This is a genomic window from Pantoea sp. DY-17, assembly GCF_019795975.1.
In the GTDB taxonomy this organism is placed as follows: domain Bacteria; phylum Pseudomonadota; class Gammaproteobacteria; order Enterobacterales; family Enterobacteriaceae; genus Pantoea; species Pantoea leporis.
This window is the reverse complement of the sequence record NZ_JAIMIG010000008.1, coordinates 54,805-112,475: the sequence shown is the minus strand read 5'-3', so window position 1 is coordinate 112,475 and position 57,671 is coordinate 54,805. Positions and strand designations below refer to the sequence as shown.

Sequence of the window (57,671 nt, the reverse complement as noted above, 5' to 3'; positions counted from 1 at the left end):
AAAATCGTCCCGGGTCAGGGCAACCATATACCTCGCGTGTTCCAGCTCCTGAACGACCTTCGTCAGCGTGTCGTCATAAAGCCGGTAACGTACCTGCAGGACATCAAAAGGGTGAAAAGCTAGCGTAAAGGCCGCGCGAATGAGCACCTCATCTCCTTCCCGATTCCGTCTGAGCGCAACACGCAGTCCGCCAATTGTGAGTTCATTCTGGGCGGGATGCTGCTCAAGATAGACCGTGATCTGCTGGCAGGCAGCATACAGCGGTGAGGCCGTATCCCTCATCAATTCGCTCAGCAACTCTTTAACCCGGGTAACATGATTCATGTTTCAGCTTGCTTCTGGCTGTGATGTCGGGATGTGTGATAACACCTTATCAATCGCAAAGCGGAAATCTTCAAGCCTTTTTACTTTATTCACTGAAAAATCGGAGAGTGGCTGGGCAGTATCGAGCATCCTGGGATGACCCATCAGCCCGACTTCGACGTCAACCGTACTGACAGAGCCATCCACTTTAAACTTCCACTTCTTCTCAACCATGAATTTAGCGTGCACGAAGCCACCGCTTTCACCGGCATGGTGATAGCTATCCTTTTTGAGGCATTCCTGCTTACCCTTGAGAGGAATGCGGACCGGATTGCCGTCGGTGGTCACATGCCCCAGCCGGGTAATGTACCCGTCCGCTGCGTTATATAGGGGTTCAATGGCGTGAAAGACGTCGGTTGCCGATCCGCAGTCAATTCCATGAGTCATGAGAAACGTTCTCAGCACAAAAAGCTGATCCTGACTGGAAGCGACAGACAGTACATTTTTATCCACGGACAGGATGAGAGTGGACGTTTCCGGCTGCCAGTAAATGACGTGAAACAGCTGAGTTCTCACCGTCCGCTTCATCATATACACAGTGTCGGCACGCTGGAGTTTTTTTCCCTCGCTGGACAGATGATCAGCAGGAACCGGCTCCTCAATTTCTCTGTCAGTGACCGTGCTGGCGACCAGACGATGATAGCGGATGCGGGCAATCTCAACGTCATCGGACAGTACAGGGTAAAGCATTCCTTTTTTCAAACGGCCGAGCTGGACAGGATCTTCCACCGGGAATGGAAAGTCTTCACTGATGATTTTTTCTGGCGTATTACTGAAGGTCGTCAGAAATGAGGTCAACTTCAGCTGCGTGGCTTCATCACGGATGAAGAAAACCTCAACCTGACGCGTATCAAGCTGCAAGGCTAGCAGGCCCAGTTCATTGAGCCTGTCCTGCAGCGGCTGATTCCCGGAAACGGCCGCAAGAATGTCCTGTTTAAAGACTTCTTTTGAGCGCGACGTCAGCGGCAGCACTTCATTTACCTGGCTCTTTGCAAAGTTAAAACTGAAGCGATTTAAAAGCGTGTCAATGCGGTGTGGATAGGATGTAGACATACGAGTCCTTGCGTAAGGCTTCTGAAAAAACCACCATTTCTGGCTCCCATAATACCCTTTCGTGATACCGCTGTCCCGGGAGGCCGCGCTGACAGGGCTGAAGAGATGTTTAAAAAGGCCGGGATGCGGTGAGATCCGGCTATACACCGGAGCACCCGCAAAGCCCTGACGAAAGTCATACGGAAAACGTCAGCTTCTTCAGCTTCCACCAATTAGATGCTGGCAACGGTTTTTGGGATCCCAGTTCCGTTTCAGGGGCGTTTTGAAATCTGAAAAGATGCTGGAAGCTTTTGTGTAAGCTGTTACCGGGTAGTCGGACGGAATTTCTCTCGCCCCCAAGGCGGGATCCAGGAAATAGCGTTTACCCGGTTCCGGAATGAATGAAACCCAGCGTGATTCGGTAAATCCGTCTTTATTGTACGTCATTTTACCGTCAACCAGCGCCCACTGGCCTGCGGAGTAGAGCTGTTGCAGCGCCATCAACTGGCCGGGCCTGACTTTAGCAGACATCAGTGTTCCCCCGGAGGGAAGAATATTCGAACCCAGCTCGTAGCGCTCCTTTCTGTCGTAGCAGGTTCCCGTCTTCTCATACACGGAAAGGTAGAAAGTACCGACAAAACCTTCAGGGTCCTGAGCAAAAACAGTTGCCGCATCCTGACCGGTATAGTTGGTGTAGTCACGGGGCAGGAGGGCAGAACAGCCGGCAAGCAGTACCGCAGGGACAAATACAAGGAAGGCGCTACAGGGGCGCATAAAAGGCATAGCATACTGCTCCATATATCATAAATATGAACAGGTATCGGCTTCGTTTTACTAAAGATTAATGATTTCTGGCGGAAAAGTACTTTCCATAAAAGGCTGAAGATAAGCCCGCTTTGTTTACTTTCAGCATCTTACTTAGTTCCTCATTGGTGTAAACGTTACCAGCAATGCAATAATCCTTTCTGAAAACCATCATCATTTCTGATAAGAGGCCGATAATTTACGACAGATACGTGGGATGTACTGTCTGAGATCGGCCAAACCCGGCGTGCAAAAGATTCACCACTCCATCTGCAAAACATCCAGGAGGATGAGCATTCAGTGAAGCTTTATGAGAACGTGGTCATTGGTAATTTCCTGTACGGGCTTGGCGTTTCTGTGGGGACCCGGCTGGGTGGAGACGTGCTTCCAGCCTCGGTGAACCTTCTGCAGCAGACGCCGGAAGACAAGGCGCTGGGTGACGTACTCCTGTCCTTCCCCGGCACGCTGCGGCTGATTGAGTTCAAATCTGCGGCTAACCGGTCAGATAAAGAGGAGGCCCGCTTCCGAAAACTCTCACATGCACTAAAGTGCCGTGAGGGACTAAGAGAAGTGTCTCACCGGGTCCACTGGTACGTTGAGACCACCCCTGACATTAAGTCGGGCGTAAAAACCTACTTTTCGAGCTATCTCAGCGCACTCTCTCAGCCTGCTCGTCAGGCGGAGCCACTGAACCTTGAGCGCTTTATTGCACAGACGACGCACAGCATCTTTTCCGCTCAGACGGACGCAGAAGATCCGGTGGCCGTCAGTAACTACCTGAAACTGATCCGGTGGTGCCAGGGCGTTGATGAAGAGAGCAGCGCGGGGGCGCTTATCGTCGTGTGTGATGGCCGCGGCAATCTGCACTATGCCGAGCTGAAAAACATAATGGAGCTGTCGATGACGCATGAGAAATGGCTCGAATACAGACTCAATATGGAACACGGCAAAGTGCTGGAGAGGGAAATATCAATGGATTACGACAGAGGAATGGATCTGAGCCTGTGAAAAACACAAACATAAACACAATCAGCGACCACGACATACGCCTGTTTTTTGACGCCGCAGACAGGATCCTCCAGGCCGCACAGCAGCAGGGAAAAACGGCAGACAGAGCAACGTCAGCGCTGCTTCAGGTCACCGCCGCCCATGAACGACAGATGAGGGCGGTCAGGGATGATGTCATCGGAGCCGTCACGTCCATGGCAGGCTCAACGGCACAGGAGTCAGCACGGCTTCTGGCGGAGCATTTCCGCGAGGCCGATCGGGCCGCAGATGCGGCGGCTGAACGCTATGAGCGGGCCAGCCGCTCGCTTGGCTGGCGAAACTGGGTCTGGTTTCTGACTGCGCAGTTGGCGTTTTGTGCAGTGACCCTTGGGATTATCTGGACGCTTATCCCCCCGCTTGATGAGATACAGGCGCGACGGACAGCGCTGGCACAGGCGAAAGAGGTGGCCGATCGCATCCCGCTGTACTGGCACGATTGCACGGTGGACGGGAAAATAACACGGTGTTTCCGGACCGATGAAAAGGCCGGTGTATTGACGCTTGATGATGGCAGCATCTGGCGTGTTCCGTGGCGTAAGCGGTAGCTGCTGCGAATTTTCAGGAATAAGCACGCCGGCAATCATGGCCCTCTCTGTCCGCTAAAGCCGCCACGCCTGACAGAACTTTTCAGCGCGATTCTCTGCACTCCACTGCCAGCTTCGCCTTACAATCCGAGTCTTCACCTTAGCCGGGTATCCCGGTGCGAATGGCACCGGGATACCCTGAACGTTCAGGCTTTTTAGCGATGACAGGCAGCATTACCGCACGTTCAGCACAAATCCATCCTCAATAAGACTGCTGCCGCGGGTACAGGCGATGATGCCGTCACGGCGCATCTCCTGCAGCGCCAGCCGGACGTCTGCCGGCGGCCACTCATCCGGGAGCCAGCAAATCGAGCAGACCTGGTTACGTTCGCGGGTTGCCAGCACTTCGCGGCAGCGCCCAAGAATGGCCTGTTTAAGCTGTGAAATTGTCATGCGTTCGTTTCCTGTGTAGATCTCAGGCCAGCGCCGCCCATTGCTGCACCGTGCCGGATACCTATTCTGCGGAAAGTGTGTTTTCTGAAGGTAAAGGTTTTTTTGATTTTTTCTGGGCAGATAAAAGGCCTTCGCAGAGCAGAGCCGGAACAGGTTCAGGGGCGCGGAACGCCCGGCAGCAGCAGCCGCCCCGCTTCCTCCGGATCCATCGAGAACCGCACGCCGAGCTGGCGTGTCACGTCCAGCGCAAACACCCGCGTATACCACTCGGTGGACTTGGCGTCCTTATGCCCCATCAGCGTCTGGATGACCTTCTGCGGCACCTGGTGCTGCACCAGGTGCATCGCAAACGAGTCCCTGAACGTCTTCGGCGTCACCGGCCGGATGGAGAAGGTGACGCCGTCACGCGCCGCCGCCGCCGCCGCCTGCGAAATCCAGCTGCGCGCCGTGTCCTCGCTCTTAATGTCCCACAGCCGGCTGCCCGCCGGCAGCTGTACCGTTGCAAACCACTCCCGCAGCCGCTGCACGAAGCCCGGATCGGTGAGCGGCACCGCGCGCGGCGGGTTCTCGCGGATGGCGGCCTCCGTCTCGCGCTCCGCCTGCTGCTCCTCCTTCGTCGGCCGGCCGCGCCGGCGGCTGCGGTTGCGGGCGGCCTCTTCCAGCCCGCGCTGCTTCAGCGTGCGCAGCACCACGAACGGCGAGGCGAGCGGGGCGCCGGTGAGCGGATCGTCCAGCACGAAGTCCTCCCGGGTCAGCGGCAGAATTTCATTTAAACGCCCGCCGGTGTTCCACAGCGCGTCGATGAACAGGCGTTTGCGGAGATCGGTCACCTTTGCCAGCAGCACGGCCACCTCGGGCGCCAGCAGGTAGCGGGGCATGTCGGTGCCGTACGCGGCGGCCAGGTTGCGCAGCGCCACGGCGCTTTCATAGTCAAAGTAGCGCGCGGCGCCGGTTCCGGTCACATTATGACCAGTGACGTCGCTACGTGAATTCTGCGTCAGTTCGCGGGGTAAAGAGCCCAAACTTTTAATCTCCGTTGTCTGGCGGTGTGGAACGTATTTTCCCCTGTCTGTCCAGCGAAAACCACGGGAATAAATCGATCCCCGGCGGATCCGTTCTGGATCGGTTTTCCGGCTTTTCTCCCGTATACGGAGAATAACCTGGACGGCGCGGATTAAACAGCGCGGCGATGGCGAGCGGTTCGGAAGCAGATCGCTGCATAACCCGCTGACGGATAAGGGAAAGAGCCGTGTACGGTGGGGAAGGGAGGAGACCAGGCACTCTTGGTTGAATGCCTGGTTGCAAGAGGAGTTAGTACAACAGGCAATTGCTGATAAAGGATCTCGCTCAGTCATAGCGAACAGCTACGGACTTTTTCAAGGGAAATATGAACGTCTAAATTATGTTTACATGTCACCAATATCGATTCCACTACATCATGGTACAATTATGATGACTAAGATAAACGCCATTAAGGAGAATACATGAACTGGGCAGATAATAAAGACTATAAGGCATGCTGGATTAAAGAGGGGAAGAGTGTTGGGGCTGGAGGACAGGGAGAGGGTTTTAAAGTGAAAAATAAGAATAGCGGTGAATTAGCATTTCTTAAGGTCATCAAATCCAGTAAAGATAAAGAGCGCCGTGCAAGATTCTTTCTTGAAGCTTCAGCCTTTCATGCTATTAAATCAGAAGGTGTGCCGAGATTAATTGAAAGCAACGCTCATCAACACGAAGATTTATCATTCACACCTTATATTGTTACCGAATTCCTTGCTGGAAAAACATTATCTAATTGGCGTGATATTCAGTCCTGTGTGGAACCTGATGTGGCTGTGGCTTCAACGATGAAATTGGCTGAAATAGTCATGAAGTGTCATTCCGTAAGGGTAATTCACAGGGACATCAAACCAGATAATATTATTCTTCTGGATGATAGACCCGAATGTCCTTATTTGATAGACTTTGGACTTAATTATCATGATTATACTGATAGGGATTTAATGACCTCAGTCGGACAAGAGGTAGGAAACCGCTTTTTGAGATTACCGGAACTATCCGCTGGAAGCCTCGATAAGCAGGACCCACGTTCTGATCTTGCTTTTACGGCAGGCATCCTTTTTTATCTGATAACCGGAAGCCATCCGGACGTATTATTAGATGGCCGTAACCGCATGCCTCACCAGCGTGAAGAGCTGACCGATCAGTTCAGGAAGATGAATGCTAGCCATAAAAAGAATATGATGGCATTTTTTGACAATTGCTTTGCCTATCAGCCTGAAAAAAGATACCCGAATATGGAATTCTTTATCAATAAGCTGGACCAAATTTTACTACCTGAAAAAGTCTCCACGTCGGTTAAAGATGATTTCAATAAAATCCAGTCATTGTTAACTCTACCTGCCGAAAAACAGAAGGCTGAATCGTTAAAAGCGATGAAAGAAGCCTCAAATCAGGTAGCCCTGGTTTTTAATAAAATTTGCTCCAGCCTTAATGGAAATATTGTTGCTCAGCAAATCAACTATGAAGAAAGCTCAGAACGCTGCCTGACAAGCTACGCATGGACCAAAACCGCTACAGATGAGGCCTACGTGCTGACAACCGTTAAAACAGTAGTTAACGGGAGTCAGGTCATTATAAGTTTTGGAGCCAAGGAAATCCACCGGACGTCTGTCACCCCCCTCATCTGGAACAGCAGTTTAAAAAGTGATATCGAAACCGATATTATGCCTCGTCTTCTGGCAGCATTGAATGACCCCCAACTTCATATTCCGGAACAGGAATATTTTAAGGAAAATCAGCCGTATCTAAAACTGGCTGATGCAAGACTTGAGGCAGAAAAAAAAGGTAAATGGATAATTGCTTTTGTCTATGACGATAAGATTGGTGACCGCAAGAATTTTAACTGGGCACTAAGATACTTTCTGTGGCATCAGGAAACTCGCGCCTTGATTAATGATAACTTCATAACTGCTCTCGTACCTCTTTCGGACATTTCAATTTATTCGCATAAAATGTCAGGAAGTGGAATGTTAAATGGAAGATGCGTTTTATTGAATGCGCAGCTGGATATTGAATCTCATGATGGCATGAACGGGAATCCGGAAGACAGTGAACTCATCATCCGTAATTTCATCAGTCTTCATAAAATAAGGACGAGACCTGAAAATTCAGCTAAATAGCCGTTCGGAACAGCAGGCCACGTTGAGATAACTCCGTCAGGATTGTGCACTCTGATCAAAAGCCAACAATTAAAGATCACTAATCGAAATAAGCGATGTTAAAGATATCACCAATTACCTTAAACCAACCGGGATGAAAAAGTCAAATCACAGAGCTGTCTGGCATGCGCGTCACGTCAGCAATGTGTGGTCATTATCTTGCCGAGAGCAGATAAAGATCAAATAGAGCTTTCTACCATATTCTTTAATGTATAGGATAATAAATAGAGAAGTTAAATGAGCAAAGGAAAATATATATGGCGAAGTTGTGTTGGAGACCCGTATATCAGTAATGAAATCAGAAAAATGGCAGTACTGAAGACCGGTGCATCAACTGCTAAAACAGAAAAAACTGTGCTGCTCAGTGAGCTGGTAGCACCGATGCACAGGATGAGACTTCATTGATATTTTGATGAACATACATAACGCCTTTAGCGAACAGATAGATAAAATAGATGGATGAGACCGAACAGTTAAAAAATTGTAAGCATTTAGCATAAGCACACATATACAGGCTGACAACAGAGTCTATCCGCTTTGCCGAATATTAATATGATCCGCTATGGCATGAAACAAACCATTACTGTTAAAATAAACTCATGTAGCTTCGTTAAAGTGACAAACCGATACATAATCTCTACAGGAAGATGTCTAGTGGCACAAATGATGTACTATGCACTTTATGCTGGACGCCAGGTGACCATATAAAAAAGATAGGGCGCGCTGAGACGCTTAGCAGCCTCTGATGTATCGGGAACTTTGCGCATTTTATATAGCCATGATTGTTGGGCGCTTCTATTCATTAATAAAATGGACTTTCATTTCTGGCGCCTGTGATGGTAAACCGCACAGGTGAAATAATTACTCCAATTAAGGAATGGGATTATTTAAGAAGTAATTAATGAGGATAGAAACCCATGGATATCCTCCATAAATTATTTGAAGATAACTGTGCTGTCGACTCCGATGTAAGCAATATAATAATTGTTATTGTTTGTACTAATTATGCCTTATCGAAGGCTGAAATGAGAAAAGTTGCAGAAATATCTCAGGGTGAATTGGCCTGCATGACTTATCCGAAACTTGCAACCGGTTATTGAAGCACATTATTTTTCTAAGAATGTGATAAATATATCATCATCTGACAAAGTTATTGGTGTGCTAACGCAGATAGCTTTTTGCAAAAGCTGTTCTGTATGCTGTGAAATACAAAAAATCAAACACAATCTGTTTATTATAATGATATTTACACATTATAATAAACAGAACAATCGTGACTTTCAAATAAGGAAAACGCTTATGGTCAATTTTACCAGTACACCCGATCTTGTAGATCATTTTTTCCATCATGCTTTCATTGCTGATGCCGGATTACACAGCTTTGGTGGTAAAGAAAAGTTTTTTGGGGAGATACAGACAGTTTTCTGTTTTGAAGACAGTACTCAAATAGCAGCAAATCTTGACTCAACGGGGCAGGGAAAGGTCTTGGTGGTCGATGGTGGGGGGTCACTCAGGATGGCATTAACGGGGGATGAAGTGTTGGGGAGAGGAGTTTCAAATGGATGGGAAGGAGTAATTTTAAATGGCTGCGTTCGTGACTTGCCAAACGTGAGAAAGCTCTGCGTGGGGGTCAAAGCCCTCGCAGCGCATCCAGGAAAACGTATTCGTCGCGGGGAGGGAGTCTCTGGTATACCTGTTAACTTTAAAAATGTTACTTTTACACCCGGCGATTATGTTTTTTGTGACGAAACGGGTATTGTAGTTTTGCCCCGTGACATTGCCCTGAATTCAATATCTGAGTTGCAGATTTAGATTAAAATTGATGGGATTGACTGGCGACGTTTCTGATAAAAAAGAGGTAACAACTGTTACCTCAATATGATATTCAGCTTTTTGCGGATGAATCTTTACTCACCACTCGCGCTATAACATAATTATCATTCGCTTTTTTCTTAGTGACTTTCATACCCAACTCTTCGTGCAATTTCGTCACATCTAATGACCCATTCCAGCGTGAAATAACCAAAGTAGCTACACCATTACCGATCACATTTATCAGGGCTCCACCTTCAGAAATAAACCGGTAAACACCAAGAACAAGCACCAAGCCAGCTGCAGGCACGCTGTTCATAGAACCCAGCGTTGCCGCAAGCGTGATGAAAGCACCCCCACTGACGCTCGCTGCTCCTTTGGACGTGAGTAACAGAATAACTAACAGTGAAATCTGATGCTGCACGGACAGGTTAATGTCCAGAGCCTGCGCGATGAAAACTACCAGCACGGTCATATTGATGCAACTTCCGTCCAGATTAAAGCAATATCCGGAGGGTACTACCAGGCCAACTACCGGCTTATCACAACCAAGTTTTTCAAGCTTTGTCATCAGGCGTGGTAAAGCGGATTCTGAGGATGAGGTTCCCAGAACTAATGCCAGCTCTTCACGTATGTAGCACAAAAAGCGCCACAGACTGAATCCGCATAGTTTTGCCACCACATTGAGGATGACAAAAACAAAAATGAAGCCGGTAGTGTAATAACATACAAGCAGTGCACCATATGAGGACAGGGAAGATACACCATATTTCCCGATCGTGAAGGACATCGCTCCCATCGCGCCTAATGGTGCAACGTACATCACTATTTTCAACATACGGAAGAAAGTTTTGGCAATCAGATCAATTGTATTAAGCAGAGGTTTCCCAATATCCCCCAGAAGCTGAAGGCCGAAGGCAAAAAGAATTGAGATAAACAGTACCTGAAGGATATTCCCTTCTGCAAATGCGCCAAATACGGTGTCAGGTATGATGTGTGTCAAAAAACCTGTCACTGATTGTTCGTGAGCCGCTTTGGTATAAGTTGCAATAGCTCCGCCATCAAGCGATGCAGGATCTATATGCATCCCTTTTCCGGGGCTCATCAGATTTACACCAATTAAACCGATGATCAGGGCAAGGGTTGTGAGAACCTCAAAATAAACGAGTGACTTCCAGCCTACCTGGCCAACGCTTTTGAGGCTTTTCATGCTGGCGATACCACTGACAATGGTACAGAAAATAATAGGTGCTATCAGTAAGCGAATGAGTTTAATAAATGTATCGCCAAGCGGTTTTAAATCCACTCCCACTGATGGATAAAAGTGCCCTATACCTATACCAATGATGATGGCAATAATGACCTGTACATATAGATGTTTATACCATCTTTTGTTGTTTTTCGAGGTAGCGATGTTCTGAGACATAATATTTCCTCGGATGAGATACTACATTTGTAGGGACAGTTAAAGGCGCGTCATTGCACGCCATTTTTATTCAGGCAACGCGATTTTTTATTACGCCAGCGAAAAAACCAGCAAGATTGTAATTAATCCCTTTGATAAGATTTTGCACACCTGTCTGACTCGCCCAGGCAATATGAGGCGTGATTAACAGGTTTTTATGCCGAACATGAAGAAGCTTATTTTCCGGGGAAGGCGGTTCTCTAGTCAGTACATCCAGCGCTGCGCCCGCTATTTCTCCTCTGCTGAGGGCGTCAGCCAGGTCGTCCTCATTGATTAATCCCCCTCTGGCCGTATTTATCAGCAAAGCACTGGGCTTCATTCGTGCCAGCACGTCCTGATTAATGATCTGATGAGTTTCCGGAGTCAGGGGGCAATGCAATGTCAGGATATCGCTCTGCGATATCACGTCGTCAAAGAGCGTGTAGCCCTCCCGTACGCTGCTTTGCCCGGGCCGTTCAGCAAACAGCACATTCATGCCAAGCGCTCTGGCCAGACGGGCAACGGCACACCCAATATCTCCGCGTCCGATAATGCCCAGCGTTGCCTCCTGAATATCACCGATCGGCGATTTATGCAGGCAGAAATGCGAGGACAGCGTCCACTCAGTATGTGACGAGCAGCTGTACTCAAGAAGGTGACGCCTCAGGGCAAAAACAGAAGCCATCACGCTCTCAGAGACGCTGCGGGTCGAATAACCCGGCACGTTACTGACCGCTATCCCTCGCGCCCGGCAATACTCCGTGTCAATACAGTCATAGCCTGTGGCCGCAACGCAGATAAAGCGCAGGGAGGGCAATTTTTCCAGGGAGACTTTACGTAACGGAACTTTATTGGTGATAACAATTTCTGCGTTATCCAGAACGGACACGATATCCTCTTCGCGCGTGCTTTCCCGGTAAATCCAGTTATCGCAGCTCTGAGGTTTTTTTAACAGAACGGGCAACGTCCCCGCATCCAGCGTCACAATTTTCATATCGCCCCCGGTGACTGGTCCTGATAGCGTGAGATCTCAATGAGATTGAGGTCGGGATCCCGAAGGTAAAACGACGTAATGGGACCGCACGCCCCGGTGCGGGTTACCGGTCCCTCGACAAGCGTCACGTCAGACTGCTCCAGATGCGCCTGTATTTTTTCAACCGGATAAGCACTTATCAGGCAGATATCCAGTGAACCCGGCACGGGGAGATGCGCTTTGGGATCTATTTCTTTGCCGTATTCATGGACATTGATTTTTTGCTGGCCGAAGGTAAACGCTATTCTGTTGTCACCAAACTGGATCAGTTTCATGCCCAGCACGCGAGTATAAAAATCTGTGCAGGCTTTGATATTCCGGGTGGTAATGACAATGTGATCAATATGGTCAATCATGTTTAGCTCTCTGTTTTTCTGAAGCAATCAAAATTTTGTTCAAGCGATGCCGGTATCTGATGTAACTCAGAGCGCTGGCCGGCTTTTACAACTGCGCCATGCACCTTGTGCCCAATGAGTGGCTCAAGGTCACGCGATATATCGAGAAGAGCAGGCAGATCCACATTGGTCTGATAGCCCATCAGTTCAAGCATATGCACCATATCTTCCGAACAGACGTTGCCGCTGGCGCCCGGCGCGTAGGGGCATCCGCCGAGGCCCCCTGCTGATGAATCAAAGCGATCAATGCCTTCAGAGAGCGCTGCAACGGTGTTTGCCAGCGCGAGTCCGCGGGTATCATGAAAGTGCAGGGTGATCTCTAAGTGCGGGAAATGCTGTTTTACCATCCGGCTCAGCGTGGATACCTGGACTGGAAACGCCATTCCTGTGGTATCACATAACGTCACGCCGCGAACGCCCAGATTAGCGAAGCGATCAACAAAATTCAGGATCGTATTCTGCGGTACGTCGCCCTCGAACGGGCAACCAAAAGCTGCTGATAGAGAAACGTTAATTGCAACGGGCGTGTTATTCAGCTCGTGGATCACCTGGGTCAGTTGCGAAAAAGACGCCTCCCGGCTCATGCGCAGATTCGTGTTGTTATGGCTTTCGCTCGCGGACATGACCAGATTGGCTTCATCAATCCGGCAGGCCATGGCCCGTTCCGCGCCGCGCAGGTTGGGCACCAGTACGCTGTATTCGACGCCTTTTTCCCGGCGGATCCCGTGCATCACGGCTTCAGCATCTTTCAGCGCCGGTATGGCTTTCGGAGAGGTGAATGACGTTACCTCTACCTTAGCGAAACCGCATGCACTCAGGCGGTCGATCAACGCAATTTTGTCCTGTGTTTCTACAAAGACGGCCTCATTCTGTAACCCGTCCCGCGGGCAGACTTCCTGCATGTAAATGCGTCCGGCCGGGAGTTGTTGCTGTAGAGTCATACCGCCCCCTTTTCTTTCAGTATCTGGCGTTGTTTCGCATCAATGCCCAGTTCAGACAATACCTCTTCCGTGTGCTGGCCCAGCACTGGCGCTGCATGCCTGACGCTTCCTGGAGTGGACAGCAGTTTAGGAACGATGCCCGGCAGGATAACCGGCGTGCCGTCAGGCAACTGCGCTGGTAACAGCATGTCGCGCGCTTTATAGTGAGGATCGTTGGCAATGTCCGCTGCGTCGTAGATTTTTCCGGCCGGAATACCGGCCTCATTTAATGAGGCCAGCACTTCAGGAAGGCCACGCTGACTGGTCCATTTTCCAATCGCTGCATCCAGCATTTCGACCTGCTTCACGCGCCCGTCATTGTGTGCCAGCGCCGGATCGGCGGCCAGGTCCGGGCGTTCAATAATCTGCATCAGACGCTGAAAAATAGAATCGCCATTTCCAGCCACAAGCGCATACTTGCCGTCTTTACAGCGGTAAGCATTGGTTGGCGCAATGCCGGGCAGGCTGCTGCCCGCAGGCTGACGGATATGATCGAATACAGCGTATTCAGGTATCAGGCTTTCCATCATGTTGAAGACGGATTCATACAGCGCCACGTCTACCTGCTGCCCTTGGCCGGTCGTTTCCCGGCTCCGAAGTGCGAGTAAAACGCCGATGACACCGTGCAGGGCGGAAAGAGAGTCTCCGATGGACACGCCGACGCGCACCGGCGTTCTGCCGGGTTCACCCGAAAGATGACGTAAACCTCCCATCGCTTCACCAATCACGCCGAAGCCTGGCCGATCCCGATAAGGGCCAGTCTGCCCGTAACCGGAAACACTTAAGACGATAAGTCCGGGGTTGTTCGCATGCAGGGTTTCCCAGCAGAGTCCCCATTTCTCCAGGGTTCCGGGACGGAAGTTCTCAATCAGTACATCAGCAGTACTGAGCAGTGACATGGCAATCTGCTGACCTTCTGTCTGCCGCAAATCCAGCGTGACAGAGCGTTTATTGCGCGACTGTGCTGCCCACCAGACAGACGTTCCGTCATGCAGCATGCGCCACTTACGTAAAGGATCGCCTTTGCCTGGCGGCTCTATCTTTATGACATCAGCGCCAAATTCTGCCAGCATCCGTCCAGCCATCGGCCCGGCAATAAGTTGGCCCATTTCAATAACGCGCAGCCCTTCGAGTGGTAAAGCCATGCTTCCTCCGTTCACTATTTCGTAACATAAGAAAGCATTGCTCTGCATAAGGAATAAGAGAATTCACATTTTTTCAAAAGTACTTTCCATTATGGAAAGTGGGGAGAAGGGGTAGATTGATTGATGATTTTAATTAATTGATTTTGAATAATTTTAATTAACTACTTCATCTTGTACTTGTAAAAATGGCAAGTTAATTGCTATTCAGGGAATGATGAATCTGAGACACTCATCAAATACTCCATGAGCTTGATGGCTTCGGGAGGAAGGATTTTTTTAGCATTAATACCAAGACGCAACGTCCTCAGCGCCCAGTCGTCTTTCAGCGTAATGGCTTTCAGAGATGAACCAAGAAGGGCCGGCGTAATGGCTTTCAGAGGTAAAATACCTATACCCAGGCCTGCCTGGATCATGCGGCACACGGCATCAAAACTGGTTACCTGAATGTTGACCTTCAGTACGCGGCCTGCGCTTACGGCCGTATCGGTTATTCGCCGGAGCAGCGAACTCCCCTGGTTCAGGGCTACATAATCCCAGGCGAGGGTTTCTTCGAACCATATGGCTTCATGCGCTGCCAGAGGATGGGCTGCAGGCACAAGCAGTACAAGTCTGTCCTGTCGCCATGGGAACGTTTTTAACACTGTCGCATCAACGTTATCTGCAAAAATACCGATATCAACGCGGCCTGACTCGACTGAGTCAATAACGGCATCGCTGAGCGCCTCTTCAAGATAAATCCTGATTCCCGGGTTCAGTGCGAAGAAAGTGGCAAGATCTTCAGGAAGGAACTGGATTACGGCTGAGACATTCGCAGCAATCCGGACATGGCCAACAGCACCGCGGGCATAGTCGTTCAGTTCACTTGCCATGGAATTAACACTGTCGAGAATTGAGCGTGCATGCCTGAGAAGACCGGCTCCTGCTGTAGTGAGCTCAATACCCCGGGGTTGTCTGGTAAAGAGCTGACAGTTAAGATTCCGCTCAAGCTCACTGATCCGTTTGCTGACTGCTGAGAGCGTAATGCTGGATAATTCAGCCGTTCTGGTCAGACTTTTGCAGTCAGCGGCCGTAACAAACAGGCGCAACGTATTGAGGTCGAAATGACTAATGTTCACGAAGAGACCCATCAAATTAATTATGAACGAACAGCATATCTTTGGCACGGGGAGCAAAAATGGGCTTTTAACAGTCCTGTCGAGGTTGTTCAGTCGTCTTACCAGGCAGGCCTGTCGTTAGCAGACGGTCTTATACCACCTCTGACAGGTCTTCTTCTGCCTTCAAGGCCGTATGATTTCAGGAATGCCTGTCACTAATAGATAGTTCTCTTTTTTAGCCATCTTAAACGAATCTGTGGTGTCTGTTAAACCCGCGCTGATCCAGTGCCTAAGCAAGCGCCCGAACCATCGGGCACTATTATCCTGATATTAACCTACTGCATTTTTTATTGAACTGTCATATTCCAACGTTCTCGCAACGTTTTATCTTCATACTGTTCGCGAAAAATGCCTTTCTTTCTTAATAGTGGCACAACTTCATTAACAAAATCTTCCAGGCCACTCGGTAGAATATCTGGCATCAGATTAAAGCCATCCGCACCACCCGATAAGAACCACTCTTCCATAAAGTCAGCAATGGCTTCCGGAGTGCCTACAATACGCTTGTGACCGCTACCCGCCAGGGCGGATACCGCTTCCCGCACGGTGTAAGGGCGTTCACGCAATAAACGCACAGAGGCTTCTCGGAAGCCCATCGAACCTTTAAACAGTTGTGGGTCAGGGTAGTCCGAAATGGCTTCCTGAGGCAAAAGATCATCGGGATCAACCAGGGATAAATCAAAGCCCAGTTTTTCACTCAGGCGATGGATTTCATAATCACCGGGCTCTTTAGACTTTTGAGCAAGTTCGCGCGCTTCGGCTTCAGCCTGTGTACTGCCAATCACCGTGACCAGACCGGGTAAAATCGCAATCTCTTCAGGCTTTCTGCCGTGCGCTACCGCCACATTTTTCACGTACTGATAATGTTCCTGCGCAGCTGAAAGCACCATCTCCGCAGCGAATACCCCATTGGCGGTTCTACCCGCCAGCGAGCGACCCTGATCCGATCCTCCCGCTTGAATGAACAGGGGGTAACCCTGTGCAGATCCCGGTAAAGCAAGACGGCCATGCACCTGAAAGTCTTGATTGTTAATGTTGACATCATGCCCGTAATAAGCGGCACGCCAGAGCTGTGCTACCACATCAACAAAGGCTTCTGCCCGGCGATAGCGCGTTTCACGATCGGGATTCACCTCTGCGCCAAAGTTAGGCCCGGTGGCCGCACTGTAGGTTGTGACAGCATTCCATGCCGCGCGCCCTCCGCTGATATGATCGAGGGTCAGAAAACGATCTGCAAGTTCAACCGGATCGTTATAAGTGGTAGAGAGCGTACCCACCAAACCGAGATGCGTTGTCGCTTCTGCGACCGTGGTGAGAATCGCGGTGGGCTCCAGTGCTCTTGCTCCACGGCTGCTGCGTGGGTCGTTAGTCAGAGAGGGGTGATCCGCCAGAAAGAAAGCGTCTAAGGTACCCCGCTCTGCGATACGTCCGAGTTCCGCATAATAATCTGCCGACATCACCGTGTCGGCGGGAAGTCCGGAATAAGCACGTGCCGAGCCCGAATGACCGAAGTCCAGAACGTTAACGTTAATTATCAGTTTACGTGCGGTGCTGTTTTTCATGCTGGCTCCGGGTTTTTAGCGGAAAATGCGGGGGCGTTGTCCTGTAGATTAGGTTCAGCATGTCGCGTAATGCCGAGCACCTCACGCAGTGAACTTGCCGATGCACTATAGCGGGTCAAGGCTCTGAGACGTGGAATGGTCAGCATATGATCAACCAAATCCGGCAGTGCATCGCTGATGGCGTAGATGACCAGGGCTGTGACATCCGGATGCTGGTCCAGAAGATTTAGGTTGTCCTGCTTCAGCGCGTTTAACGGGAGGCGAACATGTAACTGAATCGGTTCACCGTTCTGACGTGCTGCGTCAAGCTGTGGGGTAGCCCAGTGAGTGAAGATTTCAAGATCGGAGAAATCCACGATCACCGCGTCGGCCTCTGCCACACACTGTCGTTGTTCTTCCCGGTAGGGCGACGTGGGTACACGCCAGAATAGTAACGGCTCTCCCTGTAGCGTGGTCGGGCTGTTGAGGGGACCAGAGGTCGGGAAAACCCCTTGATGGTGGGCATAACGCACCACCGCCTGCGCCGAGGTCGCGGGATCAGCGGACAAGGTTTCACGTGGCCAGGTGCGCCAGAGTTTGCGTATGGCTAACATGCCATCGGCAACCGCATGGGCATCCAGCGGGGCAGTTGTCCACGATGATTGTGCATTGAATCCCAGCGCCTGCGCCGGATCCTGTGCGCTAATCGCCACGCCTGTGCGCCCTTGGCTAATGTGGTCAAAGGACGCAACGCGGCGCGCAATATTAAAAGGATGATCGCGTTGAAATGACGCGGCCATGACGAACCCTGTCTGCGTTAACTTGCGTGAGAGCCAGCCAGCAACAATGCCCGGGTTAGGCGATACGCCCTTCAGCGTGGTACTACGCTCACCACCGATATACAGATAGGCAGGGTTGATCTGCTTTAAATAACGCGTAACGAGGTGGTTGCCTTCCACAATGGCACGAAGCAGGTCCTCTCCCGGCAGTTCAACGCCGAGGCGGAGATTATTTGACATACAGACCTCAGAGAGATGAGTTAACGATGTTCTGCCGGAAGGGGCAGCCCATAATGTTCACGTAATGTGTTGCCACTGTATTCACGGCGGAATAAACCGCGTTCCTGCAGAATGGGTACCACCTGCTTCACAAAGGTCGTCAGACCGGATGGCAACAGTGCCGGCATGATATTGAAACCGTCGGCAGCACCTTGCTCAAAGTAGTGTTGTAAGGCATCAGCGGCTTGTGTCGGCGTCCCAACTAGCGTCCAGTGACCCCGGCCGCCTCCCAGACGTTTAATCAGCTGCCGTACGGTCAGATTTTCACGTCGGGCCAGTTCGACAACCAGCGTTCTGCGGCTGCGTGCGCCTTCAACCAGCGCCTCTGGCGGCAGATTGTCAGGAATATGGCGGTCCAGATGCAGATCGTCCACCGGGATCTGCAGCACACTCGCAAGCTTGTTCAACGCGTATTCAGGAATAATTAACGCGTTTAGCTCGGCTTCAAGTTCGCGCGCTTCGGCAAGCGTGTCGGCAATAACCGGCACGACACCCGGCATAATGATCAGATGATCCGGATTTCGGCCATTGTTGGCTGCCCTTGTTTTCAGCTCCGTGTAAAAGACTTGTGCCTCTTCATACGTCGTCTGGGCCGTAAAGACCGCTTCCGCCCACTTCGCAGCAAAAGCTTTCCCTCCTTCGCTGGAACCCGCCTGCACCAGCACCGGGTAAAGCTGTGGACTACGGGAGATATTCAGCGGGCCTTCAACGGAAAAATGTTCGCCGTGATGCTTAACTTCTTTGATTTTGCTGGCAATGGCATGGATACCCGCTGCTTTATCTGCAATGACTGCATCCGGCTGCCAGGATTGCCAGAGTTGCGTCACAACCTGCACAAATTCATCTGCACGATCGTAGCGCTCCGCATGCCCCGGGTGGAACGGGAGACCAAAACTGCGCGCCGCCTCTTTAATTGAGGTGGTCACAATATTCCACCCTGCGCGGCCGGCAGAGATATGATCCAGTGAACTCAGGCGGCGTGCCAGTTCATAGGGCGCGTTATAGGTGGTGGAAGCCGTGGCAATCAGTCCAATCTTGTCCGTACTGGCAGCGATAGCAGACAAAAGGATCGTGGGGTCAAGACGTGCCGTTGGGCGTCGTCCTGGTTCTCCCATCATTGCCGGGCTGTCGGCCAAAAACAGCGAATCAAATTTGGCCTCTTCGGCCAGTTTTGCCAGGTGCTGATAGGCCTTCACATTGACATTGACATGGGGATCGGACTCCGGCATCCGCCATGCGGCTTCATGATGACCGGTATCAAAAATAAATAAATTGAGATGGAGCTGACGTGTACTCATCACTGTGTTTCCTCAGCAGGGGGCGCTAAACCCCGAGCCCCGCGTCTTCACTGGCCAGATTTTTGGTCTTATCTTTTTTATCAAAGGGTGATGTGCCTTTCAGGCGATACTCGCCCAGCTGGCGATGGCGATAAATCAAAGGATTGTGTGAGGCAAGCGTACGAACATTGCGCCAGTGGCGATCCAGATGGCGGCGTTGATCGATGGCAGAAGCACCGCCCACCTCGAAGATCTCATTCGTGACGCGTAGGGCAACATCAAACACCACCGTTTGCGCGCGATAGGTATCAAGACCCGCATCTCTTTCCAGTTGATCAATCTCCTGCTGCGTCAGTAACGTGTCACCACGATGTTGCGCATAGCGGGCGTCTGCCAGCTCATCAAGTTGACCGGCAACCTGGAGCACCAGCGCCTTAAGAGAATATGCGGCGGCATCGGCACGGCCGATGACAGACTGCACGAGGGGGTCGTCGGCAGGGACCTGTGCGCTTGCCTGGTTATAAGTGCGGTGGCGTGTGGCCACAAATTCACTGATTTCATCCGTTGCACGACGCACAATGCCCGCAGTCGTCGCGAGGTGAGATAACTGCACATGCGCATAGTGACCTCCCGTACCGCGAGCGGGGGGCATAATATTTTCTTTATCGACCAGGGTATTCGTAAAGATCGCGGTACCGCTGCCGCTGGACTTTTGACCAAATCCCACCCAGTCATCGATGACTTCTACGCCCGGTGCATTAACAGGCACCAGCACGGTAACAACTTCATCCTGATCGTTAGTGGCGGTAACGGAGAGGTAGTCTGCATAAATGGAACCGGTAGAGTAATATTTTCCGCCGTTCACATAGAACTTACCGTCTGACTCCGTGACACGCGTGGAGGGTTTACCATGCTGACCGGTACGCTCAGCACTTCCCGCTGCAATCACGACGCCAGAGGCAATTTTCTTCAACCAGCCGCTGCTCCATGGGGTATCACGCTGTTTTAGATGCCCTTCAATAAAGCGGAACTGTACGCGTAGTGCGTGAGACAGGTTAGAATCAGCGGCGGCCAGCTCGATTAATAGCAAATGAAGCTGACGTAAGCTGGCACCCAATCCACCGTATTCACGAGGCACGCGTACGGCGGTAAAACCGGATTCACGAAGCCATTTCACTTCTTCAAGAGGACGACGTCCATCTATTTCACGTTGTATGGCATTTTCTGCGATGCGTTTAAATACGGGGCGAAATACATCCAGAAGTTCTTTATCGGTCGGAGGATTTGAACGCGCCGAAAGAGATAATGCACACATGTTACACTCCAGATAGTTGTGGTCTGCTATCAAACGCTCTTAATATCCCTGATATTCAACAAGGCGAATAATTCAGAAAGGGTGAGTCATTATTAGCAACATTGAGTTTGTCAAAAATAAATTATCCCTTTCTGAAGGTGAATGAAATGGCTTCCAGTTGATGCAATGTCAATGCGGGTTTCTGTGAAGGAAATAAGGACGTTCGGGTTATAATGAGCAGGATAAAAAGGGAAATTACCGTCAAAAAAAGCATCGCCCCCCTGATTTTAGCAGTATTCTCCGTTCGCATATTCATTTTCTGAAAAAGCTTTTCTGTAAATCAGCTAATGATAATGCTTATGCAAAAAAGTCGTTTATCTCTGTTGCGCGCCGTTTTTAGCCTGTGCGGGCTATGCATTATAAAACTCACAGGAAGGATCATGACTAATAAAATATTAAAACGAAAACCGCTGGCATTAATTTTAGCGGGAATCACGGCTTCACTCTTCTCGTCATGGGTGCAGAGTGCCACACCTCCGGATACATTAGTGGTAGCGAAAAATATAGAAGACGTCATCACCCTTGACCCTGCTGAGGCCTATGAAAATAGCACCAGCGAAATTCTTAATAATGCTTATTCACGTCTGGTACGACGCGATCCGAAAAATCCTGCCACCATTGAAGGTGACGTTGCGTCCACCTGGAAAGTCTCCGATGATGGGAAAACCTTTACGTTCACTATTCGGCCTAATGAGCATTTTCCTTCTGGCCGCGCCATTACTGCAGATGATGCCGTATATTCGCTGCGCCGCGTGATTTTACTCAATAAAACACCTTCCTTCCTGTTGAAAACCTTTGGTTGGGACAGTAAAAACATCCTGCAGAACGTCTATTCTGACGGGAATAATGTGGTCGTGCATATCGCAGACAGTATTGCTTCCGATCTGGTATTACAAATTCTTGCTTCGGCACCGGGATCGGTTTTGGATGCAAAATTGCTGGAGGAACATACCAAGAACAATGACTATGGCAATGGCTGGTTGCGCACCGCATGGGCGGGCAGTGGCCCCTTTAGTATTCAAACCTGGCAACCTAAACAAGCTATTGTGCTTGAACGCAATCCCACCTATTTTGGTGATAAAGCCCATCTGGCGCGCATTATATTCCGACACGTCGCCGACAGCAGCACGCAGGCGCTGCTGCTGGAAAAAGGTGATGTTGACGTGGCGAATAATCTGCAGCCCGACCAGTTAACAAAATTGCTGCAAAATAAGCATTTCACTACCGTTGACACGTTGCGGTTCACCCAAATTTATATGCCTTTGAACCAGACAGATGTACCTTTGCAAAATGTAAAAGTGCGCAAGGCATTAAAATGGCTCATCGATTATCAGGGCATTGAGAAAAATCTACTTCAGGGGCAATGGGTCGAGCATCAGTCTTTCATCAGTATTGGCCAACCGGGCGCCCTGACTGAAAATCCTTTCCATCTGGATGTTGCTCGGGCGAGAAAATTGCTGGACGAAGCCGGGTATAAAAATGGCTTTGATTTGCGTATGGACGTTGAGAATGCAGCTCCTTATCCAGATATCGCGCAATCGATTCAGTCCACGTTTGCACAAGCGGGAATACGGCTTAAGCTGGTCACTTCAGACCGCCGTCAGATCGTTACCGAATACCGTGAACGTAAACATCAGACTATTTTGTGGCATGCATCGGGCTCCTATAACGATCCTTACGTATCCGCATCAGATTTTGCCTATAACGTTGATAACAGCGCCAACTCCACGAATCGTAATCGTGCCTGGCGTAGCAACTGGATTAATAACAATATCAACCAGCTTACGGATAAGGCCTTACATGAACGCGATAAAGCCAAACGTATTGCGGAATATCAGCAGTTACAACGCGAGATGTGGAAGGTTGCCCCGTTCATACATTTATTCCAACAGAAAGAGCGCCTGGCAATTAATACGAAAGTCAAAAATCTGATTACCGGTCCTAGCGACTCAACGCTGTACGATGAAGCGATTAAACAATAGATAAAATCCCCGGAGGAAACTCCGGGGATTTTATCTAATTCACGCGGCTAAAGTGGCCTTTGTTTAAGTGCATTTCTTCATCACACAAAAACTCGATTACGGCTGGATTATGGCTCACCAGCAGATAGCTAATATGATGGCTTTGTTTAATATCTTTCAGCAGATTGAGTATTTCAGCTTGTACTGAAACATCTAACGCGGAAGTCGGCTCATCAAGAACAACCAGTTTGGGTTTTAAAATTAACGCGCGAGCAATTGAGACACGTTGTCTCTGGCCCCCAGAAAGCTGATGCGGATAACGGTGCAAAAAACTGTGATTCAGACCGACTTCCTGCAGGGTCGAGATGATATCTGCGTCATCATGCTTGATGTCATTGATCACCAAAGGTTCAGCCAGAATTTTTCGAATAGTGTGCCGTGGATGCAGTGCGCCAAAGGGATCCTGAAACACCATCTGAACACGCTGTGAAAACGCACTTAGTTTTTGCCCTGGCTTACGCGCCGTACCCTCAATCTCGATGGTGCCACTGTCAGGTGTGAGCAGCCCCATGACAATTTTCAGCAGTGTTGATTTACCAGAACCCGATTCACCACTGATGCCCAGGCTTTTTCCCTGAGGAAGGGCAAAATTAATATCCTGCAAAATTGTTTTGTCGCCATAGCGCAATGAGACATTTTCAATCGACAGCACGTTATGACTCGTCATGCAAAGGTTCCTTCTCTTAAGGTCGGCAATCGATCCGGCATCTGGCCTGCTCGGGGAATGCATTTCAGGAGTCCTTGCGTGTAAGGGTGCTGAGCTTCATCTACGCGTTTTGCCGCCAGCGTTTCCACGATGTTGCCGAGGTACATCACAATGATTTGGTCACAGAACTGGGTAGCAAGATCGAGATCGTGAGTAATAAAAATCATGCCCATATCATGCTGTTTAAATTGCTGGTCGAGCTCCTCAATCACGCGCAAAGCGGTTGAGCCATCCAAGGATGAAGTGGGCTCATCGGCAATTAACAGCTTGGGTGATGCAGCCATCATCATCGCAATCATTACACGTTGCCCCATCCCCCCGGAGATATGATGCGGCCAGGATTTAAAAATTTTCTCCGGGTCTTTAATATGCAGTTTTTCCAGTGATTCCAGGGCTTTCTGCCTGGCGAGTTGACGTGGAGTACCAAAATGATAACGATAAACCTCCGCGATCTGTTCGCCTATCTGCATGACCGGATTCAGTGAATAGTGCGGATCCTGCATAATCATCGCAATCTGTCTTCCGCGCATCGCCTGACGCGCACGGCGGCTTAAGGCCGTCACATTCTGATCGGCAAACTGGAACTTCTGTGAGGTGACCTGTGCCTGATCAGGCAAAATACCTGCAATCGCACGAGCGAGCTGCGTTTTCCCCGATCCTGATTCCCCTACAATAGCGATCTTTTGCTGGTAGTTAAGTGTCAGGCTGACCTCATTGACTACGCGTCGATTCTGATAAGCAATCGACAGTTTTTCCAGTTCAAGCAGTGGGCTGGTCATGTTGTGACAGCTCCTTTTTCGGGTCGAAGGTATCGCGCAGGCCATCGCCTAAAAGGGTGAATGCAGCGCTCATCAACAGGATCGAAAGACCGGGAAACAGCGATATCCACCACGCGGTAGAAATGTATTGACGGCCTTCCGAAATCATCGCGCCCCATTCAGGTGTGGGCGGTTGAATCCCCAATCCAAGAAACCCCAGACCGGCAGCAATAATAATGATTCCCGACAGATCGAGTGCCAGGCGAATAAAAGCAGAAGAGGCGCAGAGTGGCAGAATGTAATGCACAATAATACGCATGTCAGAAGCGCCAGAGAGACGTGCGGCTTTGATGAAGTCCATTTCCATGATGGTTAACACCTCGGCACGCGCCTGGCGAGCATAGGGCGGCCAGGCACTAATGACGATCGCAAACACGGCATTAAACAGGCCTGCTCCTAACACCGCGGACAGTGCCAACGCTAACACCAGTCGTGGGAACGCAAAAAAAATGTCCGTAATGCGCATAAACAGGGTATCAATCACGCCGCCGTAATAACCCGCCAGTATCCCAACCAATAATCCCACCGGCGCAATCGCCAGTGCGGAAAACAAAACGATGATCAGCGTGGCGCGTCCGCCGTATAACACCCGGCTAAGCATGTCGCGTCCGAGCTGGTCTGTTCCGAACCAGTGTTCAGCGGAAGGCGGTTCAACACGGTGGCTCAAGGATTGCAGTATCGGATTGGCATGACTGATCCAACCTGCACAGGCCACGGCTAAAACGGTCACCAGTAAAATCAACGTACCGGAGAGTAACAGGCTATTGCTCGTCAAAATCTTGTACGCGTTTTTCACGCGCTGGCGAACGCTAATCAGCCTTGGCAGAGCGGGATCGCTTATGGCCACAGGCTCAGTACGATCAATGTCAGATTCATAGGTCATTTTTTAGCTATCCTGGCGTCGAGGAGTGGATAGAGCGCATCTACCAGTTTGTTCACGACTAAATAAAAGATGCCAATAAAGGTCACCGCTCCCATGACGGCAGGGAGGTCGGCGCTGAAAATGGATTGTGTGATATAGAGGCCCAGGCCTGGCCAGGTAAAAATGGTTTCCGTTAAGACGGCTCCTTCGATCAGGTGTACGTAGCACAGTGCAGTCGACGTCACTAAAGGCACGGCAATATTGGGCAGACAATGACGCAGAATAACCACGTGCTCTGGCATACCCTTCATGCGAGCGGTAGTGACATATTCCGAGGTGAGGGCCTCAATCATGTAACCCCGCGTCAGACGGCAAAGATAGGCAGCACTTGCCAGCCCCAATACCAGTGAAGGCAAAATGAGGTGCGCAACAGCATCTTTAAAGGCGGAGATATCGCCTTCACTCAGGGTGTCATAGAGCAGAAAACCTGTTTTCAAAGGAATGCTGTATTGATAGGCAATATCTATGCGACCCGGACCGGGTGCCCATCCCAGCTCTACGTAAAAAATGAGCAGGAAGATGAGACCCAGCCAGAATCCTGGCACCGCGTGCGAGAAAATGCTTAATACCCGGATCAACCGATCCGGGATTTTATTACGATAGACTGCGGCCACAATGCCGGAAGGTATACCTAACACAAGGCCAATCAGCATGGCCGTTGTGCCGAGCTCAACCGTAGCAGGAACCGCGAGCAGAACGTCGTGCAAGACCGGTTTACCGGTAGTGATGGACGTGCCCAGATCGCCATGTACCACTTTTTCCAGGTAGTGGAAAAATTGTGTCGGAATGGGATCATTTAACCCCAGTTTTGCTTTCTCCTGAGCGTAAACATCGGCGCTGGCATGCTCACCCACAATCGCTAATACCGGGTCGATGGGTAATAGTTTTCCGATCAGGAAGGTGAAGCACAGCAGTCCGGCTACTGTGCTCAGGAAGATTGCCACATTGTTGCCAAGTCGTTTAATTACAGGCATCAGCTTACTCGTCTCACTTAGCGTTTAACCACGTAGTTGTAAATCGTGGCATCGTAATTAGGGCCAGTGATCAGGTTATGTACATGGGTATTAGTCGCTAACCGCTCTTTTTGCTGGAAGAGGAAGATATACGGTGACACTTTCCACATTTCACGCTGCAGTTGTTGATAATCCGCAATACGTTTTGTTTCGTCCTTTTCGTGCAGGGCAGTGTCAGTCAACTTGTTAATATCGGGGTTAATCCAACTGCTGCGCCAGGCGCGGTTACGATTGGTCGAGGCCTCACTGTTGTCGATGTTATAGGCGTAATCTGCCGCGGAGGCATTAGGGTCGTTATAATCCACTGACGCATGCCACAGAATAGTCTGATGTTTACGTTCACGGTATTCAGTGACGACCTGACGGCGATCAGAGGTGACTAGCTGCAATTTAATGCCTGCCTGGGCAAACGTGGACTGAATCGACTGCGCTATATCCGGATAAGGCGAGGCATTTTCCACGTCCATTTTGAGTGCAAAGCCATTTTTATAGCCCGCTTCATCAAGCAGGGCTTTCGCTTTGCTGACGTCTAAATGATACGGGTTCTCTGTGATGACGCCACGTTGCCCAATACCATAAAAGGACTGATGGACGACCCATTGGCCTTTCAGCAGATTTTTTTCAATTCCCTGATAGTCAATGAGCCACTTCAATGCCTCACGGACTTTCTCATTTTTTAATGCATCCACTTTCTGATTCAGAGGCATATAAATTTGGGTCAGTTTAAGTGTGTCAACGGTAGTAAAGTTCTTATCTTTCGTTAAATCACTTAACTGATCGGGCTGGAGATTGTAGGCTAAATCAACATCCCCTTTCTTTAATAAGAGAGCCTGGGTACTGCTGTCAGGTACATGGCGGAAAATAACACGCTCAATTTTAGCTTTATCGCCATAATAATGATTATTTTTTTCCAGTACGATAGCCTGTTTGGGTTGCCAGGTTTGAATACTGAAAGGACCACTGCCGGCCCAGGCCGTGCGCAGCCAACCGTTACCAAAATCATTATCTTTGGTATGTTGTTCTAACAGTTTTTCATCAACGATGGACGTGACGGATGTAGCCAGAATCTGCAGCACCAGTTGTTGAGCTATCGCATCCTGGATGTGTAATACCACTTTTCCGTCAACCGCTTCGACATTCTTCTGGATATTATCTTTATTCCACCCGAAATTACGCAGCAGGAAAGCGGGTGTTTTGTTTAACAGAATGACACGCTGTAAAGAGTAAACCACATCGTCAGCACTAATTTTACGTCCTGAGGGGAATTCCTCATTCGGATTAAGTGTAAAGGTGTAAGTTTTACCATCATCGGAAACCGCCCAGCTTTGTGCCACATCACCAACGATTTTAGTGGCATCCGTTTTGTCGCGATGAACTAAACGAGAATAGCTGTTATTAATGATTTCACCTGTGGTGTTTTCATAGGCTTCGGCAGGATCAAGAGTGATAACGTCCTCAAGATTTTTTGCAACGACTAATGCATTTTCTGGTGTAGCAGCATGAGCTAAACCGGCCATAGCGCCGTAACTCATAACCAAAATAGCTAAAGCTTGTTTTTTTTTTGTCAAAAAAGTCATTTTGTAATTCCTGCGATGTAATGAACTCACGACACGTTATTGGGGTTGTTCGATGTGGCTAAAGTATTTTTAAGCATTTACTAATGCATATGATGTATTCAGCATAAGTTAATGCGAAAAATGCAGTAAGAAGGCTTTTTTAATAACTTTTCCTCTTCGTTTTATATAAAAGATAATAAAAAAGCATTTTTTTCAGAAAGTTTTCGTTTTTCGCTCAGCACTTTCTGAAAGGGAAAGGCGGCTTGATTATCTCTCCAGTGGTTTGAAGTTTGGGTTCCACCAAAATGCGGGAAACAAACAGGAGGATATGATGACTATATTAGTGACAGGTGTGACGGCAGGGATTGGATTGGCAATAGCACGACGTTTCATCGCCGCAGGACATAATGTTATTGGCACAGGTCGCCGCCAGGCGCGTTTAGATGAAATTCGCGCTGAATTAGGTGAGCGTTTCTACCCCATTCAGCATGATGTTGCTGATCGATCATCTTATCCTGATATTCTCAATGCGATTCCTGAAGCATTCTCATCGATCAGTGTATTGGTCAACAATGCTGGTCTGGCATTAGGCATTGAAAAAGCGCAGCAGGCCAACGCTGAAGACTGGGTCAGTATGATTGATACCAATATCACCGGGTTGAGTCTGCTCACGCACACGTTTTTGCCGGGTATGGTCGAACGTAACCGTGGACATATCATCAACATTGGTTCAGTAGCCGGAAAATATCCTTACCCAGGCGGCAATGTCTATGGTGCCTCAAAAGCTTTTGTTAAACAGTTCAGCCAGAATTTGCGTGCTGACTTAATTGGCACCGATGTCCGAGTGACCAATGTTGAACCCGGTTTAATTGGCGGCACTGAATTTACCACCATACGTTTAAAAGGTGATGAGCAAGAAGCCAAAAAACGCTATGAAAATGTTAAGGCACTGAGTGCTGAGGACATTGCAGAAACGGTCTACTGGATCGCCACGCTTCCCGAGCATATTAACGTTAATGCCATAGAGATTATGCCTGTCAGACAGTCCTTTTCTGCGCTGAATATTTACAGAAAACCAGCATAAGGATGGCATAAACATGTTACCCCATCGTCAATCTCATTCCCAAACGGCTAACCGCAATGTGATCAGAGATGATAAACATGCCGTGGCCGTGGCAACTGCGCTGTCGGAACAGTACGCCCTGGAAGCTCGCCAACGTGATGAGCAACGCATTCCACCTGACGTAGAAATGTCCCTGTTTGCTAAATCTGGCTTATTGGGCTGTACATTGCCAGCTGAATACGGCGGTGCGGATATCGCGGTTTCGACGCTGGTCGATATTGTTCGTCTGATTTCTATTGCCGATCCCTCTATTGGTCAGATTCCTGTCACCCATTTTGGTGCGATTAATACGCTCAAGACGTTGGGGGCAGAGCCGCAAAAACGACGCTATTTCGAGCGTGTAATGGCGGGTGAGCGTTTTGGCAGTGCGACCTCTGAGCGTGATACCCGACATGCGCGGGATATAAAAACGACCCTCCAGGCGAAGGGGGATTCTTATCTGCTGAATGGCACAAAATACTATTGTACCGGTGCGCAGTTTTCGGACTGGCTACAGGTTTTGGCTCTGGACGAAGAGGGGCATCTGGCCCGGGTATTTGTGCAAACCCATAGTGAAGGAGTTACGTTGCACAATGACTGGACTGGTTTTGGCCAACGCGTTACCGGGAGTGGTAGTGTCTCCTTTGATCAGGTTGTACTTGAGGCGTCGCAAATCCTTCCAGCACATACGCTCTATGATGATCAGCTGTCATTGCAGGGCGCCTTTGTCCAGATTTTACATGCTGCTATTGATGCAGGCATTGCAGAAGCTGCCCTCAAAGATACGCAATCTTTCATTAAATCACGCTCCCGTCCATGGATAGACAGTGGCAAAGAAACTGCGGGTGAAGATCCCTACATCGTTTCTGCTATCGGACTGCTTTCTGTCAGATATAAAGCTGCACGTGCTTTATTAAGCCGGGCAGCAGAAAAGCTGGATGCGCTCACCACCCAACGCGTCACGTCAAAAATGGCGGCCGACATATCCGTTGCTGTGGCCGAAGCACGAATTTTGACCACGCAAATCGCATTGGATGCGTCACAAAAATTGTTTGAACTGGCTGGCACTAGCTCTGCTTTAGGCCATCTGGGCTTTGACAGGCACTGGCGTAATGCACGTACCCATACGCTGCACGATCCTATTCGCTGGAAATACAAAATCGTTGGCAATTATTGGCTGAATAATGAATACCCGCAGCGCCACTCTTTTATCTAACTGGAGCCAGAGATGATTGACCTTTCACGTAATAAGATGCCATCTCAGATGCTACCTGCCTATGTTATTCGTTCTGAGCAGGATGCGTTGGCAGTGATCCAAGAGGTGGTCGGGCAGATTGCCGCCTCATCATCTGAACGCGATGTGACACGCACGCTGCCGGCCAGTGAACTTAACATCCTTTCTCAGAGTGGAATCCTGGGCATCACGGTACCTAAAGCATTTGGTGGTGCAGATGTCAGCACACGCACGCTGGTAGAGATTGTAATGACGCTCAGTGAAGCAGACCCCTCTATCGCACAAATTCCGCAGACGCATTTCTATTCAGTTGAATGTTTTAGGCTATTAGGTAATCAGCAGCAGCAGCAGACGTTTTTCGCTAAAGTGCTAAGAGGAGAGCGGTTTGGTAATGCGGTGGCTGAAACTCAGGGTAAAACCGCCTCTGCCGCACACCGAAATACGCTGTTAACGCATACGGCTGCGGGATATCGCATCAATGGCGCTAAGGCGTATTGTACCGGAGCTTTACTGTGTGATTGGCTGGCCATCTTCGTCAAAGATGACGAGGGCTTTCAGCATATGGCTTATGTGCCTAAAGATAGCCCCGGATTAACACTGCATGACGACTGGACCGCCATGGGGCAACGCACCACTGCCAGCGGAAGCGCGACGCTGGACAATGTGCCGGTGGTCAGCACACATATCCTTCCTTTTCAGTCGCTCTTCGATTCGCCCACAAGACTGGGGCCCTATTCTCAGATCTACCATGCCGCTATCCAGATAGGTATTGCGCGTGCTGCCTTGAGAGATTGTCGTCACTTTGTGCTCACGCGTTCACGTCCCTGGATCGACAGTGATGTCGACAGCGCCGCCAAAGACACGTTATTACTGGCAGACTATGGTGCGCTTATGACGGAGTTACATGCAGTAGAGACAATGATCATGGATGCGGCAGATAAGGTAGATGACATCAAACAGCACCCTGCACCTCAGGCTCTGGCCGAAGCGTCAATTGCCGTTGCGGAAGTGAAAACGCTTTCAACAGAATTGTGTTTGAATGCCAGTACCAAGCTTATAGAACATGCAGGTGCACAGGCAGCACTTGCCCAATATAATCTTGATCGTCACTGGCGGAATGCCCGTACGCATACTTTGCATGATCCGGTTCGCTGGAAGTACGCAGCCATTGGCAATTACTATCTGAACGGTATTTTGCCGCCACGTCGTGGTTACATTTGATTGGATACAGATAACTGCGGGCAAACTGAGCGCTATTTATGCAGGGTCAGCTTTTACAACATCCAAATCATAATGGTTGCATTATTTATCGTTTTATCCTTATTTCATGAATTTTTGTCAGGAGCGTCAAGCTTGGTCAATGTCAGCAGCCTGGATCTTATCACACTGAGAATTTTTGTACTGGCCGCATATACGCGTAGCCTCACGCAGACATCTGAACATGTCTTTATGACGCTTTCTGCCGTGAGTAAACGAATTAATGAGCTGGAAAAGCTGATTGGTCAGCGTCTGTTCGAGCGGCGTCCACAGGGATTGCAGCTTACGGCTGCCGGCGAATCGATTTTGATACAAGCAAAATCCGTAGTTGCCAGCGTAGATGTCCTGACTCAGCAAATCAACACCTATGTTATTGGTATTAAAGAAAATATCCGTATCTGGGCAAACACATCTTCAATAATCCAATTTCTGCCTAAAGATCTTTTTGCGTTCCAGAGTCTTCATCCAGATGTGAACATACTTCTGGAGGAGCGGTTAAGCGTGGAGATTATTAAAGCCCTTAATCATGGCGAAATTGATGTGGGTATTTTTTCTGGCAATATTGATGCACGCGGACTGGAAAAAAAAACCTACCGTATCGATCAGTTAGTTATTGTGGCACCACCGTCGTTCATGCCTGATTTAGGTAATGAATGTCAGTTCTCTCAGATTGTTGATCACTGTTTTGTCGGACTGAATAATGGAAGTGCAATTCTTAATATAATTAAAGATGCCGCGATTTCTCAAGGTAAAAGCTTGAATATCCCTTTCCATGCGGCTTCATTCGATGCAGCATTGAGCCTTATTGAAGCAGGCTTAGGAGTTTCTGTTCTGCCACGCTCTGCTGTGATAAAAATCGCTAAGGAGAAGGCGTTGCGCATCATTAAATTGCAAGACAATTGGTCTTTTCGGCAGCTATGGATTGCCTGGAAAAATGGTAATGCATTAAATGCCGGAGCATCAGCGCTAATTAAACATCTCACGTTGAGTCGTTAAATATTTATCTATCCGGATAAAATTCACAGATCACGTTTTATCTTGCTTCAAAATTATACTCAATTGACAATTGATCGTTGTTTATAATAAAAGTAAAAAATAAGGATTCATAATTATTTTCTATATTAAGTAAGTCCAATCTAAGCTCAAAATGGTCTGGGTTCGGATGGACAGACAGTTATCATTCTCCAACAATTGAATGTGTATGACATAACAGATTATGGTATCCTAAAGACATTACTAATTTTTAGACTAACTTATTGATACGGTAAGGTGGATCTATCTGTGGCTCTGCAACGCAAGGCTACTCGTGCTGCATAAGTTTTTCTTGTGTTCACACAGCGGATGATTCGAGAACAGAAAGTTTATAATTGCAATGTTATAACACGGTAAAAAAGACTGATAAACAGTTTAAAACCTGAACTTTGGCTGTATTTTCAAAGAGGATAATAATGAACTCACTAAATGGTTTAAAAATTGTGATTACTGCAGGACCTACTGTGGAAAGAATCGATCCGGTCAGGTATATCACTAATGATAGCTCGGGGAAAATGGGGTATGCGCTGGCAGAGGCAGCGCAAAAAGCAGGGGGCAGGGTTTTATTGATTTCCGGACCGGTTTCACTGCCAACACCTGAGGGAGTTATAAGAATTGACGTATTAAGTGCCGATGACATGCTTGCAGCCTGCCAAGCCAATATGCCATGCGATATTTTTATAAGTGCAGCGGCAGTAGCTGATTTTAAAGTGTTATCGCCAAGCACTTTTAAAATAAAGAAAAAATATGATAACGATAATAATATAGTATTACATTTATCAAAAAACCCAGACATTATCAAAACAATATCTGAATCAAAAAAAACCAATTTCACAGTTGGGTTTGCAGCCGAGACGCATGATATTAAAGAAAACGCAAAAAGCAAAATAATACGAAAAAAAATCAACCTTATCCTTGCCAATGACGTTTCAGACGAAAGCATTGGCTTTAATAACGACGAAAATGAGCTTCTAGCTATTGATGATCAATTCAATGAATATCCTTTTCCCCGGGCAACAAAATCAAAGCTTGCAGCCGAGGTTATTGACCTCATCATTAAACTTCACTAATTTATAAAGAATTGCATCTAAATGAGAAATTTTAGTTTTTTCATTCAACAGTTCATTAAGAGTTTTTTATCACCTTAGAGGTCACGTTTTGCTTCGTTGTGGGGCTAAGGCAAACAACCGGTTCCTCAGCGGTGATATCAAGCTAATAAACGTTATAGGGTGCGGACGTGGGAATTTATGAGATATCCATTTCCGCGGCCACCAAATTCACCACAAAAGAAATTTGCGAAGCTACATAGCCCTGTATGTGTTCAAAACCTACGCTGCGGCAGGAATATAGGATGTCATAACACAATGTGAGTCCTGCTGCTACCGGCAAAAGTACAAATGCTTCTTAACCTAATGACTTTAACTCAACAGAGGCGCGTTGCGCTAAAGAATGCGCGGAGGGTACAATCACTTTTATTTTCTCATCTGGCATCCGGTAGAAATCAATTTATTTGGATGTTGTTATACATGGCTTTATATACGGCATCAAGATGGCCTCCTTTAAGCTCATCAAGCAGGTCTGAAGGGTTAATCTTTGGATGATGTATCCATATTTTAAGAGAGGCACGTCGAAATACCCTTAAGTGAGGAATCACCATTGGCAAGAATGCAGCTGCGCTCTTCAATCACAACCTCAACTTATCTATCATGCCGCTGGCAACCTCCTGATCTGCTTATTAGGCGTGGTGAGCACTTGCATTGGTTTGATCAGCCTCATGTAAAAAAGGCCTTTCCTGCAGAGGTGAGTGCTGCACCATGAAATAAACCTATAAATAAAGGGAGGGTCCTATCTGTCACCTCCCTTGAGAACTGGCTACCACTCAGCGAGTGGCACCAGAAGGTCAAAGCAGATTCTCTATCACCCTCAGGCTGATTAAACACCCGGGGAGTATGCTTTTCAGAAGCACCCATTTGTCATATTCTTTCCTGTACAGGCGATGTCACTACCCAGAATATGATTAATTTTTTGAGCATAACATATAAATAAAGTATTATTATTTTTTTGTGACACTTGCGGATATAATCATTCCTGCCGTTGAAAATACCGCCGTCAAATATACAATCGCGGACCACCCGCCGTGTTGCCAGAACCATCCGCCCGCCGAACCTGTCACACTCGATCCCATATAATAAAAAAGAAGATACAGCGACGATGCATGCCCTTTTAAAGTTCCGGAAAGTGGCCCCACTGCACCACTCGCAACCGAGTGCGAAATAAAGAAACCCGTTGTAACCATAATTATGCCTGCAACAATCCCCGCTAATGAAGACGAAAGTGTGCAAAGGGAGCCTGCTAACATCAGAAAAAAACCAGCAATCAATAATGGCTTCTTGCCCAGTTTATCTGCAAGAGTACCTGCAACAGAGGATGAAACGATGCCAAAAGCAAATGCACAAAAAACTGAGCTTATTTGAGTTTGATTGAAGTTAAAGGGAACCTCTGACAAGCGAAAGGTCGCATAATTAAACAACGTGACAAATATGCTGGTAAGAAAAAATCCGATAACGTAGAGTCTAATCAGGCCCGGATTACTTAAATGTTGCCCCCAGGCTTTAAGATGAAAACGGACATTAAAACCAGGATTTTTCACGAAGTTTTTTGAAAAGGGTAGCAACACGTAGAACCCAACCGCAGAGACTAAGCAAAGTAATCCCTGGATTTCCATCGCACCGCGCCATGATGTCAGCTCAGTCAGCAACCCCATACCAACACGCCCCATCATGGCGCCGAAGGCTGTACCTCCGACGTATAAGCCCATGGTTTTACCAAGATGCGTCGGTTCAATTTCTTCAGCCAGCCAAGCCATAGCAACAGCGGGGACCCCGCCAAGCACAACCCCCTCAATTGCACGCGCAATTAATAACTGATGCCATTCCGGCACAATCGCAGCTACGATGTTACACACTGAGGCCAGCATCATTGAAGTAAACATCAGCCCTTTCCGGCCCAGTGCCTGAGAGAACGCGCCTGAAAGTAATATGGAGACAGCCAAGAGACCTGTGGTAAAAGACAGTGCCAGAGAGCTTTGGGCCGGAGATATGGAAAATGCACCTGAAAATGCCGGCAATAAAGGTTGAACGCAGTAGATTAGCGAAAAACTCGCAAACCCCAGCAAGAAGAGGGAGATGCCAGCACGAAGATATTCTTTTGTGCCACGCTTTATGGCTACTGATTGCATATCTTCTCTGCGTTCTGGTCGATTTACAGTAATAGAACGTTTAGAAGTTACGATACTTTTACCCATGTAAGTTTCCATTTTTAAAAATTCGCTAAAACTTACGGCAACAGCTAATATCTGTCCAATATATGAATGTCATTCTTGTGATATATAAATAGTATGGAGCTCAGGCATATACGCTATTTTCTTATGGTGGCTGAAGAAAGAAACTTTACGCGCGCAGCTGCCCGGTTAGGTATTGGTCAACCACCATTAAGTATGCAAATCAGAGATCTTGAAAAAGAACTGAAGGTTTCCCTCTTTGTACGCGGCAGGCAGGGCGCTGAACTGTCCGAAGCAGGTAAGGCATTTTATACTGCCGTAAAGCCCATGGAAAAACTGGCAGAGGAGGCCATAAAATCCGCACGGCGTGCAGGCTTGGGTGAAACCGGCAGGCTTCATCTGGGATTTACCGGGACTGCGGGAGTAAATCCTGTTGTCTCCGCCACGATAAACACGTTTAAGCATCGCTTTCCGGATGTAAACCTTACCGTGACGGAAGCCAACTCTTCAGATTTGATCGCCGAACTTGAAGCTAAAAGACTAGATGTGGCTTTGTTACGTCCAGCAAAACAGATTCCGCAAAACATTACGCTTTCTCATTTGCTGGAGGAGAAACTGGTGCTGGTGCTGTCGGATAATCATCCACTTGCTGGCAAAAGAGGTAAGCTTGACCTGAACTTGTTGAGATCTGAACCCTTTATTCTTACCCCACGGAACACTGGTACCAGTCTTAGAGAGGCATCGTTACAGGCCTGTCACAGTTCAGGCTTCGACCCAATCGAAGGTCAGAAGGCTCCGCATATAGTTTCAATACTGACAGTTGTGGCAGCGGCTCTGGGCGTTGCACTCGTACCTCAGTCGATGATGCAGTTCAGGCTTGCCGGTGTCTGTTTCAAACAGCTCAGGCCACCGGTGCCAGCCATTGGTTTAGCCGCAGCCTGGAATAACCAGAATAAAAGCCGTGTTGTGGAAAACTTTCTGTCCATTGCAGTGCTTAAGTCTCGCAACAACGGGGCCCGATAATGAACGTTAAGAAAACTGGCAGCGGGCTTGACAAAAGATCCTGTGATAATTAACGGCTTACCTGATACTTTAAGTTTGCTTGATAACCTCTATAAACATATCTACAGCAGGATTGTTTCTTGCGCTGGACCAGGCAACGGCGGTTGTGATGACTTTGATATTTTTGTCGAGAGGTAAAGTCACTATGTTTGCGGGGGACAGACGTTCCAGCTTCGAGGGAACGAGCGCGATGCCCTGGCCGCAGCTCACGAATGCTATCTGAGATGCAACAGATCGAACTTCATGAATTATCCGGGGCGAAAACCCCCGGTTATGACAAGCAGCTGTGATGCTGTCGTAAAAAACCGGGCTAACATGTCGGGCAAACATAACCCACTTTTCATTGCTTAATGCGTCAAGCGCAACGCTGTTTTTTCCGGCAAGAAAGTGGTCATGGGGAAGGGCAACAACCAGATTATCGCTGGCCAACGGCAGGGACGCGATATCATTACCAAGTGCGCCGGTAAGACGCGCAAAGGCCAGGTCAATGTCCCCGCTTTGCAGTAAGGGTATAGCCTCAGCGCTGTCTATCTCTTTAACCGAAATGGTCAGTTCTGGCACCGCTTTCTTCATTTTTTCCAGGTAGGCCGGCAGCACGTCAAGCATGGCCGTACTGATAGCCCCCACGGTAATAATGCCGGTCTGACCGGCAATCGCTTCGCGAATAGCCAGATCGAGTCGCTCAACCTGCCCGGCGAACTTTTTCACTGCAGGCAGGATTGCCTGGCCAGCGGGCGTTAACTGCACTCCTTTCCGGGACCGGTCAAACAGCTGGATTTTTAGCGAGCTTTCAAGCACCTGAATTTGCTGCGTCAGTGGTGGCTGTGTCATGCCGAGCCGTTTAGCCGCGCGGCCAAAATGCTTCTCTTCTGCCACGGCCAGAAACAGCCACATGTGTCTTAATATGCGAAAATTAATCATATTCCCTCGATATGTTTTTAATATTAAAACCATTTTCTTTAAGTATTTTACCTATCAGGATAGTTGTTCAATAGTGTGGTTAAATCAACCACCACCATGGATAACGCCATGTCATCTCATTCTCTGCTCGACAGGCTTGCCAGCCTTGATACCAATACGGTTTCCGATGCTCTCGATTTTCTGGAGCTTCCGGGGGCGACCTATGGCCTGCGCCCGCTATGGAACTGTCCAAAAATCGCTGGACGCGCCAGCACGATTCAGCTTGGCCCCAAAACCGATGCAAGACCTACCGTTCACCTCATCACGCCAGTCATCGATGCAATTACCACTGACGATCGTGTGCTGGTCATTGCCGGCGGTAAAGAGGGGATTTCCTGCTGGGGAGACATCATTGCAAATGCGGCAAAGGGTAAAAACGTACGTGGTTCAGTACTGGACGGCATGAGCCGGGACATTGAAGGCAGTGAGGAAATTGGCTATCCGGTTTATGGCCGCGGCATCACTATGATCAGCGCCCGTAATCGCGTCATACAGCTTGATTCCGGCAATCCGGTCACCATGGCGGGTGTTACGGTAAAAGAAAATGACTATGTGATCGCTGACCGCTGCGGAACGGTCTTTATTCCCGCTGAATTCATTGAAGACGTCATTAAGCAGGCTGAAAAAATCGCGCATCGTCAGAACGGCATGGTAGCCGCCGTTCGCGCAGGCCGTTCAGTAGCGGAAGTCATGCATGACAGTCAGTTTGAAGCGATTAACCAGGGTGAAAAGGCATGAGCGAAACAGAAAAGCAGCTCCTCGAGCTGTTCAAAGGACTTAATACCGCAGGCGTTTCTGACGCGCTGGATAAACTCGGACTGAGCGGACAGTGTTTTGATGTCATGCCACTTGATAACTACAGGCAAGCTGTCGTGGGTTTTGCCTATACCGTACGGTATGAGCCAGCCAGCAATCCTCCCGGAACCGTGGGCGATTTTATCGATGATGTGCCCGCCGGATATATGGTTGTCATTGATAACAACGGACGCACAGACTGTACGGTATGGGGCGACATCATGACGCAGGTTGCCGGCAGCAAAGGTATCGCGGGCACCGTTATTGATGGCGTATGCCGTGACGTGCATAAAGCGTTAGGTGACGGATATCCGATCTTCTCTAAAGGCCGCTTCATGCGCACAGGCAAAGACCGCGTGCAGGTCAATGCCATTAATCAGCCCGTATCGATCGGCACGGCGCGCGTGGAACCGAACGATATCGTTGTGGCGGATGCGAGCGGCGTGGTGATTGTCCCGCGCGACAGGGCGGAAGAGGTGGCAGGCGTAGCGCATGAAATTGAAAAAATAGAATCAGCTATCCGTCATGCACTTGTTGAAGATAAATCGCTGCGCCAGGCGCGCGAAGAGCTGGGGTACCACCTGCTGCAGAGGAAAGCATAATGTCACTTTATACAGAAGAACAGGCTCAACGCGCGCTGCAGCTTGGTAGCTCAACGCTGTTTGAAGCCTCTGGTCTGAATTGTGCCGTAGACCCGGCAATAAAAACGGTCTGGCGTGGCATGGGTATCGCGGCGCCTGCTTATCCGCTTGCCTGTTCTCCCGGAGATAATCTGGCACTGCATCTGGCGCTGGAAAAAGTGCCAGAGGGGAGCGTGCTGGTTGTGACAACGGATAACTTCATCGCAGGCTACTGGGGGGAAGTACTGACGGTCGCTGCGCAGGCGGCCGGCGTCAAAGGCCTGATTATTGATGGTGGTGTGCGGGATATCGCAGCCGTACTGAAACGCGGCTTTCCGCTTTACTCGCGCGGAGTTGCGGTACGCGGCACGATTAAAGCGAGCTACAAATCGGTTGGCGAACCTGTCAGCTTTACCGGTATTTCCGTAGAGGCCGGCGATTTGGTCGTTGCCGATGATGACGGTATTGTCGTTATCCCGGCGCAGGAGGTGGCGCGCGTGCTTGAGGCTTCTGAACAACGGGAGGTGAAAGAGCGGGCCATGATGCAAAAACTGGAAGCAGGCAGCACTACGGTTGATCTGATGGGCCTGGCCCACTGGAGAACTCAATGACAGCATATCAGCAGCTTAACCGATATCTGGAGCGCGGCAAGCCGTCCGCCACCTATCGCATAATGGACAAGGTGGCAGAACTGAAGGCGCAGGGCCAAAACATCATTTCACTGAGCGCCGGGGAGCCTGATTTCCCGACGCCAAAGCATATTTGTGCGGCGGCGATGATGGCTATTCAGAATGGCCATACCCGCTATACGCAGGTAGCCGGTCTCAGGGCATTACGTGAGGCCGTAGTGAATAAATTCCGGCTGGATAACGGACTTGACGTCAGCTGGCAGGAAACCCTTATCAGTAATGGCGGAAAACAGGTCATTTATAACGCACTGGCCGCTACGCTGAATGACAATGATGAAGTCATTATTCCGGCGCCTTACTGGGTGAGTTATCCGGAAATGGTTCAGCTGTGCGGCGGAACACCCGTTACGGTGGCCTGCGGGCAGGAAAGCGGCTTTAAGATTACGCCTGACTTGCTGGAGGCCGCAATAACCCTGCGTACGCGCTGGATTATTCTGAACTCGCCCTCCAATCCAACCGGTGCGGTGTACAGCAGAGACGAACTGGCGGCGCTGGGGAATGTTTTGCTCAGACATCCTCAAATTCTCATCCTGTCGGATGATATTTACGAGCATCTCATTTTTGATGACATCGAGTTTGCTACGATGGCGGCGGTTGTTCCTGCGCTCAGAGATCGCGCTCTGACGATGAACGGTGTATCAAAAGCCTGGGCCATGACCGGCTGGCGTATCGGGTTTTGCGCGGGGCCGCGCTGGCTTATCAGCGCCATGGAGAAGCTGCAGGGGCAACAAACATCCGGCGCCAGCTCCATTTCACAGCATGCCGCGCTGGCTGCGCTGACCGGTCCGCGTGATTTCCTGACCACTTCACGGCAGGCATTCTCAGCACGCCGTGATTTGATGGTACGCATGCTGAACAGCGCACCAGGCCTGTACTGTAGTACACCACAGGGCGCATTTTACGCCTTTGCTGACTGTCGTGCGCTGATTGGCAAAACGTCAGCGGCGGGTCAGTATCTGGCAACGGATGAAGATGTAGCAACCGCACTGCTGGAAGAAAAAGGTGTATCCGTCGTGCATGGTAGTGCATTTGGCTTGGGGCCTTATATTCGCATCGCCTACGCCATTGATAACGATCCTCTGGAAAAAGCCTGTCAGTTAATCATTGAATTCTGCGAAATGGTTAAGTAACCAAAAAGGAAGAGGCGTAAGCCTCTTCCTGTGTCGCGAACTCACAACATAAAGCGAGTCATAGTTCATCCGGAGCTACACCCGGCGCTGGAGCCCTCCTCAATTACTTTATGATGACGCTGCTGCATTGAGCAATACCTCTCGCCAAGCATGTTGATCAAAGAGCACCTGAATATCGATACGACGTGGGTTTTGCAGATGTTTTTTAAATGGGGATCGCAGGTTTGCTATATGCATGCGGTGCCTCTTCACTGGTCATATTAGTAAGTAAGCCCTTTAAGGAAAGCCCGGTACACCATATTTAGCGGATGCCTGCACATCATATGCTACACCGGCAGCCCTCCCAATTTTGTTTGAATATATAACACTAAGTGCTTATATAAATGTAAAAAAAATAACACTTATAATCAACCAGAGAACGGATATGAATATAATTTTGTGCGAAATATCGACTGTCACACTATTTTTTGCGATTTTTCAGTCTATAAAAAGTGAAAAAAGTAACAATTTTCAAGCAAATTACGACACCTTTCTTATACGGAGACAGCCATGCGTATTGCCATACTTGCTTTAGAGGGGAGCGTACTGTCCGCTATTGCAGGCCTCACAGACCTATTTTGGATAACCAATAAGGCGATTGCCGCCTCCCCAGAACATGCATCCAGGCTTCATCCGCAAACCTTTGAAACGCTTATCGTCAGCGCGGATGGCGCTCCGGTCTGGGATGCTGAAGGCAGACTCATTCATATTGACAGTTCCTTTAAAACGGCGGGACAGCCTGACGTACTCATTGCGCCGGGAATGTTGCTTGGGCACGACCTGCAGCCGTTGAATATGGCCAGTATCCGGCTTGCAGCGGACTGGTTCAGGAATATGTATGAGAAAGGCGTACTGGTCGCCGGAGCGGGCACTGGCAGTGTTATCCTCGGCGAAGCGGGATTGCTGAAGGGACGATCATATTCAACAACCTGGTGGGTCAGCCATATGCTCCAGGAACGTTATCCTGATGCCGTCTTAGCAAAAGGTAAAAAGTTTGAGGAAGACAGAGGGGTGATCACTACGGGAGGGTGCTTTTCGTGGATTTCCCTTGCCCTGCATATCATTGAAAAAGCAGCGGGGGCGGAGGTGGCCAGCCTCACGTCAGAGATGTCGCTGAAGGATAATGATTTGCTGCGGCAGAATCTGGACACGGTCTCCAGCCCTGTAGATAAAGGTATGTCCTTTCTGGTTCGCGCACAGGAATTCATCCGGTTTAAGAATCCCTCCACAAATGCCGCACAACTGGCTGCCGCTCTTGGTACTACGGAACGCACGCTGCAGCGCAGGCTTAAGGCGCTGTCGCAGGAGAGTCCTAAGGAATTTATTACAAGGATACGTATTGAGATGTCGTGCCCCATGCTTATCAGCACCAGCGTCAGTGTTCATCAGGTGGCTCTCAACTGCGGTTATTCTGAAGATACGGCCTTCCGTAAAGCGTTTAACCTGGCCATGGATATGTCACCTGCACAGTACCGTCAGTGGATGCGAGCCAAGAACTCTGGAGGTTTAAATTAGCATTGAATTACGAATGTCCATTATTTCCCCTGAAATCCTACATCAAAAAAAATGAATAATTAACAATAATAACAATCAGCTTTATTGAAATAATTGTTGAGGTTTTTTTGCCGATGGATCGGCTGTTAAATCCTTTTAATTGTAACTTTTACCAGGTGAAAAAAATAATGAACATTACGCAAAGGCTGACCCTGGCTTTTTTTTTACTCTCCGCTTCGCTCGTTGTGACCGGTATTATTTCAGTGCAACTGCTTTCCGGATTCCAGGATCGTTTTGAATACGTCCAGGATAATGCTATTCCTTCTATAAAGGACCTGGGGGAGCTCATGGATCGCAGCAACCGGCTTTCCCTGACGCTTTACCGGCATCAGAGTCAGACTGACAACGCGCGCATGCCGGCCGTTGAGAAGGACATTACGCAAAGGATCGCGGATATCCGCACGCTGGCGGACTATTACCTGAAAAACGATGTATCCAGCGATGAAGACAAAAAGATGACCGAAAAGGGGCTGGCCACAATCCGGCTCGTTGAGTCAAGGCTGCCGGCCTTCCTCAGTGCGTCCCGCGCGCATCAGGATGACGTTACGCTTAGCATGCTAGAGAACGGAAGCGGCATCGGCGGTGCCATCGCCGAGCTGAAAGAAGGGTATCGTCAACAGCTGGTGCTCAATATCTCGCTTTCAGAAGGGCTGCGCCGTATCAACCACGAGATTTTTAAGTGGACCCTCTGGGGAATGTCTAGCGGGGTGACGCTTGCTGTCGTGCTGCTTGGCACGCTGACCGTTTTCACCCTGCTGCGTATTCGCCGGAGCCTGCAACATATCAGTGAAATCATGCTGCACGCGGGTGACCGACTGGACCTGAGCGTGACGGCTGACGACAGCCGCAGAGATGAAGTCGGGGTCATGGCAAAGGCATTCAACCAGCTCCTGCTTCGTGTCAGTACCGCGCTGGACGCCGTCAGTACATCTTCCCATGCGGTAAGTTCGGCTTCAGCACAGATTGCAGCCGGCAATGAAGATTTATCCTCCCGTACCGAGCAGCAGGCAGCCTCGCTTGAGCAGACGGCGGCCAGCATGGCGGAACTGAGCGAAACGGTCCGTCAGACGGCCGAAAATACGCGTCAGGCGAGCCTGCTGTCCGGTAATGCTGCTCAACTTTCAGACTCCAGTGCGGCATCACTGGGAAGTATGCTGAATACCATGGCGGAAATCAGGAGCAGTTCGAAAAAGGTCACGGAAATTGTCACCCTGATTGAGGGCATCGCTTTTCAGACCAACATCCTTGCACTGAACGCAGCCGTAGAAGCTGCGAGGGCTGGAGAACAGGGCAAGGGCTTCGCCGTTGTCGCGGGGGAGGTACGTAGCCTTTCCCAGCGGTCTACGCAGGCCGCACGCGAGATAAAACACCTCATCGATACATCCTATAACCTTGTGGAATCCGGCGCCATTCAGGCCGAGGCGGTTGAGGAGAATATGTCGGAACTTAAGACAGCGTTCCGTCAGGTCAACGATCTGGTCAGTGACATTGCGGCCGCGGCAGAAGAGCAGAATACCGGCATTACTCAGGTGCACCTCGCCATCAGTCAGATGGACGATGTTACCCAGCAGAATGCGGCGCTGGTAGAGGAAGCGTCCGCGGCCTCCGCCTCGCTTCAGGATCAGGCGCAGACGCTTTCTGGTCTGGTCAGGCAGTTTTCTCTTCCCGGCATCGCAGGTGTGGAGTCAGCATCGCCAGAAAGTGTTATTCCTGTTGAACCCACTCGTCTGCACGTACCGATCCGATCGTCTTACAGCAAGCCTGACAGCGCGAACTGGCAGCGTTTCTGATGGGTGCTTTATTTCATGGGGAAATCATGGATATTAATGAATTCATTAAACACGGTAAGCATCATCGCGAGCTGATGACGCAGTTTGAGCAGGTAAATATCCTGCTTCACCAGCTGACCGATGGGAATTATCAGTCTCTGGATGTTTACATGAATAACTGCAATCATCTCCGGGAACAGATTAACTCAGCTATGAGCTTACTTCGGAACAGGGAATTTGAAGAGTATCTGATTCAGCATGACGCCCCACTTTATTACAACCTGCAGAGCGTCATGCTCGCCGTGCAGATGCTGAAAAATTTACTGGAGAACCTGGCCGGAACGATGAAGCGCTCAGTGCTCGAATGCGCCTGACATAGATGAACGACAGCCTGACTCTGGAGGAATGCATTCCGGAGTCAGTGCTGTAAAACAGTGGTTGTACGCAGACGGACTGCCTGATTAGGGCGCCAGAGCCAGGGATGCTGTATGCTTTGAATAACCCAACTTTCTGCCAGTAAACTGCCATTAACGGCAGATAATTTCTTTGAAAGCGGGATAGCGTAAACATACCAATAAAAAACAGGACTTAGACCCGATGGGCGGAGCATCGACAGGCATTTCCATGGAGGTTCTGGCGGCGCTGAGTTCAACATTAATGCTGGCCTGCGTTAAAGGTCTAGCGGGGGGCTGCTCCGGTAGGTGAAGTGATTTTTTTCCGTTTTGTTGGGGCGTTGTTGCCCATGCTGTTCTGGCTCAGCCGGAGTGGAGGTGTGCTTGAGGGAATACGTACACGAAATATTCCGGGCCATTTTCTGCGCGGCCTTGCCGGAACCGGCGGTATGTATCTCAGCTACCTGTCTCTTTTATACATTTCTCTTGCTGACGCGACCGTCATCAACTACTCAGCACCGCTTTTTACCGTCATTCTTGCCGCAGTCATACTCCGTGAAATGGTCAGTTTTCAGCGCTGGATAGCTGTCATCGCCGGCTTTGCGGGTATACTGATTATGCTCTCCGGTTACCTATCGCGGACGCAGGCATCGTTATCATTCGGCGCGGGGCCGGGGCTACTTCTTCCGCTCGGTGCGGCCCTGTGCACAGCTGGCGCGTCCGTTCAGATCCGCTATCTGAACCAGCGGGAAAAACCTGGCGCTATCGCGTTCTGGTTTGCGGTTATGACGGCGTCGACTTCACTCACCACCTTAGCGGGTGGCTGGAAACTGCCCGAGGGGTACCAGTGGCTGTTGCTGACGGAGTGTGGCTTGTTTGGTGGCATCACCCAGATCCTGCTAACACTGAGTCTCCGTTATGCTGATGCTTCACTCCTGGCGCCTTTTGACTACACCACACTTATATGGTCAGTGCTGATCGGATACATTGCGACCGGCACCTTACCCGATACCGTAACGTTTGCAGGCACAGGCCTGGTGGTGGCCGGCGGATGTTATGTCTTCATCTCAGAACACCGCAGGCGGTGCAAACCGTCTGCAGCGGTGGAAGCCTCACAAGAATGAAGGTCAGGGGCAGTTAATATGCTCAAACTGGACTGGCATATGGATTTTTTCATTTCTGTAACCTGCGGTGGTGATCATTAGGGTATGGCATATTTTGCAAAACACCTTCGAAAGCTTCCCCAAAATTTTAAGCTATTAAAATCCTATTGATGCTAACTTTAATTGTCCGCCCCCCCTTTGACGGCAAAGTGGTGAGCAGGACGATCGGAACGCGGCCGGACGCAAAGCTGGTGAATACCATGCTGGATGATGCGATCGATACGCTCACAGAAATGAAAAGCCGTTGATACACAGCGACAGAGGCAGTCATTATCGATGGCCGGGCTGCCTTGATCGTATCAACTTGTCGGGACTTATAAGGTCCATGTCGCGCAAAGTTTGCTCATCGGATAACGCAGCATGCGAAGGTTTCTTCGGGCGGATCAAAAATGAAATGTACTACGGCAGAAACTGGGCGGGTGCAACGCTGGAAAATTTTATGTGCTTCCCGGTCAGGTACATACGCTGGTATAACGAGAAGCGTATTAAAATCTCATTAGGTGCATTGAGCCGGTGAAGTACTGGCAGCATCTGAGGATTTCAACATAATCAGTCCAACAAAATATCCGCATCTTCGAGGCGGACATCTGAATTTAGCCGCTACAGCCAAAATGCACACAATGTTATTTATGTTAAATATCATATAGTTAATGTAATATCGTTATCTGGCATCTATTCTTTCCTCCCTGCTTTTGCAATCAAATAAATAATATTCAGGCCACATAGCCCCTTCCCTGCTTCCGGAAAAGCGCATAGCCATCAGCGCGTCGCATGAAGTCACAACTTTCTGACGCTGATCCAGCACCAGAAGTTCCAATTACTAATGCAGGTTACAGAGCTAAAATTGCTATTGGTAAGCCTGATTTTTGAGCAGGATTATCTATAGCAATTGGACACACATCCACTCTCTTTATGCCGTTTTCGTGCTGTATGTTTACTAAGCCTCGATTACCACGATTTAGTTGCTCTCTTTGTCAATCCTTTTAAATAGAAGCCATATAAATCATATCGTTGAAACTACGTTCCACAGAACCTAAGATGCGGATGCCCTTAAAAAGGTAAGTGGCTTACGGGCAAGCACGTAAGCCAATCAATTCCCTATATCCCAGTAATGGTGAATGTATGGCTCAAATAATTTTTGAAAGAAACAGAGGTGTACCGTGGCTACAAGAAAGAGAACGAATGGAGATTCCATCCATGAGCAGTTAAACCAGTTAGAAATGCAGGGGCGTGTTCCAAGTAACATTCGTGAGAAAGGCACTAAACAAATGCGCTGGCAATGGGACGAATATCCTTCAGGTGTTCATTATGGCGCACCGATGCCCCCAGAACCGTTAGGTCGCTACAACGACCCTACGGGCCGCACAGGTATCTGCTACGCCGCAGATAACGCCGCCGCTGCAATAGCTGAATCGTTGGGAAGAATCTACCAACGTGACCCGGAGAATTTTACTCTTGGTTTGAGTGATTTACACAAGGCTCAGATGTATACGCTAGAGACGACTCGTGATACGAGAACCATCAACATGACGAAGTTGCAGGGTATGTTGCATATTACTGCTGATCAGACGATGGGTGATCGACAGGACATTACACAAGCCGTTACCGATTGGGCTGCGAACACTCCAGGGTTACAGTATGACGGAGTTTCGTATAGTTCCAGACATTACGGTGTGGGGATGTGTACTGCCTTCTGGAAACGTGAGGGGGAGACAGGCCCCTTAGCTGATGTCATGAATAGTTCCGTTTATTCACATGTTGATTCGAACCCAGATAATTTCCCTCAAAACTGGCAGGAAGAAAACATTGATGGATTTGAGATTGTGGTGGAAACACTACAGTTTGATGTGACTGCAGATGATTCGTAAATAAAAGGCCCTAAGGGGCCTTTTTTCAATGGGAGGCCTGACGACCGAAGAGAGCGGCTTGTTTTCGGATCTCTTTCATGTGCTCACCTGCCGTGCCGTATTTTTTTAGCGCATCAATGACATTTAAATTTTTTTCATCATCGAAAAAATACATTGCAGTCAGGAACGAGGTTTTGGTGACTGGGCTAAAATCTCCAAGCAACAATAATACTTCTTCCAGCCCTTCAACCATGCGGTTTCCATCAAACTGGAATGCCGGGAATTTGCTCTCGCCTCCTACCTGCACTGCCAGTAATTTGTTTGCTTTCAGTCGATTGTTAATTGTCTGTCTTCTTACACCGAGGATGTCAGCTGCTGTACTTGCCCGGCATGTTCCGCCAAGTCTTTTCAGACGCTCTGCAAATTTGACCGCGCTTTCATTTAGATGATCCATTTTGCGTTTTTCACGCGGCGACATTTCAGAAGACCGGTCTAGTTGGGTTTCAAAAAAAAGTTTAGCCAGCTCGTTATCTGTCATGTTGCGAGCGGTGGTTAGCTGTTTTTTTTCAGCTAGTTTTGCCACTAACTCAACTGCCAGATTTGATAACCGGTCAACCACGACCATTTGCTCTGCTGGCAATGGTTTGCGGGATTCTTTTTGAATAGTGCTAGTCATATTCACCTCTCTTTGACACTTAGATTAGTCACATTAGAGTAAAGTGTCAAATAAAAGCGACTTAAAAATATACAGCCTGAACCGGCGTGTTGCCGCAACAGGGTGTACTCCCACTCTATAGGCTTTTTCCCGTGGATTTCATTTAACTGAGTTACCCTAATGCGATACCACTGAGGCGATAATTTAAAAGCCCTAGTCACAGGTATTACATCAATCCTTTACGGGCTCTTGTAGTAGAAAAATGCGCTGAAGGCAGCCTAATGTCCGATCGCCAATCGGGCCCAAGCTGGATTCTGGCTGATTCATGGAGAAAGCCTACTTCAGCCATATGCTGATCCAAAGCCTGAAGACTGCAGCCGGCGACGGCTACATTCACGTGCTCATCGGGCACCTGTCGACGCCCGACCGCCGCATTGCGTTCCGCCTGATGCGCTACGCCGTGGCCGCCATGCAGCGCCACCTCGACGCTGGCCATAAAAAGCTGCCGCTGGTCATCCTCTTGCTGTTCTACACCGGACGGCGCTGGCCGAAAGCCTCTACGGCGCACCGTTCCCGCTGGTCGACGTCACGGTTATCCCGGACGAGGAGATCATGAACCACCGCAGCATGGCGGCGCTTACCCTGCTGCAAAAGCACATTCACCAGCGCGACCGTGACGACCTGCTGGACCGGCTGGCCGCCACCCTGATGGCCGGTCACCTGACGGGACAGCAGCTGGTTTCGCTGATAAACTACCTCGTACAGGCGGGCGAAGCCGACGATGCCGAAGCCTTCGTACGCAACCTGGCGCAGAGAGTGCCGGAGCATGAGGACGAACTGATGACGATTGCACAGCAGCTTGAGCAGAAGGGCCTGGAGAAAGGGCGCATGGAAGGGCGTCAGGAAGGGCGGCAGGAAGGTAAAATGGAGGTTGCCCGCAACCTGCTGGCAAAAGGCATTCCGCTGGAGTCGGTAAGGGAACTGACCGGGCTGTCAGACGACGATCTCGCAAAAATTCGCCACTGATTTGTCCGGGGTAAACGAAACCATGTCCAATGAACTGACGAAATTAATTGACGGCGGCGCCCAGGCTCTGTCGCCCTGGCTGCCGGCAGGGTTACGCACGTTGCTGAATGACGGCGCTCATCTGATGAACTCATGGATGGACATGAATCAGGTTACAGAGCTGACCGGCGTGATCGTGATTGCAGGGCTGTTTATTACCGGGCTCTCGATGATCGGCATTATGCTGGGATCGCCAGCCTCATCGCATCAGAAGTAAACCGGGCCCCTGCCAGGGGGCTTATGTCCATACCTGCCCCGGACGTCATCGCCTTTCATTCTCCCTTCGGTTCCTTTTGATAAACCGGATCGGTCCCGCGCGGGAACTGCAGTGCCAGATTACGGTAATACTGCAGCCGCTCCCTGAAGTATTCACGCAATTCCTCTGGCTGCTGCCTTTCAGCTTCGGCCGGGATAACGGGAAGGTTAAGGCGCTCTTTGTACGCCACGCCTGAGGCGGCAAGATCCACGTTGACCTTTGCGCGTTCTTCCGTGCTTCGTGCGGCTAAATTGTGTTTCATGTTAAATCCTCCTGACGTCAGTATACCCCGCTATCCTTACAGCAGGAGGTGTCTATGTGTGGACGATTTGCGCAGTACAGCAGCCGTGATGAATATTTTGACGCACTCGGACTGAAACCAGACGAAATCACGTTTGATCCGGAGCCCATTGGCCGCTTCAACGTGGCGCCAGGCACAAAGGTGCTGCTCCTCAGCGAGCGTGAGGATGCGCTGCACCTCGATCCCGTGTTCTGGGGTTACGGCCCGGAGTGGTGGGATAAGCAGCCGCTCATTAACGCACGCGGCGAAACGGCAGCGAGCGGCCGCATGTTTAAGCCGCTGTGGAACCACGGGCGCGCCATTGTGCCGGCTGACGGCTGGTTTGAATGGCAAAAAGAGGGCGGGAAAAAGCAGCCGTTCTTCATCTACCACAGAAAAAAACATCCCCTGTTTTTTGCCGCCATCGGTAAGCAGCCTTACGGACAGGACCACGGTAAGGAAGGGTTTGTCATTGTGACCTCATCGAGCAACCAGGGCATGGTCGACATCCACGATCGCAGGCCGTTAGTGATCGCTGCTGACGCCGTCCGTGAATGGCTGAGTGCTGACACCACACCACGACGGGCAGAAGAAATCGCACGTGATGCGGCCATTCCGGAGAAGGACTTCACCTGGCACCCCATAAGCGCGAAGGTGGGCAACATCCATAATCAGGGTAGTGAGCTTATTGAACCCGTTCAGTAAGAAATACTTCATCCTCGTAAACAAGTAATGAGCAGGCGTACCGAAGCACTAAACCTCTGGCGTAAAACAAAAGCGGGTTGAAATGATTGTCTCCGCGGCATTTACTCAGTATTTCCGCTAATAAGAATGGTGTTTAAAGAATCGTCCGGAAGTGATTTATTTGATCAGTGGAATATCACTGAGTCGCGTCGTGTATCTGGGCGAGAGCATTTCTCTTTTCATCTGCCAGCTGCTGTCACGCGCTCCCTGCCCTGCAAACCAGACCTTTCCCCTCCCGGAACGATTTATCTTATCGAGAGCTGACATCAGCGCATCGGCGTTTGCACGCGGCTGCTGTTCGCTGAACATGTCATACTGCGCCACACCCGACTGATAAAAATCGGCCAGACTGACGCCGGCTTTTGCGTACCGGTAGCCTTCCCGCCAGATAGTGCTGAGTCCACTGAGCGCTAACTCAATAATATCGCGCGTGTCATTCGTGGGATAATCGCTGATGCGTGAGGCTGTGTTGGAATACTGTGGCTCACTTCCGTGACGTCCGGTTGCGATCGACACGCTAATGTGTCGGCAGTGTGACTGCTGCTCCCTGAGCTTCTCTGCTGCGCGGGTGGCATAAAGTACGACAGCCTGCTGCATATCCTCCAGATGAGTAACGCGCTGGCCAAACGACCGGGAGTTGACGATCTGCTGTTTAGGTAGCGGTGCATCCTCAAGGGCGAGGCACGACTCACCGTTGAGCTCCCGCACGGTGCGCTCAACGATAACGTCAAAGTTTTTACGTATCATACTGACGTTGCTGTCCGCCAGCTGCAGGCCCGTGTTGATGCCCAGCTGATTCAGCCGGACGCTGATGCGCCGTCCGATACCCCAGATGTGGCTGACGTCGATCAGCTGCAGCAGCTTCCGCTGCCGGCTCCGGTCGGAGAGGTCTACCACGCCGTTTGTCTGCGTCCACTTCTTCGCTGCGTAGTTGGCAAGTTTGGCCAGCGTTTTAGTCGGCCCAAACCCAACGCCGATAATCAGCCCGGTTTCCTGCCGGATGCGCGCGCGCATCTGCTGCCCGAACGTTTCCAGCGGAATGAGGCTGCCAATGCCGGTGACGTCAAGGAAGCTTTCGTCAATGGAGTAGACTTCCTGCCCGGCTGCCATCTCCCCCAGTATGGCCATCATCCGCGCCGACATGTCGCCGTACAGCTCATAGTTGGAGCTGAACACATGCACGCGATTCTCACGAAAGAAGCGTTCGTTCTGGAACAGCGGAGCGGCCATTTTAATACCCATGCGCTTCGCCTCTGCCGAACGCGCGATAACGCAGCCGTCGTTGTTGGATACCACCACGACAGGCCGGCCCCGAAGGTCGGGCCTGAATATGGTTTCACAGGAAGCGTAAAAGTTGTTGGCATCGGCCAGGGCAAACATGGTCACTCTCCCGCCGGTCCGCTAAACCCCAGGCCGGCCACATCGGTGAGGGAATAGGCCACAACGCCCCAGACGGGCAGCGGTTGGCTCACATCGATAAGCGTGACGGTCTCATCCGCATCCAGCGCCTGCAGGGCGGGAACGGGATTGAGAAGCAGACGCCGTAGCGACAGCTCACCGTCGACCTCCGCCACGATAAGCTGGCCATGCGATGGCATCAGCGCACGATCGATGGCCAGCACTGAACCTTTCACGATGCCGGCGTCAGGAAAATCACTGTCGCTGCGCATCAGATAGGTCGAATAGGGTGACAGATGAACGAGGTCACCAAGATTCAGACGCGTCTCAACGTAATTCTGTGCGGGGCTCTGAAAGGCCATCGTTATGCTCCCTTCTTACTCATTAATGTCTGCAAAATCCCGGGCATACGTCCGGTTTTGTGAGCCAATGGCAGGAGAAAAAACCGTATTGTACTGTCCGCAGTAATTAACCATAACCGCGTGATTTACGTTCGCCAGTTCAGACCGGGCTTATAGTTACAAAATCAGGCGATCACTCAGGTGTTTGGCCATGAATGATGCAAACCAGTATTTTAACGGGTCGTGATAGCAGGACGTAACAATGTGACAGACCTCAGCCTGTCAGAGGTCTTTTCTTTTGCAGTGCGAGCGAATTAACGAACGATCGGAAAGGGGCGAAATAAACAGCCCGGCAGCGCCGGGGCAGGATTTACCAGCTTTTAACCGGACTCTTTGTGAAAGAGCCGCCATGGACGGTGGCATCTATGGCATTACGGCAGTCTTCAGTGCCGCGCGGATCGGAGGATTTTCTGCACTCCTCAAATTTAGCTGCCCGCTCATTATCGTGCTCTTTGTACCAGTCAATGCTCTTCGCGCTCGCATCGCAACCGGCAAGCAGCATGGTGGCCAGTAAACTCATTGACAGCAGTCCAGTTTTCATCACGTCTCCCTGTTAAGAATAGCTACAGCAATTACAGACGGGCAGCATACGCTTTTTTAAAATTCATTACCTGAACCCTGTTTCCGCCGGATCCGCTTTCTACATGATTAGTTACTTTCCCGGAAGCGTAGCACGCGCCGCCGGCGGGGAACAGCGCCGTTCAGCAGCCGCGTCCGCCCGGCGCGCCCCGTATGTAGTGCCTAGAGCAGCTGAAACAGCCACTACATGTAGTTATTCGCGCAAAAATCTGCCGCCGGGGAGACAAGATCCGGTTCTGCCGGTAAACCGCAATGAGCGTGAGAGGAAGCCGAAAAAAATAAAAGCACTGTCATAACGCTTTCACTGAAATCAATATGATGTCATATTGATTTCAGTGGAGTCACAATGAAACCAAAATGACAGAGGTAAGATAATGCCGTCGATTAACATACGCAACCTGCCTGACGATCTGCACGAGCGCATTTCCCGCACGGCCTCAAGATCGGAACGATCTCTGGAAGGTGAAGTGCGTTACGCACTCGCCAATGCCTACCCGAACAGCACCGGTCTTACACTGAAGCAGGAATGGATGCAGGCCACAGCCGAACGCCTGCGTCAGCTTCACTTTCAGCTTAAAACCGACAACTTCTGGCGTCATCACCGTAGTCCGGGCACGCTGACAGAGCTGGCCCGGCAGATCGGCGAAGATTCACCCGCCCGTCTTCTGGCCTGGATGGACGGGCATGAACCGATCACGTTCGAGGGTGCGAAGCGCATTGAGGCATTTACCGGCTGCAGCGCCGACTGGCTTATGGACGGCACCAGTGACATGTTTCCGGTCGAAGATATTGGACATTACACCGGCTTTTTCCTGCCGGAAACGCCCGGCAACTACGAGTTTCACCTTATCCGCTACGGTAAAGGCGACGGTCTTGTCCCGCTGCACGTCATCCGTTACAACAGCGTTAACGACTCGTTTGCTTCCGGGCAGATGATGGGCCGCTTTTATCTCGGCATGGGTATGGGTAGCACCGGCACGGGTAACCTTAAGCGCTTCCTGATCTTCCTTAAAAAGCACAGCTGGAAGCTGAAACTGCGCTCCTATACATACGATCCGGCAAACGAAGAAGCAGGTTCGCATCATCCGACTCACATTCTGGACAGCGACAGACTGAACGAAAATAACTGGCTGGATCGCCTGTTTAAAGGGCAAATCACAGACAGCTGGGCCGATGAGTTTAGCTGGGTGCTTGATGAGGTTAAAAACGCGCCAGTCGGTTCGCCTGAGGAAGACGTTTAGGCCCATAGTCAGCACGTAGCGCCATGAATTCAGCAGGGTGACGGGAAACATGGCATGGTCGACATCCATGATCGCAGGCCGTTAGTGATCGCTGCTGACGCCGTCCGTGAATGGCTGAGTGCTGACACCACACCACAATTAACGACTTACCAGATGAATCATTACGCCTGAAAGTTCAAGTTATCGTCAAACAAGGCATCTTATGACATCCGGCGTCATCAGTGAACCCCGCCGTCGCCGTCACGATGCGGCCCCATGACTTCCCGGGCAGGATAGATTTCCAGCGTCTCTGTCGCGCTCTGCATAAGCGTTTTCATCTCCGGCGACCACGCATCCGTTCTGGCCAGCTCTTCACGGATGAATGCGGCAATCCGCCGCCGCGTGGTTTCCAGACCATCGTTGGCCACCGCCATAACGACAGCACCGATTAGGGTGTAAACCTTCACTATGTCCGCATGCTGCTGTTGAGTCACCTGCATGACACTTACCTCTCAGATGGAGCCGGACGGGCGAGCAGCGCGCAGCCTGTCCACTGTATGCCGCGTCAGCGGCATGGAGGCGCCAGAAATCGTTAAGGACCACTCTAATGCCATTGGGCGCCGTGAGCCCGGCAGAGCCGGTTACAGGCTCAATGGTGGCGAAAGCCCAACCCCTCCCTGTCAGACGCCGTTTAAGCAGTGGCCTTTCAGTCGCGTATTAGTCTGATGGTCGAAGACGAAAGATACAGACCGCGGGCCTCAGTATTACAGCAATTCTTGTGGTAGTTACATCATCCATCTATAAAGCGATTCTGTTCCGGCCCTCTGGGCCGGGGCGGCGGCGCTTTTCAGGGTGGGTTTCGCTCGGTGCTGAGTGGAGTCTGTTCTTAATGGTTTCACTCATGTGATCACTGAGTTCGGTGTAGATGCAACTGCTGCCTTTTGCCCGCAATTTTGCGGGAGCTACCTTTAGACGCGAAGCGGCTGTACCGAACCGGCGCGAACGCCAGTTCGCTGCGAGGGCGGGCATTTAATTGTCCACAGGGCGCAGCCGTATAGGTTTTATTTTTAAAGGTAAGTAATAACGGATCTTTAAAAGAAAGGAGATCGTGTTTTTAAAGGGATCATCGAGGTTTGTAAAAATCCCGTTCAGTGGTTAAAACCCTCTCCGGCCTGAAGATAAAATACATAGCCTCTCGTGGTTAATGTGGATAACTCAGATACGGTGATTGCGGACGTGAGGTCGGCGTGCTTTTGTGCGCCGGATCGCATTCCGGCTGTCTGGCTAAACGGCGGATGTGGATGATATTTGTGCGAAAGGCGTTTTGCAGGCGTGGGGAGGCCTCCGGCGCAAACCGGATAGCTGAATCCTGGGCAGGAGAAGTGAAAAGCCGGCTTCAGGTGCCGGGAAGCAGGCAGGGGTAATCCGGCGCTCATGCGCCAGCGTTTAAAGGGGAATGCCGCGACGGCCGTCAGGTCGTGACCAGCAGGTCATCTCCGAGCCGGGCGTAATGGCCGCGCGACAGCTTCATACGCTCGGTGACGCGATGCTCTATCTCCGCTCGTACCGCATCGAGGCTGCCAAAGAAGCGACCGTTGCGGATTTCTTTCTGCAGCTGCAGGCGCACCAGCTGCTCGATGTCCTTGCGCGTACGCGGCGCGTCTTTGCGCGCTCGGTGACGCTTCATGCCGTGTTCACGGCGCGACTTCTGGTACTCACGGAAGCGTTCGCGGACGAACGACCAGGCGGCGCTGATGAGCTCGCCGGCGTCTGCGCGCGGCAGGCCCTTCCTCTCGCGTTGGCGATTTTCCCACTCGATGCGGCTGCGGCGTGCGGCCGCAACGGCCTCTTCCGACACGTCCAGCACCTGCCACATCAGCGGCGTAAAGGTGATGTCCGTCGGGATATTGCAGCCAATCTCTTTGTCGTACTCGGTGTTGTAGGTGAGGAGCTTCAGCTGCGCCAGAAACTGAACGGCACCGGTAAAGCGGGTGATGGAGAGGCGTTTTTTCTCCGTGGCCAGCCCGCAGCGGATGCTCATGGTTGTGAGCGAGGCGCCTACGCGGTTAGCCAGCGGATTAAAGTAGTGGCAGAGCGCCTGCAGCGACGCTTCCAGCGCGCGCATGCGGAGCTCCGGCGGACGACGACGCCGTTCGCCGCGGGCGATCGACATTGCAACCAGCGTCTGGAACTCGACGCGCTGGGTAAAGCCAGCCGCCTTCTCTCGGATTTTTTCGCAGAACGGCAGGGTCTTCTTTCCTTTCTCAGGAATAAATTCCGGATTCGGATTTTTTACCTGCCGGTAAAATGAAGTGTTTTCAGATACCTGTTCAGTCACGCCTTCCTGCGCTTATGTTGCACAGAAGGAGTACGCACCGAGGGTATTGCAGTTTTTCGGGCATGAATCTATACTCCCCGCATAGAGCAACAGCTTCTATGCAGAATAAGTGGGCCCCGTTAGTCTTCTACCTAGTCGCCAAACTGAGGAAGATTATCGGGGTTTCGTTTTTTCTGGCCTTCAGTAATCTGTTAGTACCAGTCTCTTGCCACCTTGCGGCGTGGCCCTCCAGAATTCTTTACGGTTTGCAATCTATCACTTCAACAGACATACGACAAGAAAGTAATACCATTACTTATTACTAGCTTCAAATGCCTGTTCTAAAAGACGTTCAATATACTCAGCCTGTGTCATGCCTTGTTTGTCACACTCGACCAAAAGCCGGTCTTTTATTGGATTGCGCACAAAAATCTTAACTTCTTTATGGGTCAGTTTTTTTCTGGCCACCGCTGCCTGCTGCTTTTCAGAAGCACTTAACGGATTACCTTTGCGATATGGGCGCTTAGATCCTGCTGAGGAAGTGACTTCGTTAGCTGACTGCGACATCTCTGCCTCCTCCACTAAATTCAGAGCGAATTTTGCAGAGAATACTACATAACACATAAATCAGCGACTTAACTTTAAGCTGGAGTGTGATCAGCGTTGGCGCGCGGACCACTCTCACTTTTGTCAGGCGTAATTCAGTAAGCTGATCGCCAGTCCGTACCACCATCCCAGCGAGACTGCCAGTGCGTCAGGTACATTTGAGCCAGCGAGGGCACCCCGCGTACGACCAGCGCGTTCTCGGAATTCGACTCCGCTGCGCTCCGGGTATAGTTAAACGAGCCGAGCTCCACGTTCTGGCCATCGGTGATGATCACTTTGTCATGCATGATTTTGTACTGGCCGTTAGTGCGCAGCGGGATGCCGGCGTTGACCACCACGTTCATTGCCGCCTGGCTCGCTTTGCTGCGGTTGCCTTTGTCGTCCACCACTACCCTGACGTCCACACCGCGACGTTTTGCCGCGACCAGGGACTTAACGATCGTGGGCGAGGTGAAGCTGTAGCCCATCAGGCGGATACTCTCGTGCGCCTCGTCCAGCGTGCGGAGGACCAGCTGCTCCGCGCTGCCCTCAGGCGAAAATCCGACGTCAATG

Annotated in this window: 55 protein-coding genes and 3 pseudogenes (2 of these 58 only partly in view); 26 read left to right on the top strand and 32 right to left on the bottom strand. The window is 50.1% G+C overall.

Features of this window, described 5'->3' with window-relative positions:
* The 3 genes from K5Y33_RS23320 to K5Y33_RS23310 form a co-directional block, all read right to left on the bottom strand.
* On the bottom strand, positions 1 to 324 hold the 5' portion of the coding sequence (locus tag K5Y33_RS23320) for a hypothetical protein (RefSeq protein WP_222235253.1). Its footprint begins 126 nt before the window's first position; 324 of the gene's 450 nt are visible here — the first part of the coding sequence; the start codon lies at positions 322 to 324; the stop codon falls past the left edge of the window.
* Between the two features lie 3 nt (positions 325 to 327).
* Positions 328 to 1,416 carry a hypothetical protein gene (locus K5Y33_RS23315; RefSeq protein WP_222235252.1) on the bottom strand — a complete coding sequence of 363 codons (1,089 nt, stop codon included), beginning with the start codon at positions 1,414 to 1,416 and terminating at the stop codon, positions 328 to 330.
* 198 nt (positions 1,417 to 1,614) lie between these two features.
* Positions 1,615 to 2,178, bottom strand: coding sequence for a hypothetical protein (locus tag K5Y33_RS23310; RefSeq protein ID WP_222235251.1), 564 nt, complete (start codon positions 2,176 to 2,178; stop codon positions 1,615 to 1,617).
* A gap of 321 nt (positions 2,179 to 2,499) precedes the next feature.
* On the opposite strand from K5Y33_RS23310, the gene K5Y33_RS23305 reads away from it, so the two are divergent.
* Positions 2,500 to 3,207, top strand: coding sequence for a hypothetical protein (locus K5Y33_RS23305; protein ID WP_222235250.1), 708 nt, complete (start codon positions 2,500 to 2,502; stop codon positions 3,205 to 3,207).
* Entirely contained in the window at positions 3,204 to 3,791 is a 588-nt protein-coding gene (locus K5Y33_RS23300) for a hypothetical protein (protein WP_222235249.1), read from the top strand. Before K5Y33_RS23305 ends, K5Y33_RS23300 begins: the two co-directional genes overlap by 4 nt.
* A gap of 213 nt (positions 3,792 to 4,004) precedes the next feature.
* Here K5Y33_RS23300 and K5Y33_RS23295 read toward each other — a convergent pair whose 3' ends face one another.
* Together K5Y33_RS23295 and K5Y33_RS23290 are read right to left on the bottom strand one after the other, a co-directional pair.
* On the bottom strand, positions 4,005 to 4,223 hold the full coding sequence (locus tag K5Y33_RS23295; protein ID WP_222235248.1) for a hypothetical protein: 219 nt from the start codon (positions 4,221 to 4,223) through the stop codon (positions 4,005 to 4,007).
* 155 nt (positions 4,224 to 4,378) lie between these two features.
* Positions 4,379 to 5,245, bottom strand: a complete 867-nt coding sequence (locus tag K5Y33_RS23290) for a tyrosine-type recombinase/integrase (RefSeq protein WP_222235247.1) — start codon at positions 5,243 to 5,245, stop codon at positions 4,379 to 4,381.
* 462 nt (positions 5,246 to 5,707) lie between these two features.
* Between K5Y33_RS23290 and K5Y33_RS23285 the strand changes: the two genes are divergently transcribed.
* From K5Y33_RS23285 to rraA, 3 genes are all read left to right on the top strand, one after another.
* The gene (locus K5Y33_RS23285) at positions 5,708 to 7,405 is read left to right on the top strand and encodes a protein kinase (RefSeq protein WP_222235246.1); all 1,698 of its coding nucleotides are present in this window, start codon (positions 5,708 to 5,710) and stop codon (positions 7,403 to 7,405) included.
* Positions 7,406 to 8,361: 956 nt separating this feature from the next.
* Complete coding sequence (locus K5Y33_RS23280) at positions 8,362 to 8,544, top strand: hypothetical protein (protein ID WP_222235245.1); 183 nt, start codon at positions 8,362 to 8,364, stop codon at positions 8,542 to 8,544.
* A 199-nt stretch (positions 8,545 to 8,743) separates the two neighbouring features.
* Positions 8,744 to 9,256, top strand: coding sequence for a ribonuclease E activity regulator RraA (gene rraA, locus K5Y33_RS23275; protein WP_222235244.1), 513 nt, complete (start codon positions 8,744 to 8,746; stop codon positions 9,254 to 9,256).
* 73 nt (positions 9,257 to 9,329) lie between these two features.
* Here rraA and dctA read toward each other — a convergent pair whose 3' ends face one another.
* The 10 genes from dctA to K5Y33_RS23225 form a co-directional block, all read right to left on the bottom strand.
* The gene (gene dctA / locus K5Y33_RS23270; RefSeq protein WP_222235243.1) at positions 9,330 to 10,682 is read right to left on the bottom strand and encodes a C4-dicarboxylate transporter DctA; all 1,353 of its coding nucleotides are present in this window, start codon (positions 10,680 to 10,682) and stop codon (positions 9,330 to 9,332) included.
* Positions 10,683 to 10,752: 70 nt separating this feature from the next.
* Positions 10,753 to 11,694, bottom strand: coding sequence for a D-2-hydroxyacid dehydrogenase (locus K5Y33_RS23265; protein WP_222213739.1), 942 nt, complete (start codon positions 11,692 to 11,694; stop codon positions 10,753 to 10,755).
* A complete protein-coding gene (locus tag K5Y33_RS23260) occupies positions 11,691 to 12,089 on the bottom strand; it encodes a VOC family protein (RefSeq protein WP_222213741.1) in 399 nt (132 codons plus the stop codon). Before K5Y33_RS23260 ends, K5Y33_RS23265 begins: the two co-directional genes overlap by 4 nt.
* 2 nt (positions 12,090 to 12,091) lie before the next feature.
* Positions 12,092 to 13,069: a hydroxymethylglutaryl-CoA lyase gene (locus K5Y33_RS23255; protein ID WP_222235242.1), complete on the bottom strand. Its 978-nt coding sequence runs from the start codon at positions 13,067 to 13,069 to the stop codon at positions 12,092 to 12,094.
* Positions 13,066 to 14,253: a CaiB/BaiF CoA-transferase family protein gene (locus K5Y33_RS23250; protein WP_222235241.1), complete on the bottom strand. Its 1,188-nt coding sequence runs from the start codon at positions 14,251 to 14,253 to the stop codon at positions 13,066 to 13,068. The genes K5Y33_RS23255 and K5Y33_RS23250 overlap by 4 nt, the downstream gene beginning before the upstream one ends.
* A 200-nt stretch (positions 14,254 to 14,453) precedes the next feature.
* Entirely contained in the window at positions 14,454 to 15,368 is a 915-nt protein-coding gene (locus tag K5Y33_RS23245; RefSeq protein ID WP_370634162.1) for a LysR family transcriptional regulator, read from the bottom strand.
* Between the two features lie 326 nt (positions 15,369 to 15,694).
* The gene (locus tag K5Y33_RS23240; RefSeq protein ID WP_222235239.1) at positions 15,695 to 16,969 is read right to left on the bottom strand and encodes an LLM class flavin-dependent oxidoreductase; all 1,275 of its coding nucleotides are present in this window, start codon (positions 16,967 to 16,969) and stop codon (positions 15,695 to 15,697) included.
* Complete coding sequence (locus K5Y33_RS23235) at positions 16,966 to 17,967, bottom strand: hypothetical protein (protein WP_222235238.1); 1,002 nt, start codon at positions 17,965 to 17,967, stop codon at positions 16,966 to 16,968. Before K5Y33_RS23235 ends, K5Y33_RS23240 begins: the two co-directional genes overlap by 4 nt.
* A gap of 20 nt (positions 17,968 to 17,987) precedes the next feature.
* Positions 17,988 to 19,304, bottom strand: coding sequence for an LLM class flavin-dependent oxidoreductase (locus K5Y33_RS23230; RefSeq protein WP_222235237.1), 1,317 nt, complete (start codon positions 19,302 to 19,304; stop codon positions 17,988 to 17,990).
* Positions 19,305 to 19,329: 25 nt separating this feature from the next.
* Positions 19,330 to 20,598 (bottom strand): acyl-CoA dehydrogenase family protein, encoded by a 1,269-nt coding sequence (locus K5Y33_RS23225; protein WP_222235236.1) that lies wholly within the window; start codon positions 20,596 to 20,598, stop codon positions 19,330 to 19,332.
* A 419-nt stretch (positions 20,599 to 21,017) separates the two neighbouring features.
* Between K5Y33_RS23225 and K5Y33_RS23220 the strand changes: the two genes are divergently transcribed.
* Entirely contained in the window at positions 21,018 to 22,619 is a 1,602-nt protein-coding gene (locus K5Y33_RS23220) for an ABC transporter substrate-binding protein (protein ID WP_222235235.1), read from the top strand.
* 34 nt (positions 22,620 to 22,653) lie between these two features.
* On the opposite strand, the gene K5Y33_RS23215 is transcribed toward K5Y33_RS23220, so the two are convergent.
* From K5Y33_RS23215 to K5Y33_RS23195, 5 genes are read right to left on the bottom strand one after another with little or no spacing between them, the layout of a single operon-like run.
* Complete coding sequence (locus K5Y33_RS23215) at positions 22,654 to 23,325, bottom strand: ABC transporter ATP-binding protein (RefSeq protein ID WP_222213759.1); 672 nt, start codon at positions 23,323 to 23,325, stop codon at positions 22,654 to 22,656.
* Entirely contained in the window at positions 23,322 to 24,143 is an 822-nt protein-coding gene (locus K5Y33_RS23210; RefSeq protein WP_222235234.1) for an ABC transporter ATP-binding protein, read from the bottom strand. The genes K5Y33_RS23215 and K5Y33_RS23210 overlap by 4 nt, the downstream gene beginning before the upstream one ends.
* The gene (locus K5Y33_RS23205; RefSeq protein ID WP_222185757.1) at positions 24,124 to 25,065 is read right to left on the bottom strand and encodes an ABC transporter permease; all 942 of its coding nucleotides are present in this window, start codon (positions 25,063 to 25,065) and stop codon (positions 24,124 to 24,126) included. Before K5Y33_RS23205 ends, K5Y33_RS23210 begins: the two co-directional genes overlap by 20 nt.
* Positions 25,062 to 26,078 (bottom strand): ABC transporter permease, encoded by a 1,017-nt coding sequence (locus K5Y33_RS23200; protein WP_222235233.1) that lies wholly within the window; start codon positions 26,076 to 26,078, stop codon positions 25,062 to 25,064. The genes K5Y33_RS23205 and K5Y33_RS23200 overlap by 4 nt, the downstream gene beginning before the upstream one ends.
* Before the next feature lie 17 nt (positions 26,079 to 26,095).
* Positions 26,096 to 27,694, bottom strand: coding sequence for an ABC transporter substrate-binding protein (locus K5Y33_RS23195; RefSeq protein ID WP_222235232.1), 1,599 nt, complete (start codon positions 27,692 to 27,694; stop codon positions 26,096 to 26,098).
* Between the two features lie 310 nt (positions 27,695 to 28,004).
* On the opposite strand from K5Y33_RS23195, the gene K5Y33_RS23190 reads away from it, so the two are divergent.
* From K5Y33_RS23190 to K5Y33_RS23170, 5 genes are all read left to right on the top strand, one after another.
* Entirely contained in the window at positions 28,005 to 28,757 is a 753-nt protein-coding gene (locus K5Y33_RS23190) for an SDR family NAD(P)-dependent oxidoreductase (protein ID WP_222235274.1), read from the top strand.
* A gap of 13 nt (positions 28,758 to 28,770) precedes the next feature.
* Positions 28,771 to 29,991: an SfnB family sulfur acquisition oxidoreductase gene (locus K5Y33_RS23185; RefSeq protein ID WP_222235231.1), complete on the top strand. Its 1,221-nt coding sequence runs from the start codon at positions 28,771 to 28,773 to the stop codon at positions 29,989 to 29,991.
* Between the two features lie 12 nt (positions 29,992 to 30,003).
* Positions 30,004 to 31,230 (top strand): SfnB family sulfur acquisition oxidoreductase, encoded by a 1,227-nt coding sequence (locus tag K5Y33_RS23180; RefSeq protein WP_222235230.1) that lies wholly within the window; start codon positions 30,004 to 30,006, stop codon positions 31,228 to 31,230.
* Between the two features lie 132 nt (positions 31,231 to 31,362).
* Positions 31,363 to 32,262 (top strand): LysR family transcriptional regulator, encoded by a 900-nt coding sequence (locus tag K5Y33_RS23175; RefSeq protein WP_222235229.1) that lies wholly within the window; start codon positions 31,363 to 31,365, stop codon positions 32,260 to 32,262.
* A gap of 452 nt (positions 32,263 to 32,714) precedes the next feature.
* Positions 32,715 to 33,368: a phosphopantothenoylcysteine decarboxylase gene (locus K5Y33_RS23170; RefSeq protein ID WP_222213773.1), complete on the top strand. Its 654-nt coding sequence runs from the start codon at positions 32,715 to 32,717 to the stop codon at positions 33,366 to 33,368.
* Positions 33,369 to 34,351: 983 nt separating this feature from the next.
* Here K5Y33_RS23170 and K5Y33_RS23165 read toward each other — a convergent pair.
* Positions 34,352 to 35,602 (bottom strand): MFS transporter, encoded by a 1,251-nt coding sequence (locus K5Y33_RS23165; protein WP_222235228.1) that lies wholly within the window; start codon positions 35,600 to 35,602, stop codon positions 34,352 to 34,354.
* A 93-nt stretch (positions 35,603 to 35,695) separates the two neighbouring features.
* On the opposite strand from K5Y33_RS23165, the gene K5Y33_RS23160 reads away from it, so the two are divergent.
* Positions 35,696 to 36,601 (top strand): LysR family transcriptional regulator, encoded by a 906-nt coding sequence (locus K5Y33_RS23160; protein WP_255610413.1) that lies wholly within the window; start codon positions 35,696 to 35,698, stop codon positions 36,599 to 36,601.
* A gap of 69 nt (positions 36,602 to 36,670) precedes the next feature.
* Here K5Y33_RS23160 and K5Y33_RS23155 read toward each other — a convergent pair whose 3' ends face one another.
* The gene (locus K5Y33_RS23155; RefSeq protein ID WP_222185747.1) at positions 36,671 to 37,561 is read right to left on the bottom strand and encodes a LysR family transcriptional regulator; all 891 of its coding nucleotides are present in this window, start codon (positions 37,559 to 37,561) and stop codon (positions 36,671 to 36,673) included.
* A 108-nt stretch (positions 37,562 to 37,669) separates the two neighbouring features.
* Between K5Y33_RS23155 and K5Y33_RS23150 the strand changes: the two genes are divergently transcribed.
* The 10 genes and pseudogenes from K5Y33_RS23150 (at position 37,670) to K5Y33_RS23105 (ending at position 47,619) form a co-directional block, all read left to right on the top strand.
* Positions 37,670 to 38,338: an RraA family protein gene (locus K5Y33_RS23150; RefSeq protein ID WP_222235226.1), complete on the top strand. Its 669-nt coding sequence runs from the start codon at positions 37,670 to 37,672 to the stop codon at positions 38,336 to 38,338.
* Positions 38,335 to 38,997, top strand: a complete 663-nt coding sequence (locus K5Y33_RS23145) for an RraA family protein (protein ID WP_222235225.1) — start codon at positions 38,335 to 38,337, stop codon at positions 38,995 to 38,997. Before K5Y33_RS23150 ends, K5Y33_RS23145 begins: the two co-directional genes overlap by 4 nt.
* Positions 38,997 to 39,626: an RraA family protein gene (locus K5Y33_RS23140; RefSeq protein WP_222235224.1), complete on the top strand. Its 630-nt coding sequence runs from the start codon at positions 38,997 to 38,999 to the stop codon at positions 39,624 to 39,626. Before K5Y33_RS23145 ends, K5Y33_RS23140 begins: the two co-directional genes overlap by 1 nt.
* On the top strand, positions 39,623 to 40,834 hold the full coding sequence (locus K5Y33_RS23135; protein ID WP_222235223.1) for a pyridoxal phosphate-dependent aminotransferase: 1,212 nt from the start codon (positions 39,623 to 39,625) through the stop codon (positions 40,832 to 40,834). The genes K5Y33_RS23140 and K5Y33_RS23135 overlap by 4 nt, the downstream gene beginning before the upstream one ends.
* Positions 40,835 to 41,383: 549 nt before the next feature.
* Positions 41,384 to 42,388 carry a GlxA family transcriptional regulator gene (locus K5Y33_RS23130; RefSeq protein ID WP_222235222.1) on the top strand — a complete coding sequence of 335 codons (1,005 nt, stop codon included), beginning with the start codon at positions 41,384 to 41,386 and terminating at the stop codon, positions 42,386 to 42,388.
* 167 nt (positions 42,389 to 42,555) lie between these two features.
* Positions 42,556 to 44,217: a methyl-accepting chemotaxis protein gene (locus K5Y33_RS23125; RefSeq protein ID WP_222235273.1), complete on the top strand. Its 1,662-nt coding sequence runs from the start codon at positions 42,556 to 42,558 to the stop codon at positions 44,215 to 44,217.
* Positions 44,218 to 44,243: 26 nt separating this feature from the next.
* Complete coding sequence (locus K5Y33_RS23120; RefSeq protein WP_222235221.1) at positions 44,244 to 44,570, top strand: hypothetical protein; 327 nt, start codon at positions 44,244 to 44,246, stop codon at positions 44,568 to 44,570.
* A 223-nt stretch (positions 44,571 to 44,793) separates the two neighbouring features.
* Positions 44,794 to 45,712: pseudogene (locus tag K5Y33_RS23115) on the top strand (DMT family transporter).
* 176 nt (positions 45,713 to 45,888) lie between these two features.
* Positions 45,889 to 46,300: pseudogene (locus K5Y33_RS23110) on the top strand (transposase); the annotation flags it as partial.
* Between the two features lie 611 nt (positions 46,301 to 46,911).
* On the top strand, positions 46,912 to 47,619 hold the full coding sequence (locus tag K5Y33_RS23105; RefSeq protein WP_370634161.1) for an RES domain-containing protein: 708 nt from the start codon (positions 46,912 to 46,914) through the stop codon (positions 47,617 to 47,619).
* A gap of 25 nt (positions 47,620 to 47,644) precedes the next feature.
* Here the strand turns inward: K5Y33_RS23105 and K5Y33_RS23100 are convergent, their stop codons facing one another.
* Positions 47,645 to 48,274, bottom strand: coding sequence for a DNA-binding protein (locus tag K5Y33_RS23100; protein WP_222213578.1), 630 nt, complete (start codon positions 48,272 to 48,274; stop codon positions 47,645 to 47,647).
* A 310-nt stretch (positions 48,275 to 48,584) separates the two neighbouring features.
* On the opposite strand from K5Y33_RS23100, the pseudogene K5Y33_RS23095 reads away from it, so the two are divergent.
* Positions 48,585 to 49,279 (top strand): annotated as a pseudogene (locus K5Y33_RS23095) (Rpn family recombination-promoting nuclease/putative transposase); the annotation flags it as partial.
* A gap of 22 nt (positions 49,280 to 49,301) precedes the next feature.
* On the top strand, positions 49,302 to 49,535 hold the full coding sequence (locus K5Y33_RS23090) for a hypothetical protein (RefSeq protein WP_222235220.1): 234 nt from the start codon (positions 49,302 to 49,304) through the stop codon (positions 49,533 to 49,535).
* Between the two features lie 55 nt (positions 49,536 to 49,590).
* On the opposite strand, the gene K5Y33_RS23085 is transcribed toward K5Y33_RS23090, so the two are convergent.
* Positions 49,591 to 49,836, bottom strand: coding sequence for a DNA polymerase III subunit theta (locus K5Y33_RS23085; RefSeq protein ID WP_222213582.1), 246 nt, complete (start codon positions 49,834 to 49,836; stop codon positions 49,591 to 49,593).
* Positions 49,837 to 49,890: 54 nt separating this feature from the next.
* Here K5Y33_RS23085 and K5Y33_RS23080 point away from each other — a divergent pair, with 54 nt between their 5' ends.
* On the top strand, positions 49,891 to 50,559 hold the full coding sequence (locus K5Y33_RS23080; RefSeq protein WP_222235219.1) for an SOS response-associated peptidase family protein: 669 nt from the start codon (positions 49,891 to 49,893) through the stop codon (positions 50,557 to 50,559).
* Between the two features lie 156 nt (positions 50,560 to 50,715).
* Here the strand turns inward: K5Y33_RS23080 and umuC are convergent, their stop codons facing one another.
* The 3 genes from umuC to K5Y33_RS23065 form a co-directional block, all read right to left on the bottom strand.
* Positions 50,716 to 51,978 carry a translesion error-prone DNA polymerase V subunit UmuC gene (gene umuC / locus K5Y33_RS23075; RefSeq protein WP_222235218.1) on the bottom strand — a complete coding sequence of 421 codons (1,263 nt, stop codon included), beginning with the start codon at positions 51,976 to 51,978 and terminating at the stop codon, positions 50,716 to 50,718.
* Positions 51,979 to 51,980: 2 nt separating this feature from the next.
* Complete coding sequence (locus tag K5Y33_RS23070; RefSeq protein WP_222235217.1) at positions 51,981 to 52,358, bottom strand: peptidase; 378 nt, start codon at positions 52,356 to 52,358, stop codon at positions 51,981 to 51,983.
* A gap of 349 nt (positions 52,359 to 52,707) precedes the next feature.
* A complete protein-coding gene (locus tag K5Y33_RS23065; protein WP_255610412.1) occupies positions 52,708 to 52,938 on the bottom strand; it encodes an EexN family lipoprotein in 231 nt (76 codons plus the stop codon).
* Between the two features lie 412 nt (positions 52,939 to 53,350).
* On the opposite strand from K5Y33_RS23065, the gene K5Y33_RS23060 reads away from it, so the two are divergent.
* Complete coding sequence (locus tag K5Y33_RS23060) at positions 53,351 to 54,217, top strand: hypothetical protein (protein ID WP_222235216.1); 867 nt, start codon at positions 53,351 to 53,353, stop codon at positions 54,215 to 54,217.
* 218 nt (positions 54,218 to 54,435) lie between these two features.
* On the opposite strand, the gene K5Y33_RS23055 is transcribed toward K5Y33_RS23060, so the two are convergent.
* The 5 genes from K5Y33_RS23055 to K5Y33_RS23035 form a co-directional block, all read right to left on the bottom strand.
* The gene (locus K5Y33_RS23055) at positions 54,436 to 54,696 is read right to left on the bottom strand and encodes a DUF2767 family protein (protein WP_222235215.1); all 261 of its coding nucleotides are present in this window, start codon (positions 54,694 to 54,696) and stop codon (positions 54,436 to 54,438) included.
* Between the two features lie 971 nt (positions 54,697 to 55,667).
* The gene (gene repA / locus K5Y33_RS23050; protein WP_222235214.1) at positions 55,668 to 56,534 is read right to left on the bottom strand and encodes a plasmid replication initiator RepA; all 867 of its coding nucleotides are present in this window, start codon (positions 56,532 to 56,534) and stop codon (positions 55,668 to 55,670) included.
* Complete coding sequence (locus K5Y33_RS23830) at positions 56,527 to 56,598, bottom strand: hypothetical protein (protein ID WP_222213971.1); 72 nt, start codon at positions 56,596 to 56,598, stop codon at positions 56,527 to 56,529. The genes repA (K5Y33_RS23050) and K5Y33_RS23830 overlap by 8 nt, the downstream gene beginning before the upstream one ends.
* Positions 56,599 to 56,825: 227 nt before the next feature.
* On the bottom strand, positions 56,826 to 57,080 hold the full coding sequence (repA, locus tag K5Y33_RS23040; protein ID WP_222235213.1) for a replication regulatory protein RepA: 255 nt from the start codon (positions 57,078 to 57,080) through the stop codon (positions 56,826 to 56,828).
* A 134-nt stretch (positions 57,081 to 57,214) separates the two neighbouring features.
* On the bottom strand, positions 57,215 to 57,671 hold the 3' portion of the coding sequence (locus tag K5Y33_RS23035) for a phospholipase D family protein (protein ID WP_222235212.1). It continues 77 nt past the right edge of the window; only the last 457 of its 534 coding nucleotides appear in the window; its start codon lies off the right edge, out of view; the stop codon is at positions 57,215 to 57,217.

Coding starts and splice junctions, on each gene's coding strand:
- K5Y33_RS23230 (WP_222235237.1), bottom strand. CDS start 19,304: ATGAGTACACGTCAGCTCCATCTCAATTTATTTATTTTTGATACCGGT.
- K5Y33_RS23100 (WP_222213578.1), bottom strand. CDS start 48,274: ATGACTAGCACTATTCAAAAAGAATCCCGCAAACCATTGCCAGCAGAG.
- K5Y33_RS23155 (WP_222185747.1), bottom strand. CDS start 37,561: ATGATTAATTTTCGCATATTAAGACACATGTGGCTGTTTCTGGCCGTG.
- K5Y33_RS23235 (WP_222235238.1), bottom strand. CDS start 17,967: ATGTCAAATAATCTCCGCCTCGGCGTTGAACTGCCGGGAGAGGACCTG.
- K5Y33_RS23170 (WP_222213773.1), top strand. CDS start 32,715: ATGAACTCACTAAATGGTTTAAAAATTGTGATTACTGCAGGACCTACT.
- rraA (WP_222235244.1), top strand. CDS start 8,744: ATGGTCAATTTTACCAGTACACCCGATCTTGTAGATCATTTTTTCCAT.
- repA (WP_222235213.1), bottom strand. CDS start 57,080: ATGTCGCAGTCAGCTAACGAAGTCACTTCCTCAGCAGGATCTAAGCGC.
- K5Y33_RS23120 (WP_222235221.1), top strand. CDS start 44,244: ATGGATATTAATGAATTCATTAAACACGGTAAGCATCATCGCGAGCTG.
- K5Y33_RS23195 (WP_222235232.1), bottom strand. CDS start 27,694: ATGACTTTTTTGACAAAAAAAAAACAAGCTTTAGCTATTTTGGTTATG.
- K5Y33_RS23165 (WP_222235228.1), bottom strand. CDS start 35,602: ATGGGTAAAAGTATCGTAACTTCTAAACGTTCTATTACTGTAAATCGA.
- K5Y33_RS23145 (WP_222235225.1), top strand. CDS start 38,335: ATGAGCGAAACAGAAAAGCAGCTCCTCGAGCTGTTCAAAGGACTTAAT.
- K5Y33_RS23160 (WP_255610413.1), top strand. CDS start 35,696: ATGGAGCTCAGGCATATACGCTATTTTCTTATGGTGGCTGAAGAAAGA.
- K5Y33_RS23060 (WP_222235216.1), top strand. CDS start 53,351: ATGCCGTCGATTAACATACGCAACCTGCCTGACGATCTGCACGAGCGC.
- K5Y33_RS23240 (WP_222235239.1), bottom strand. CDS start 16,969: ATGAAAAACAGCACCGCACGTAAACTGATAATTAACGTTAACGTTCTG.
- K5Y33_RS23080 (WP_222235219.1), top strand. CDS start 49,891: ATGTGTGGACGATTTGCGCAGTACAGCAGCCGTGATGAATATTTTGAC.
- K5Y33_RS23215 (WP_222213759.1), bottom strand. CDS start 23,325: ATGACGAGTCATAACGTGCTGTCGATTGAAAATGTCTCATTGCGCTAT.
- umuC (WP_222235218.1), bottom strand. CDS start 51,978: ATGTTTGCCCTGGCCGATGCCAACAACTTTTACGCTTCCTGTGAAACC.
- dctA (WP_222235243.1), bottom strand. CDS start 10,682: ATGTCTCAGAACATCGCTACCTCGAAAAACAACAAAAGATGGTATAAA.
- K5Y33_RS23185 (WP_222235231.1), top strand. CDS start 28,771: ATGTTACCCCATCGTCAATCTCATTCCCAAACGGCTAACCGCAATGTG.
- K5Y33_RS23225 (WP_222235236.1), bottom strand. CDS start 20,598: ATGTGTGCATTATCTCTTTCGGCGCGTTCAAATCCTCCGACCGATAAA.
- K5Y33_RS23220 (WP_222235235.1), top strand. CDS start 21,018: ATGACTAATAAAATATTAAAACGAAAACCGCTGGCATTAATTTTAGCG.
- K5Y33_RS23205 (WP_222185757.1), bottom strand. CDS start 25,065: ATGACCTATGAATCTGACATTGATCGTACTGAGCCTGTGGCCATAAGC.
- K5Y33_RS23285 (WP_222235246.1), top strand. CDS start 5,708: ATGAACTGGGCAGATAATAAAGACTATAAGGCATGCTGGATTAAAGAG.
- K5Y33_RS23140 (WP_222235224.1), top strand. CDS start 38,997: ATGTCACTTTATACAGAAGAACAGGCTCAACGCGCGCTGCAGCTTGGT.
- K5Y33_RS23150 (WP_222235226.1), top strand. CDS start 37,670: ATGTCATCTCATTCTCTGCTCGACAGGCTTGCCAGCCTTGATACCAAT.
- K5Y33_RS23090 (WP_222235220.1), top strand. CDS start 49,302: ATGTCCAATGAACTGACGAAATTAATTGACGGCGGCGCCCAGGCTCTG.
- K5Y33_RS23210 (WP_222235234.1), bottom strand. CDS start 24,143: ATGACCAGCCCACTGCTTGAACTGGAAAAACTGTCGATTGCTTATCAG.
- K5Y33_RS23250 (WP_222235241.1), bottom strand. CDS start 14,253: ATGGCTTTACCACTCGAAGGGCTGCGCGTTATTGAAATGGGCCAACTT.
- K5Y33_RS23190 (WP_222235274.1), top strand. CDS start 28,005: ATGACTATATTAGTGACAGGTGTGACGGCAGGGATTGGATTGGCAATA.
- K5Y33_RS23280 (WP_222235245.1), top strand. CDS start 8,362: ATGGATATCCTCCATAAATTATTTGAAGATAACTGTGCTGTCGACTCC.
- K5Y33_RS23055 (WP_222235215.1), bottom strand. CDS start 54,696: ATGCAGGTGACTCAACAGCAGCATGCGGACATAGTGAAGGTTTACACC.
- K5Y33_RS23315 (WP_222235252.1), bottom strand. CDS start 1,416: ATGTCTACATCCTATCCACACCGCATTGACACGCTTTTAAATCGCTTC.
- K5Y33_RS23200 (WP_222235233.1), bottom strand. CDS start 26,078: ATGCCTGTAATTAAACGACTTGGCAACAATGTGGCAATCTTCCTGAGC.
- K5Y33_RS23180 (WP_222235230.1), top strand. CDS start 30,004: ATGATTGACCTTTCACGTAATAAGATGCCATCTCAGATGCTACCTGCC.
- K5Y33_RS23260 (WP_222213741.1), bottom strand. CDS start 12,089: ATGATTGACCATATTGATCACATTGTCATTACCACCCGGAATATCAAA.
- K5Y33_RS23310 (WP_222235251.1), bottom strand. CDS start 2,178: ATGCCTTTTATGCGCCCCTGTAGCGCCTTCCTTGTATTTGTCCCTGCG.
- K5Y33_RS23265 (WP_222213739.1), bottom strand. CDS start 11,694: ATGAAAATTGTGACGCTGGATGCGGGGACGTTGCCCGTTCTGTTAAAA.
- K5Y33_RS23130 (WP_222235222.1), top strand. CDS start 41,384: ATGCGTATTGCCATACTTGCTTTAGAGGGGAGCGTACTGTCCGCTATT.
- K5Y33_RS23295 (WP_222235248.1), bottom strand. CDS start 4,223: ATGACAATTTCACAGCTTAAACAGGCCATTCTTGGGCGCTGCCGCGAA.
- K5Y33_RS23070 (WP_222235217.1), bottom strand. CDS start 52,358: ATGGCCTTTCAGAGCCCCGCACAGAATTACGTTGAGACGCGTCTGAAT.
- K5Y33_RS23065 (WP_255610412.1), bottom strand. CDS start 52,938: ATGAAAACTGGACTGCTGTCAATGAGTTTACTGGCCACCATGCTGCTT.
- K5Y33_RS23085 (WP_222213582.1), bottom strand. CDS start 49,836: ATGAAACACAATTTAGCCGCACGAAGCACGGAAGAACGCGCAAAGGTC.
- K5Y33_RS23135 (WP_222235223.1), top strand. CDS start 39,623: ATGACAGCATATCAGCAGCTTAACCGATATCTGGAGCGCGGCAAGCCG.
- K5Y33_RS23125 (WP_222235273.1), top strand. CDS start 42,556: ATGAACATTACGCAAAGGCTGACCCTGGCTTTTTTTTTACTCTCCGCT.
- K5Y33_RS23255 (WP_222235242.1), bottom strand. CDS start 13,069: ATGACTCTACAGCAACAACTCCCGGCCGGACGCATTTACATGCAGGAA.